49 protein-coding genes (2 of these 49 cut by a window edge) are annotated in these 57,671 nt (G+C 64.8%); 33 read left to right on the top strand and 16 right to left on the bottom strand.

Annotated features, from left to right (window positions below):
* The 3 genes in view from ACSU1G_RS28485 to ACSU1G_RS28475 are tightly spaced (at most 2 nt apart) and all read right to left on the bottom strand, a layout consistent with a single transcriptional unit that may run on beyond the window.
* Positions 1–599 carry the 5' portion of an ABC transporter ATP-binding protein gene (locus ACSU1G_RS28485; RefSeq protein WP_439283994.1) on the bottom strand. The gene continues 400 nt to the left of window position 1, outside the view, so 599 of the gene's 999 nt are visible here — the first part of the coding sequence; the start codon lies at positions 597–599; the stop codon falls past the left edge of the window.
* Positions 589–1,566, bottom strand: a complete 978-nt coding sequence (locus tag ACSU1G_RS28480) for a branched-chain amino acid ABC transporter permease (protein ID WP_439283992.1) — start codon at positions 1,564–1,566, stop codon at positions 589–591. Before ACSU1G_RS28480 ends, ACSU1G_RS28485 begins: the two co-directional genes overlap by 11 nt.
* 2 nt (positions 1,567–1,568) lie before the next feature.
* Positions 1,569–2,927, bottom strand: coding sequence for an ABC transporter permease subunit (locus tag ACSU1G_RS28475; RefSeq protein ID WP_439283990.1), 1,359 nt, complete (start codon positions 2,925–2,927; stop codon positions 1,569–1,571).
* Positions 2,928–3,132: 205 nt separating this feature from the next.
* Between ACSU1G_RS28475 and guaB the strand changes: the two genes are divergently transcribed.
* The 16 genes from guaB (at position 3,133) to ACSU1G_RS28395 (ending at position 25,463) form a co-directional block, all read left to right on the top strand.
* Positions 3,133–4,635 (top strand): IMP dehydrogenase, encoded by a 1,503-nt coding sequence (gene guaB / locus ACSU1G_RS28470; protein ID WP_439283988.1) that lies wholly within the window; start codon positions 3,133–3,135, stop codon positions 4,633–4,635.
* A 75-nt stretch (positions 4,636–4,710) separates the two neighbouring features.
* Positions 4,711–4,986: a DUF2277 domain-containing protein gene (locus ACSU1G_RS28465; protein ID WP_439283986.1), complete on the top strand. Its 276-nt coding sequence runs from the start codon at positions 4,711–4,713 to the stop codon at positions 4,984–4,986.
* Positions 4,987–5,101: 115 nt separating this feature from the next.
* The gene (locus ACSU1G_RS28460) at positions 5,102–5,653 is read left to right on the top strand and encodes an OsmC family protein (RefSeq protein ID WP_439283984.1); all 552 of its coding nucleotides are present in this window, start codon (positions 5,102–5,104) and stop codon (positions 5,651–5,653) included.
* Between the two features lie 111 nt (positions 5,654–5,764).
* Positions 5,765–6,883: a GuaB3 family IMP dehydrogenase-related protein gene (locus tag ACSU1G_RS28455; protein ID WP_439284021.1), complete on the top strand. Its 1,119-nt coding sequence runs from the start codon at positions 5,765–5,767 to the stop codon at positions 6,881–6,883.
* A 58-nt stretch (positions 6,884–6,941) separates the two neighbouring features.
* Positions 6,942–7,697, top strand: coding sequence for an SURF1 family protein (locus ACSU1G_RS28450; RefSeq protein ID WP_439284019.1), 756 nt, complete (start codon positions 6,942–6,944; stop codon positions 7,695–7,697).
* A 151-nt stretch (positions 7,698–7,848) separates the two neighbouring features.
* A complete protein-coding gene (locus ACSU1G_RS28445) occupies positions 7,849–12,498 on the top strand; it encodes an ExeM/NucH family extracellular endonuclease (RefSeq protein ID WP_439283982.1) in 4,650 nt (1,549 codons plus the stop codon).
* A gap of 248 nt (positions 12,499–12,746) precedes the next feature.
* Entirely contained in the window at positions 12,747–16,853 is a 4,107-nt protein-coding gene (locus ACSU1G_RS28440) for an ExeM/NucH family extracellular endonuclease (protein ID WP_439283980.1), read from the top strand.
* 132 nt (positions 16,854–16,985) lie between these two features.
* Complete coding sequence (locus ACSU1G_RS28435) at positions 16,986–17,108, top strand: hypothetical protein (RefSeq protein WP_439283979.1); 123 nt, start codon at positions 16,986–16,988, stop codon at positions 17,106–17,108.
* A 10-nt stretch (positions 17,109–17,118) separates the two neighbouring features.
* Positions 17,119–17,643, top strand: coding sequence for a DUF3817 domain-containing protein (locus ACSU1G_RS28430; protein ID WP_439283977.1), 525 nt, complete (start codon positions 17,119–17,121; stop codon positions 17,641–17,643).
* Complete coding sequence (guaA, locus tag ACSU1G_RS28425; RefSeq protein ID WP_439283975.1) at positions 17,640–19,217, top strand: glutamine-hydrolyzing GMP synthase; 1,578 nt, start codon at positions 17,640–17,642, stop codon at positions 19,215–19,217. Before ACSU1G_RS28430 ends, guaA begins: the two co-directional genes overlap by 4 nt.
* Positions 19,218–19,221: 4 nt before the next feature.
* Complete coding sequence (locus ACSU1G_RS28420) at positions 19,222–20,607, top strand: glycosyltransferase (RefSeq protein ID WP_439283973.1); 1,386 nt, start codon at positions 19,222–19,224, stop codon at positions 20,605–20,607.
* Between the two features lie 448 nt (positions 20,608–21,055).
* Positions 21,056–21,577, top strand: coding sequence for a GNAT family N-acetyltransferase (locus tag ACSU1G_RS28415; protein ID WP_439283971.1), 522 nt, complete (start codon positions 21,056–21,058; stop codon positions 21,575–21,577).
* Between the two features lie 157 nt (positions 21,578–21,734).
* Entirely contained in the window at positions 21,735–22,241 is a 507-nt protein-coding gene (locus ACSU1G_RS28410) for an RNA polymerase sigma factor (protein ID WP_439283969.1), read from the top strand.
* Positions 22,242–22,286: 45 nt separating this feature from the next.
* On the top strand, positions 22,287–23,612 hold the full coding sequence (locus ACSU1G_RS28405) for a hypothetical protein (protein ID WP_439283967.1): 1,326 nt from the start codon (positions 22,287–22,289) through the stop codon (positions 23,610–23,612).
* 139 nt (positions 23,613–23,751) lie between these two features.
* On the top strand, positions 23,752–24,180 hold the full coding sequence (locus ACSU1G_RS28400; RefSeq protein ID WP_439283966.1) for a YciI family protein: 429 nt from the start codon (positions 23,752–23,754) through the stop codon (positions 24,178–24,180).
* Between the two features lie 20 nt (positions 24,181–24,200).
* Entirely contained in the window at positions 24,201–25,463 is a 1,263-nt protein-coding gene (locus ACSU1G_RS28395; RefSeq protein ID WP_439284017.1) for an RNA polymerase sigma factor, read from the top strand.
* On the opposite strand, the gene ACSU1G_RS28390 is transcribed toward ACSU1G_RS28395, so the two are convergent.
* Together ACSU1G_RS28390 and ACSU1G_RS28385 are read right to left on the bottom strand one after the other, a co-directional pair.
* Entirely contained in the window at positions 25,460–25,732 is a 273-nt protein-coding gene (locus ACSU1G_RS28390; protein WP_439283965.1) for a GlsB/YeaQ/YmgE family stress response membrane protein, read from the bottom strand. The two genes, ACSU1G_RS28395 and ACSU1G_RS28390, sit on opposite strands and share 4 nt — an antisense overlap.
* 144 nt (positions 25,733–25,876) lie before the next feature.
* Positions 25,877–26,782, bottom strand: a complete 906-nt coding sequence (locus ACSU1G_RS28385) for a Bax inhibitor-1/YccA family protein (RefSeq protein WP_439283963.1) — start codon at positions 26,780–26,782, stop codon at positions 25,877–25,879.
* Positions 26,783–26,871: 89 nt separating this feature from the next.
* Here ACSU1G_RS28385 and ACSU1G_RS28380 point away from each other — a divergent pair, with 89 nt between their 5' ends.
* The 6 genes from ACSU1G_RS28380 (at position 26,872) to ACSU1G_RS28355 (ending at position 34,050) form a co-directional block, all read left to right on the top strand.
* Positions 26,872–27,858 carry a glycerophosphodiester phosphodiesterase family protein gene (locus tag ACSU1G_RS28380; RefSeq protein ID WP_439283961.1) on the top strand — a complete coding sequence of 329 codons (987 nt, stop codon included), beginning with the start codon at positions 26,872–26,874 and terminating at the stop codon, positions 27,856–27,858.
* Between the two features lie 53 nt (positions 27,859–27,911).
* Positions 27,912–28,844: an ABC transporter ATP-binding protein gene (locus ACSU1G_RS28375; protein ID WP_439283959.1), complete on the top strand. Its 933-nt coding sequence runs from the start codon at positions 27,912–27,914 to the stop codon at positions 28,842–28,844.
* Positions 28,841–29,863 (top strand): ABC transporter permease, encoded by a 1,023-nt coding sequence (locus tag ACSU1G_RS28370; RefSeq protein WP_439283957.1) that lies wholly within the window; start codon positions 28,841–28,843, stop codon positions 29,861–29,863. Before ACSU1G_RS28375 ends, ACSU1G_RS28370 begins: the two co-directional genes overlap by 4 nt.
* Before the next feature lie 127 nt (positions 29,864–29,990).
* Positions 29,991–33,233, top strand: coding sequence for a lamin tail domain-containing protein (locus ACSU1G_RS28365; RefSeq protein WP_439283955.1), 3,243 nt, complete (start codon positions 29,991–29,993; stop codon positions 33,231–33,233).
* A gap of 101 nt (positions 33,234–33,334) precedes the next feature.
* Positions 33,335–33,625, top strand: coding sequence for a ribbon-helix-helix protein, CopG family (locus ACSU1G_RS28360; RefSeq protein WP_439283953.1), 291 nt, complete (start codon positions 33,335–33,337; stop codon positions 33,623–33,625).
* Positions 33,626–33,627: 2 nt separating this feature from the next.
* Positions 33,628–34,050 carry a type II toxin-antitoxin system VapC family toxin gene (locus ACSU1G_RS28355; protein ID WP_439284016.1) on the top strand — a complete coding sequence of 141 codons (423 nt, stop codon included), beginning with the start codon at positions 33,628–33,630 and terminating at the stop codon, positions 34,048–34,050.
* Positions 34,051–34,056: 6 nt separating this feature from the next.
* On the opposite strand, the gene ACSU1G_RS28350 is transcribed toward ACSU1G_RS28355, so the two are convergent.
* The gene (locus ACSU1G_RS28350; RefSeq protein WP_439283951.1) at positions 34,057–34,452 is read right to left on the bottom strand and encodes a YccF domain-containing protein; all 396 of its coding nucleotides are present in this window, start codon (positions 34,450–34,452) and stop codon (positions 34,057–34,059) included.
* Positions 34,453–34,530: 78 nt separating this feature from the next.
* Here ACSU1G_RS28350 and ACSU1G_RS28345 point away from each other — a divergent pair, with 78 nt between their 5' ends.
* From ACSU1G_RS28345 to ligD, 3 genes are all read left to right on the top strand, one after another.
* Positions 34,531–37,005, top strand: coding sequence for an ATP-dependent helicase (locus ACSU1G_RS28345; RefSeq protein WP_439283949.1), 2,475 nt, complete (start codon positions 34,531–34,533; stop codon positions 37,003–37,005).
* A gap of 67 nt (positions 37,006–37,072) precedes the next feature.
* The gene (locus ACSU1G_RS28340; protein ID WP_439283947.1) at positions 37,073–38,182 is read left to right on the top strand and encodes an SseB family protein; all 1,110 of its coding nucleotides are present in this window, start codon (positions 37,073–37,075) and stop codon (positions 38,180–38,182) included.
* A 38-nt stretch (positions 38,183–38,220) separates the two neighbouring features.
* Positions 38,221–39,264 carry a non-homologous end-joining DNA ligase gene (gene ligD, locus ACSU1G_RS28335; protein ID WP_439283946.1) on the top strand — a complete coding sequence of 348 codons (1,044 nt, stop codon included), beginning with the start codon at positions 38,221–38,223 and terminating at the stop codon, positions 39,262–39,264.
* Between the two features lie 2 nt (positions 39,265–39,266).
* On the opposite strand, the gene ACSU1G_RS28330 is transcribed toward ligD, so the two are convergent.
* The 3 genes from ACSU1G_RS28330 to ACSU1G_RS28320 all read right to left on the bottom strand — a co-directional run bounded on the left by ACSU1G_RS28330 (position 39,267) and on the right by ACSU1G_RS28320 (position 42,706).
* Positions 39,267–39,998, bottom strand: coding sequence for a hypothetical protein (locus ACSU1G_RS28330; protein ID WP_439283944.1), 732 nt, complete (start codon positions 39,996–39,998; stop codon positions 39,267–39,269).
* Between the two features lie 90 nt (positions 39,999–40,088).
* On the bottom strand, positions 40,089–41,132 hold the full coding sequence (locus ACSU1G_RS28325) for an ATP-dependent DNA ligase (protein WP_439283942.1): 1,044 nt from the start codon (positions 41,130–41,132) through the stop codon (positions 40,089–40,091).
* A 122-nt stretch (positions 41,133–41,254) separates the two neighbouring features.
* Positions 41,255–42,706, bottom strand: coding sequence for a phytoene desaturase family protein (locus ACSU1G_RS28320; protein ID WP_439283940.1), 1,452 nt, complete (start codon positions 42,704–42,706; stop codon positions 41,255–41,257).
* Positions 42,707–42,799: 93 nt separating this feature from the next.
* On the opposite strand from ACSU1G_RS28320, the gene ACSU1G_RS28315 reads away from it, so the two are divergent.
* On the top strand, positions 42,800–43,291 hold the full coding sequence (locus ACSU1G_RS28315) for a hypothetical protein (protein WP_439283938.1): 492 nt from the start codon (positions 42,800–42,802) through the stop codon (positions 43,289–43,291).
* A gap of 4 nt (positions 43,292–43,295) precedes the next feature.
* Here the strand turns inward: ACSU1G_RS28315 and ACSU1G_RS28310 are convergent, their stop codons facing one another.
* Entirely contained in the window at positions 43,296–43,961 is a 666-nt protein-coding gene (locus tag ACSU1G_RS28310) for a TetR/AcrR family transcriptional regulator (protein ID WP_439283937.1), read from the bottom strand.
* Between the two features lie 113 nt (positions 43,962–44,074).
* Here ACSU1G_RS28310 and sucC point away from each other — a divergent pair, with 113 nt between their 5' ends.
* Positions 44,075–45,241 carry an ADP-forming succinate--CoA ligase subunit beta gene (gene sucC / locus ACSU1G_RS28305; RefSeq protein WP_439283935.1) on the top strand — a complete coding sequence of 389 codons (1,167 nt, stop codon included), beginning with the start codon at positions 44,075–44,077 and terminating at the stop codon, positions 45,239–45,241.
* A gap of 28 nt (positions 45,242–45,269) precedes the next feature.
* Positions 45,270–46,172 (top strand): succinate--CoA ligase subunit alpha, encoded by a 903-nt coding sequence (sucD, locus tag ACSU1G_RS28300; RefSeq protein ID WP_439283933.1) that lies wholly within the window; start codon positions 45,270–45,272, stop codon positions 46,170–46,172.
* A gap of 85 nt (positions 46,173–46,257) precedes the next feature.
* Here sucD and ACSU1G_RS28295 read toward each other — a convergent pair whose 3' ends face one another.
* Positions 46,258–47,244 (bottom strand): glycerophosphodiester phosphodiesterase, encoded by a 987-nt coding sequence (locus ACSU1G_RS28295; protein WP_439283931.1) that lies wholly within the window; start codon positions 47,242–47,244, stop codon positions 46,258–46,260.
* A 185-nt stretch (positions 47,245–47,429) separates the two neighbouring features.
* On the opposite strand from ACSU1G_RS28295, the gene ACSU1G_RS28290 reads away from it, so the two are divergent.
* A complete protein-coding gene (locus tag ACSU1G_RS28290; protein ID WP_439283929.1) occupies positions 47,430–47,870 on the top strand; it encodes a nitroreductase family deazaflavin-dependent oxidoreductase in 441 nt (146 codons plus the stop codon).
* 34 nt (positions 47,871–47,904) lie between these two features.
* Here the strand turns inward: ACSU1G_RS28290 and ACSU1G_RS28285 are convergent, their stop codons facing one another.
* Positions 47,905–48,489: a TetR family transcriptional regulator gene (locus tag ACSU1G_RS28285; RefSeq protein WP_439283927.1), complete on the bottom strand. Its 585-nt coding sequence runs from the start codon at positions 48,487–48,489 to the stop codon at positions 47,905–47,907.
* 71 nt (positions 48,490–48,560) lie between these two features.
* Between ACSU1G_RS28285 and ACSU1G_RS28280 the strand changes: the two genes are divergently transcribed.
* Positions 48,561–48,971, top strand: coding sequence for a VOC family protein (locus ACSU1G_RS28280; RefSeq protein ID WP_439283925.1), 411 nt, complete (start codon positions 48,561–48,563; stop codon positions 48,969–48,971).
* On the opposite strand, the gene ACSU1G_RS28275 is transcribed toward ACSU1G_RS28280, so the two are convergent.
* The 4 genes from ACSU1G_RS28275 to ACSU1G_RS28260 all read right to left on the bottom strand — a co-directional run bounded on the left by ACSU1G_RS28275 (position 48,949) and on the right by ACSU1G_RS28260 (position 54,543).
* On the bottom strand, positions 48,949–49,995 hold the full coding sequence (locus tag ACSU1G_RS28275; RefSeq protein ID WP_439283923.1) for a hypothetical protein: 1,047 nt from the start codon (positions 49,993–49,995) through the stop codon (positions 48,949–48,951). The two genes, ACSU1G_RS28280 and ACSU1G_RS28275, sit on opposite strands and share 23 nt — an antisense overlap.
* Before the next feature lie 82 nt (positions 49,996–50,077).
* Positions 50,078–52,045, bottom strand: coding sequence for a glycerophosphodiester phosphodiesterase (locus ACSU1G_RS28270; RefSeq protein WP_439283921.1), 1,968 nt, complete (start codon positions 52,043–52,045; stop codon positions 50,078–50,080).
* Between the two features lie 165 nt (positions 52,046–52,210).
* The gene (locus ACSU1G_RS28265; protein ID WP_439283919.1) at positions 52,211–52,960 is read right to left on the bottom strand and encodes a GntR family transcriptional regulator; all 750 of its coding nucleotides are present in this window, start codon (positions 52,958–52,960) and stop codon (positions 52,211–52,213) included.
* Between the two features lie 110 nt (positions 52,961–53,070).
* On the bottom strand, positions 53,071–54,543 hold the full coding sequence (locus tag ACSU1G_RS28260) for an NCS2 family permease (protein ID WP_439283917.1): 1,473 nt from the start codon (positions 54,541–54,543) through the stop codon (positions 53,071–53,073).
* A 93-nt stretch (positions 54,544–54,636) separates the two neighbouring features.
* Here ACSU1G_RS28260 and ACSU1G_RS28255 point away from each other — a divergent pair, with 93 nt between their 5' ends.
* The 3 genes from ACSU1G_RS28255 to purH all read left to right on the top strand — a co-directional run.
* Positions 54,637–56,028 carry a cell division protein PerM gene (locus ACSU1G_RS28255; RefSeq protein WP_439283915.1) on the top strand — a complete coding sequence of 464 codons (1,392 nt, stop codon included), beginning with the start codon at positions 54,637–54,639 and terminating at the stop codon, positions 56,026–56,028.
* A gap of 9 nt (positions 56,029–56,037) precedes the next feature.
* Positions 56,038–56,619: a phosphoribosylglycinamide formyltransferase gene (purN, locus tag ACSU1G_RS28250; protein ID WP_439283914.1), complete on the top strand. Its 582-nt coding sequence runs from the start codon at positions 56,038–56,040 to the stop codon at positions 56,617–56,619.
* Between the two features lie 75 nt (positions 56,620–56,694).
* Positions 56,695–57,671 carry the 5' portion of a bifunctional phosphoribosylaminoimidazolecarboxamide formyltransferase/IMP cyclohydrolase gene (gene purH / locus ACSU1G_RS28245; protein ID WP_439283912.1) on the top strand. The gene runs 631 nt beyond the window's last position, so the window shows 977 of its 1,608 coding nt (coding positions 1–977); its start codon is at positions 56,695–56,697; its stop codon lies off the right edge, out of view.

Below are 57,671 nucleotides of genomic sequence, written 5' to 3'. Positions count from 1 at the left end.
GCCATCTCCAGGAGCTTGCGCTGGCCACCGGAGAGGCTGGCCGCGTAGTCCTGCGCCTTGGCATCGAGCTTGAACCGCGCGAGAAGGTCCATCGCCTTCGCCTCGAGCTCCGTGTCCTGCTTGCGCCAGATCGCGGGGATCAAGCTGGGAAGGAATCCCTCACCCTTCTGGTTCGGCGCCCCGAGCTTCATGTTCTCGAGCACCGTCAGCAGCGAAAGCGCCTTGGTGAGCTGGAACGTGCGCACCTGCCCCATTCGCGCCACCTTGAACGACGGGATGCCCGACAGCTGGTGACCGTCGAAGCTCCACTTGCCCGAGTTCGGCTTGTCGAACCCACACAGCAGGTTGAACAGTGTCGTCTTGCCGGCACCGTTCGGCCCGATCAAGGCGGTGATCGCGTGGCGCGGAATCTCCAGGTGCTCGACATCCACGGCGGTGAGACCGCCGAAGCGACGCGTCACGTTGTCGGCGATGAGGATCGGGTCGACCTTCTCGCAACCGACCTCGATCTCACCTTTGTGAAGACCTGTTGTCTTGATGCGCCCGGTGTTCGGCGCCGTGCTTTCGGCGGACGTGTTGTCTGCAGTGTTATTTGACAAAGGTCAGCTCCCTCTTGTTTCCGAGGAGCCCTTGCGGCCGGAAGATGACCAGCAGCATGAGCGCGACTCCGACGATCACGAAGCGGAGGGTGGCCGCCTGGATTGCCGTCATGGGTAGGATTCCCTCCGCTGCCAGGCTCGGCAGTACGCCTTCCAGGAACGCCATGAGAACCCAGAAGATCACTGCGCCCAACGCCGGGCCGAACACTGTCGCCGCCCCACCAAGCAGCAGGATCGTCCACAGGAAGAACGTCAGCGACGTCGTATAACTCGCCGGCACCACAGCGGAGGGGAGCGCGAAGACCGCTCCGCCGAGCCCGCCCATGATTCCACCGATCACCAGCGCCTGCATCTTGTACGAGAAGACGTTTTTACCGAGCGAGCGCACGGCATCCTCGTCTTCACGGATGCCCTTGAGCACGCGACCCCACGGGCTGCGCATCAATGCCCACACCAGGTAGATGCAGACGGCGAGGACGAGAAGTCCGAACACGCGCACCCAGAGCTGGCTGGCGTTGTACGTCCACGGCCCAAAGCCGTAGGTGCCCTCCGGGAAGGGGTTCGCATCGCGGAATCCGGCGTGGTAACCGCCGAGCCCATCGGCCGCGTTGGTGTGCTCCTCGAACGCGGTCGAGGTGAACAGCAGACGCACGATCTCGGCTGCTGCGATGGTCGCGATCGCGAGATAATCCGCACGCAGCCGCAGTGTCGGGATGCCGAGGATGAAGGCGAACACGGTCGACATCACCATGCCGACGATGATGCCCACCCACCACGGGAGGCCGAACGAGAGGATCGAGATCGCGTAGCTGTACGCGCCGATTGCCATGAATCCGGCCATGCCGAAGTTGAGCAGTCCGGCGTAGCCGAAGTGCACGGCGAGTCCGGTGGCAGCGATCGCGTAAGCGATCGTGGTCGGGCTCAGAATCCATGTTGCCGTGTTGCTGAAAATTGCTCCCCAGTCCATCGTCAACCAATCCTCTCTTTACGACCGAGGATGCCCTGTGGTCGGAACAGCAGCACCAGAATAAGGACGGCCAGTGCCCCGACATACTTGAGGTCGGAAGGTAGCCAGAGTGTCGACACCTCAACGAGGAGGCCGACGATGATCGAGCCGATCAGTGCGCCGAAGGCCGTGCCGAGTCCGCCGAGGCAGACCGCGGCAAAGATGAGCAGCAGGATGTGCACGCCCATGTCCCAGCGCACGCCGGGGCGGAAGTACGCCCACAGAATGCCACCGAGCGCGGCGAGCGCGGATGCCAGGATCCATACGATTCGGATCACCCGGTCGACGTTGATGCCGGATGCCGCGGCGAGCGTGGGGTTGTCAGAGATCGCTCGTGTCGCCTTACCGGTGCGGGTCTTCAGCAGCCAGAACGCGACGGCGATGAGGACGACCACACTGATGCTCATCGACATCATGTCGATGACGCTGAGCCTGATCGGGCCCCAGATCGTGATCTTCGGTGCCCCTGCGTTCGGCAGCTGCACGGTGCTGCCGCCGAAGTAGAAGAGGAAGATATAGCGCAGCGCGAAGGAGAAGCCGATGCTGACGATCATGAGCGGAATGATGCCCATGCCTCGTTTTCGCAGCGGCTTCCACAATCCGACATCCATCAGGAGGCCGAATAGTCCACCACAGATCACGACGAGCGGAATGGTCAGCCACATCGGCACGGCCAAGGTGACGCCGAAGACCACGGCCATCACCGCGCCGAACGTGACCATCTCGGCGTGAGCGAAGTTCGTCAGGTTCATGGTGCCGAAGATCAGCGAGACGCCGATCGCGGCAAGTGCGAGCAGAAGCCCGAAGTTGAGGCCGTTGATGATCCGTTCGACGAGTTGGTCGATGAAACTCGTCGTCTCTCGCACACCTTCACCGAGGAAGAGGTTGATGACGACGCGGTTCGTGAGACCGAATTCCACCTCCTGCGAGGCGGAGTCACCTTCGACGATCACACCGTCGGGGAGGGTCGATTCGTCGACCGTCAGCGTGTAGGTGTCCTTCTCCGGCACGTACAGCGTCCAACGACCGCTCTCGTCGGTCGTGGTCGCTGCCTCGAAGCCGTTGCCCTCGATGGAGACAGCCACATCGGGAAGGGGGTCCGTGTTGAAGCGAATCACGCCAGCGAAGAAGTAGTCGGTCACCTCCTGCTCGTCAGCGCCCTCATCGCTGTCCGCGGTTGATGTCTCATTGGTGCCGCTGTCATCACTCTCAGCGAATGCCGCTGGTGCAGCCATGAACAGCATCGTTGCTGCCAGTAACGCGCTCATCAGCGCGATGATCCAGGGCACCGTTCGACGCTTGTGGCTAGTCGTCAGTTCCACGAAACCTCCCTTGTCGTCCCATGGGTGCCGACGCTTCGGGTCGCATCGGCGATGATGAACGACGTTATGAGCGTAATGTGTCGGCTTCGTTTCTGACCAGTGTCCGGTGTGTTGTTATCAAACGGTGGCGCGTTGATGGGGAATTTTTGGAGGCTCTGCACGCTTAGAATTGGTACACCGCTACGCGCCTGCACGAGGAGATTTCATGGAACAGCACGATCCCTTCGGTTTCGTTGGACTCACCTACGACGATGTGCTACTTCTTCCCGGCCATACCGACGTGATCCCCAGCGAGGCTGACACCTCGTCTCGGATCACCCGCCGCATCTCGGTCGCAACCCCGCTGCTTTCCAGCGCGATGGACACCGTCACCGAGAGCCGCATGGCGATCGCGATGGCGCGCGAGGGCGGCATCGGCATCCTTCATCGCAATCTTTCGATCGCCGACCAGGCCACACACGTTGACCGTGTCAAGCGCAGCGAATCCGGCATGATCACCGATCCGATCACGACGACCATCGAGGCCACGGTCGAAGAGGTCGACGAACTCTGCGCGAAGTACCGTATCTCTGGTCTGCCGGTCGTCGATCCCGATGGTCACCTCGTCGGCATCATCACGAACCGCGATATGCGCTTCGTCTCCGGGCGTGAGCGGCAGACGACGTTCGTCAAGGACGTCATGACCCGCGAGAACCTCGTCACTGCGTCGGTGGGTGTCGCCGCGGGTGACGTCATCGCGCTGTTCGCGAAGCACCGGGTCGAGAAGCTGCCGCTGATCGATGACAACGGCAAGCTCGCCGGCCTCATCACCATCAAAGACTTCGACAAGAGCGAGAAGTATCCGCTGGCCACGAAGGATGAGCAGGGTCGCCTGCGCGTCGGCGCCGCGATCGGATTCTTCGGTGACGCGTGGGAGCGTGCCGAGGCGCTGCGCGATGCCGGCGTCGACCTACTCGTCGTGGATACCGCGAACGGCCAGTCCCAGGGCGTCATCGACCTCGTTCAGCGGCTGAAGGCCGACCCGACGTTCGAGCACATCGACATCATGGGCGGCAACGTCGCAACGCGTGAGGGCGCCCAGGCGTTGATCGATGCGGGCGTGGATGCCGTGAAGGTCGGTGTTGGCCCCGGTTCCATCTGCACCACGCGCGTCGTTGCTGGTGTCGGTGTGCCGCAGGTGACTGCCGTCTACGAGGCATCCCTCGCAGCTCGTCCCGCCGGTGTGCCGGTGATCGCCGACGGCGGTCTGCAGTACTCGGGCGACATCGCCAAAGCGCTCGTCGCCGGTGCGGATGCCGTCATGCTCGGCTCGCTCCTCGCCGGAACCGACGAGTCTCCTGGCGAGATCGTCTTCCAGGCCGGCAAGCAGTTCAAGCAGTACCGCGGCATGGGCTCGCTCGGTGCGATGCAGACCCGTGGCAAGCAGACCTCGTACTCGAAGGACCGCTACTTCCAGGCAGACGTGCCGAGTGATGACAAGCTCATCCCGGAGGGCATCGAGGGTCAGGTTCCGTACCGCGGCCCGGTGTCGGCCGTCTCATACCAGCTCGTCGGAGGACTGCGGCAGTCGATGTTCTACGTCGGTGCTCGCACCATCGAGGAGCTCAAGACACGCGGCAAGTTCGTGCGCATTACCGCTGCCGGGCTCAAGGAATCGCACCCGCACGACGTGCAGATCGTCGTAGAGGCGCCCAACTACAAGAAGTAGTTCGATCTGCGAAAGGGGCGGATGCCGCAGCATCCGCCCCTTTCGCGTGTCCGAAGTGCGGCGTAGCGTGCCGGTATGTGCCGGAACATCCATACCCTTCACAATTTCGAGCCAGCCGCGACTTCAGATGAAGTGCAGGCAGCGGCGTTGCAGTACGTGCGGAAGATCGCGGGGGCGACGAAGCCATCGAAGGCGAACCAGGAAGCCTTCGATCACGCCGTCGCCGAGATCGCGCACGTGACGCAGCATCTGCTCGCCGATCTCGTCGCCACGACACCGCCCAAGAACCGCGAGGAGGAGGCGGAGAAGAAGCGCGCACGTGCGATCGCCTCAGGACGCTACGCAGCTTGACCGATGACCGATCGGCGCGACCACAATGTCGCCGTCGATGACTGTCGATGACCTCCCATGACCTCGAATGACATAGGAGGTGCGAGTGAGCGCACTCGCTCGCTACCGTCGCGTCATGACTCTTCTTCAGGACCAGATCGCATCCGTCACTGACGTCACCGCAGCCGAGCGGGCGCAGCGCCTCACCGAGGCGGGAACGACGTGGAACGAACGCATCGCTCGCGACGCCAAGAACGCCGAACTCACGTACAAGGTCGTCGGCCGTGGGATCGGCTCGGTCGCGACCGAGATTCAGGCGGGCACGCACCGTTTCCTCGTCGATGAGCCCGGTGCGCTCGCCGGAGATGATGCGGCCGCGAGCCCTGTCGAGTACGCGCTCGGCGCGCTCGTGTCCTGTCAGGTCGTGGTCTTCCGCCTCTATGCGCAGGCGCTGGGCCTGACCATCGATGAGATCGAAATCACCGCCGAGGGTGACCTGGACGTGCGCAAGCTTTTCGGGATCGACGAGTCAGGGCGGGCGGGCTTTCACGACGTGCGGGTGAAGGTCGACATCACCGGCCCTGACACCGCCGAGCAGTATGAGAATCTGCGCCAGGTCGTCGACGCGCACTGCCCCGTCCTCGACATCTTCTCCCGGCCGGTCCCTACCTCCGGTGCTCTCGCCTGATCGGATTCGCCTGGGACGAGAGACGGGTTGTTCGTGCACGATGAACGCCGGTGTGTACGCCGCGCACGCGGGAAGCACATTGCCGATGGCAGGTAGGCTGGTCTGGTGAGCATGGACATCGAAATCGGCCGAGGCAAGCGCGCACGTCGCGCGTACACGTTCGACGACATCGCGGTGGTACCGTCGCGGCGGACTCGTAACCCCGAGGATGTTTCAACTGCGTGGACGATTGACGCCTACCAGTTCGATACTCCGATCATCGGTGCACCGATGGACTCTGTGGTCAGTCCTCAGACGGCAATCGCGCTCGGCAAACTCGGCGGCATCGGCGTGCTCGACCTCGAAGGCCTGTGGACTCGCTACGAGAACCCGGAGCCGCTGCTGGCAGAGATCGCTGAGCTTCCCGACGCCAAGGCGACAGTGCGGATGCAGGAGCTGTACTCCGAGCCGATCAAACCGGAGCTCATCAAGTCGCGACTCGCGGAGATCCGGGAAGGCGGCGTCACGGTCGCAGGCTCCCTTACGCCGCAGCGCACTCAGGAGCTCTACGACACCGTGGCCGCCGCGGGCGTAGACCTGTTCGTCATTCGCGGCACAACCGTCTCGGCTGAGCATGTCTCCAGCGTCGCCGAGCCGCTGAATCTGAAGAAGTTCATCTACGACCTCGACGTTCCCGTCATCGTCGGCGGCGCTGCCACCTACACGACAGCCCTGCACCTCATGCGCACCGGCGCGGCCGGTGTGCTTGTCGGCTTCGGCGGGGGAGCAGCGTCCACCACTCGCGTGACTCTCGGCATCCACGCGCCGATGGCCACTGCTGTTTCTGACGTTGCCGCTGCGCGTCGCGACTACCTCGACGAGTCTGGCGGGCGCTACGTTCACGTCATCGCTGATGGTGGCGTCGGCACATCTGGTGACATCGTCAAGGCGCTTGCTATGGGTGCGGATGCTGTGATGCTGGGCGTCGCGCTCGCACGCGCAACGGATGCACCCGGCCGTGGCTTCCACTGGGGTCCTGAGGCGCACCACCCGCAGCTTCCTCGTGGCCGCCGCGTTGAGACTCCTGGCATCGCGACGCTCGAAGAGATCCTGTACGGGCCGGCTCCTGTCGCCGACGGCACAGCCAACCTGATCGGGGCTCTCCGCAAGTCCATGGCCACCACTGGATACTCCGATCTCAAGGAGTTCCAGCGGGTAGAGGTCGTACTCGCTCCCTACCACCTGTCCTGACGGGCGCGCACAGCACGTGACGATTCCACAGGAGTTCCCGCCGACCCTCCGCGAGGTCATGCTGCGCGGACGCTGGATTGGCGTACTCCTCGCCTGCCTCGTGGTCGCTGGCGTCTTCGCCTTCCTCGGCCAATGGCAGCTCGAACGTGCCATCAACACCGACCCCGCTCCAGTGGGGATCACGGAAGACGTGCGTCCGCTCGCCGATGTCGTATCCCCGGGCCAGTATCTCCCCGAGCCATACGTCGGCCAGCGAGTGGAGACCACCGGCACCTGGGTCGCTGACGACTTCCTGGTCGTCTCATCGCGCTTCAATGACAATGCCGAGGGTTACTGGGTGACCGGTCAGCTGCGCGTCGCCGAGCGCACCTCGATCGCCGTCGCTGTCGGATGGGCACCAGATCGTGAAACTGCGGATGCCGCGGCATCCGCTCTCGAGAAGGATGCCGCAGGGACGAAGGCGACGATCACAGGTCGCGTCATCTCTGACGAGGGCCCGTCGCTGCCGACCACGGACGATCCGCTGGCGATGACCCGGATGTCCCCGGCGATGCTGCTGAGCCAGTGGCATGACATCGAGGAACTGTCGGTGTACCGTCCGTATCTTGCTTCAGTGGATGCTTCGGAGGGGCTGGTCGACATCGTCTCGCCCGCTCCGGAAGAGCTCGCAACGGTCAACTGGCTGAACGTCTTCTACGCCATCGAATGGGCCGTCTTCGCCGGCTTCGCTTTCTACATCTGGTATCGCCTGGCGAAGGACCGCTGGGAGATCGAAGTCGAAGAGTTCGAGGAACGCGCAGCCGTCGCTTCCTGACGTCAAGGATGACGCTCGGGTTACTGATCGGCAAACACCATTGAGAGTGTCGGATCCGCTCAGTATGCTCACGAACATGTGCGTGCGCTGTGAGCGCCCACATCGGCAGTTTCACGAGAGCTGCCGTTCGTGTCGACGAGGAGAGTCACCGATGATGTCAGCCCCAGACGGCAGGAACCTCCGGGCTTCTGTTTCGCACAGTAGAGGCAGGGGCCGCATCGGCACCCTTGCTGCAACGTGCGTTGTTGCTCTCGGCGCCAGCGCCCTGATCGCAACGCCCGCCTTCGCCAATGCGTCAGGCACGGGCCTGGTCATCAACGAGGCGTACCTCTCTGGGGGGAGCACGGGTGCTGCGTTCAAGAACAAGTTCGTCGAGCTCTACAATCCGACTTCGGCTCCGATCACTCTCGACGGCCTGTCGTTGCAGTACCGCTCCGCGACGGGAACCGGCAACTTCAACGGGGTCGCGGCGCTCACCGGCGTCGTTCCGGCAGGCGGCTACTTCTTGGTGCAGGGCAACAGCAACGGTGCGAACGGCGCCGAACTGCCGAACCCGGATGCCATCACCACTCTGACTCCGAGCGGCACCAACGGTACGCTTGCGCTCGTCGAGGGCACCGCCGCCGTCAACCTCACCCCTGGGTCGGTCGCAGGCTTCGACGGCGTCGTCGACCTTCTCGGCTACGGCACCTCGAACACGTTCGAAACTGCCGCAGCGACACCGCCGGCTGGCAACACCGATGTGAAGTCACTGAATCGCACCGACGGCGTCGACACCGACGACAACCGCACAGACTTCACCCTGTCTGCCACGATCACCCCGCAAGGCTCCGGCGCCACAGATCCGGACCCGGACCCGGACCCCGATCCCGATCCGGGCACCGACCCGGTTGCGGTGTCGATCGCTGAGGTGCAGGGCACTTCCGATGTCTCGCCGCTGAACGGCCAGACCGTGATCGTCGAGGGTATTGTCGTCGGTGACTACCGCGTCGGCGGCTACAAGGGAATCTCGATCCAGACCGCGGGCAGCGGTGGAGACACGGATGCCACCCCCGGAGCATCCGATGGCGTCTTCGTGTTCCTGGACAATCTCACTCCGACACTCGCGATCGGTGACCTGGTCTCGGTCACCGGCGCCGTCAGCGAGTACTTCGGCCAAACGCAGATCTCTCCGGCATCCGTCGACGTCATCACCACTGGCTTCGGCGTTCCTACAGCCACTCCGCTGCCGGAAACCGTGGTCGGTGCCGACCGCGAGGCCTACGAGAATATGCTCGTGGCTCCCAGCGGCACTTACCGCCTGGCATCCAGCCACCAGCTTTACAACTTCGGCACGCTCTGGCTGAACCCGGGCGAGCTGAACGTCAAGAGCACCGAGACGACCCGTCCCGGCCCCGATGCTGACGCCATCGCGAGCGCGAACCGTGCGGATCGCATCCTCCTCGATGACGGCTGGAACTCGCAGGTCACAAGCGGAGCGCACACCGGCGAGCAGCCCTACTTCACCACCGACACCACGGTGCGAAACGGTGATGTCGTCGACTTCGCTGAGACCGGCTATGTGCTGCAGTACGGCTTTGACGACTGGCGCCTACAGCCAGTCATCGCGATCGACGACGCGAGCGACGCGACGTACAAGGCGACGTTCACGACCGAGAACCCGCGTACGGATGCAGCCCCAGAGGTTGGCGGCGATGCACAGATCGCAGCGTTCAACGTCTTCAACTACTTCACGACGTTGCAGAGCGAGAGCAGTAACGCGCGAGGCGCCAAGACTGCCGCGCTGTTCGAGATCCAGAAGTCGAAGATCGTCACCGCGATCAACGGTCTGGATGCCGAGATCGTGGCGCTTATGGAGATCGAAAACTCCATCCACTTCGGCAAGCCCGTCGACACGGCCGTCGCGGATCTGGTCGCAGGGCTCAACGAAGATGCCGGCTCTGACGTCTGGGCGTACGTGCCGACTCCGGCTGCGCTACTGACCACCGACACCGACGTGATCACCAATGCGATCATCTACAAGACGGATGCCGTCACCCCGGTGGGAGACAGCACCACAGTGGTCGACGAGACGGTGTGGGGAAACGCCCGCGAGCCGATCGCACAGGCCTTCGATATCGACGGAAAGACTGTTTCGGTCGTCGCCAACCACTTCAAGTCAAAATCTGGTGACGGCGCGGAGCCCGCGGATGGTCAGGGCCACTTCAACGCCGACCGCGTGAAGCAGGCGCAGTCGCTGCTGGCCTTCACCGAGACGCTGGCAGAGACCAGCGGCAGCGAGGACATCCTGTTGCTCGGCGACTTCAACGGGTACAGCATGGAAGACCCGATCGATGTGTTCGCGCAGGCCGGTTGGACCGACCTGGTGCCTGCCGCCGATGCCGGTTACACGTACACGTTCGACGGTGAGCTCGGCTCACTCGATCACGCGATCGCCTCGCCATCGCTCGCCCAATCGGTGACCGGCACCGGCGTGTGGGGCATCAACTCTGCAGAGTGGAGCGACCGCGGCTACGCGTTCGGCGCGGTCGAGGCGGGCACGCCCTTCCGATCCAGCGACCATGACCCGGTGATCGTCGGCGTCTCCAGCGAGATTCCGCCGGTGAGCATCGACATCGTCACGATCAACGACTTCCACGGAAGGATCGAGGCCGACGGTGTCGCGGCGGGTGCTGCGGTTCTCGCGGGCGCCGTGCAATCGGTGCGTGATGCGAACGCGAACACGGTGTTCGCGGCGGCCGGTGACCTCATCGGCGCATCCACCTTCACCTCGTTCATCAACGACGACAATCCGACGATCGATGCGCTCAACGCGGCAGGGCTCGATGTGAGCGCAGCTGGCAACCACGAGTTCGACCAGGGCTGGGAAGACCTGGAGGGTCGCGTGCAGGATCGTGCGGACTGGGAGTACATCTCCTCGAACGTGTTCGTCACCGAGACCGGTGAGACCGCTCTTGCTCCGGCGTGGGTGACTGAGATGGACGGCGTGAATGTCGGTTTCATCGGCGCCGTGACGGAGGAGCTTGGTTCGCTGGTTTCGCCGGAGGGTATCGCTGATCTCGAGGTGCGCAGCATCGTTGATTCGGTGAATGCCGTTGCCGACGATCTCACCGATGGGGATGCCACGAACGGTGAAGCCGACGTGCTGATTCTCCTTGTGCATGAGGGCGCGACGTCGACCGACATCGCTAGCATCACACCGGAATCTGCACTCGGCGAGATCGTCGCGGGTGTGGATGACAGTGTGAGCGCGATCGTCTCGGCGCACACGCACCTCGCGTACAACCACGTCGTCGATGGCCGTCCGGTCATTTCGGCGGGGCAGTACGGCGAGAACTTCGGGCTGATGAACCTGCAGGTCGATCCCGAGTCGAAGGAGCTCATCTCGATCACCAACGAGATCAAGCCCCTCACGAAGTCCGAGAAGGACCCGGTCACCGGTAAGGTCACCGTCACGCCGCTCTACGACGCCGACGGTGACGTGCAGAAGATCGTCGACGCGGCCAAGGCCGAGGCTGACGTGCTGGGCGCGGAGCCGGTCGGTGCGATCACCGGTGACTTCAACCGGGCGCGTCAGAGTGACGGTTCGGAGAACCGCGGTGGCGAGTCGACGATCGGAAACTTCGTCGCCGACGTGCACAAGTGGGCGACGGGTGCGGAGATCGCGATCATGAACCCGGGCGGCATCCGCGCGAACCTCGCGTACGCCTCGTCCGGAGCATCCGACGCCGACGGTAACGTGACATTCCGCGAAGCGGCGACGGTGCAGCCGTTCGCCAACACGCTCGTCACGCTTGACCTCACCGGTGCGCAGCTGAAGAGCGTGCTGGAGGAGCAGTGGCAACCGGAAGGGTCAAGTCGTCCATTCCTGAAGCTCGGAGTCTCGGAGGGCCTGCAATACACCTATGACCCGACGGCAGCGGCAGGGGAGCGGATCACCTCGATCACCCTGAACGGTGAGCCGATCGACCTCGCGGCGTCATACCTCGTCGCCGCGAACTCGTTCCTCGCAGCAGGTGGAGACAACTTCTTCACCTTCGCCGAGGGCACGAACAAGGCTGACACCGGCAAGATCGACCTCGCGTCGATGGTCGACTGGTTCGACGCCAACGGCACGGCGACGACCGATCTCGCCCAGCGCGCGGTCGGTGTGACACTGAGCGCACCGGATACCGACGGCTACAGTGCCGGCGATCAGGTCACGATCGATCTCTCCTCGCTGGCGTTCAGCGCGGGCGAGACAGTGCCGGCCGAGGTCTCGGTCTCGCTCGGCAACATCGCACTCGCCACGGGCGCGATCGATGCGGCCATCCTCGACACCACCGACGAGGTCGGACGCGCGAGCCTGACGTTCGCGGTTCCGGATGGCGTGATCGGCGAGCAGCAGCTCACCGTGACCGCCGGGCAGACGAGCGTCCAGGTGCCGTTCACTGTCACCGGTGAGAATGGCGGAGGAGAGTTCATCGGCACCATCGAGGTCGCCGCGAAGACGGTGAGCGCGGGCAAGAAGCTCACGGTGACCGGCATCGACTTCGAGCCCGGTGAGATCGTGACAATTACGCTCGAGTCGAGGAAGGGCAAGATCCTCGAGCTGGGTACCGCTTCGGTGAACGAGGACGGCACCTTCACCAGTGCGGTCACGGTCCCGAAGAGCGCGGATGCCGGAAAGCACACGGTCATCGTCGCCCAAGAGGACGGTGATCAGGCCACCGGCACCGTCACCGTCAACCGAGGCAAGGTCGGCGGCATCGTGCGTGACATCCTCGACTGGCTGTGGGACATCATCGGCGGCTGGTTCTGAGGCTGGACTGAGGCTGGGCTGAGCAGGAGGCCGTCGGGAGTGATCCCGGCGGCCTTCGTCGTGCGCACGCTCGCCACCGTGGCGGATCACGCCAATCGGAGAAGACCATTGAGGATGTCGGCGGTTAGCCATAGGCTCACAATCGGGCGCCTCTTTCACACGCTGACGTGCGACTGCGGTGTTGCCTCTTCGTGTGCCTCACGATGGCGTGCGAAGTCTTTCCTGTCGACGTCGAGGAGAACCACCGAATGATGTCCGTCCCTGTCGGTGCAGTGCAACGCATCGGATCGTCCCACCCACACCGACGAGGACGCCTTGCGGCACTCGCCGCCACCGCGACTGCAGCGCTCGCCTTCGGCGGGCTGGTGGTCGCCCCGGCCTACGGGGCCGAGCAGACCATCGCCGAAGTGCAAGGCACGGGTGCGTCGTCGCCGTTTGACGGAGAGACCGTCACCGTCGAGGGCATCGTCACCGGCGACTACCGCGTCGGCGGCTACAAAGGAATCTCCATCCAGACCGCGGGCAGCGGTGGAGACACGGATGCCACACCCGGAGCATCCGACGGCATCTTCGTATTCTTCGACCTGCTGGCCCCCACGCTGGAGATCGGCGATCTCGTCTCGGTTACCGGCATCGTCACCGAGAACTTCGGACAGACCCAGATCTCGCCCTCGACGGAGCAAGAAGTCACCGTCCTCACTGCGGGAGTCGGCGTTCCTGCTGTCACCCCGCTTCCCGATACCGTCATCGGCGCAGACCGCGAGGCCTACGAGAACATGCTGGTGGCGCCCACCGGCACCTACCGGCTGGCATCCAGTCATCAGCTTTACAACTTCGGCACGCTCTGGCTGAACCCGGGCGAACTGAACGTCAAGAGCACCGAGACCACTCGTCCCGGCACCGATGCCGACGCGATCGCCGATGAGAACCGTGCCGAGCGCATGCTGCTCGACGATGGCTGGAACTCGCAGGTCGTCAGCAACGCGCACCCGGGCGAGCAACCGTACTTCACAACCGGCACGACCGTGCGCAACGGCGACCTCGTCACGTTCGCAGAGACCGGTTATGTGCTGCAGTACGGCTTCGACGACTGGCGGCTGCAGCCAGTGATGGCAATCGACGACTCCAGCGACGCGATATACAAGGCGACGTTCACAGCCGAGAATCCGCGCAGCGATGCGGCCCCCGAAGTCGGCGGCGATGCGCAGATCGCAGCATTCAACGTCTTCAACTACTTCACGACCCTGGGCAGCGAGAATTCGGAAGCCCGTGGTGCGGCGAACTCCGAGAAGTTCGCGATCCAGAAATCCAAGATCGTCACCGCAATCAACGGGCTGGGGGCAGACGTCGTCGCGCTGATGGAGATCGAGAACTCGATTCACTTCGGCAAGCCGGTGGACACCGCCGTCGCTGACCTGGTCGCGGGACTCAACTCCGCGGCAGGTGCGGACGTCTGGGCGTACGTGTCGACTCCGGCCGCGCTCGTCGACACCGCCACGACGGATGTCATCACCAACGCGATCATCTACAAGACGGATGCCGTCACCCCGGTCGGCGACAGTGCCACCGTCGTCGATGAGACCGTGTGGGGTAACGCGCGCGAGCCCATCGCGCAGACCTTCGACATCGACGGCAAGCTCGTCTCGGTCGTCGCCAACCACTTCAAGTCGAAGTCACCGCCGGAAGACGGTGGAGATGAGCCCGCCGACGGCCAGGGGTTCTTCAACTCCGACCGCGTCGCGCAGGCGAACTCGCTGCTCGGCTTCACGCAGACGTTGGCAGAGACCAGCGGCAGCGATGACATCCTGCTGCTCGGCGACTTCAATGCGTACGCGCAGGAAGACCCGATCAACGTCTTCGCCCAGGCGGGTTGGACCGACCTCGTGCCGGCGCACGCCGCAGGCCAGTACACGTACACGTACGAGTGCGAGCTCGGCTCGCTCGACCACGCGATCGCCTCGCCATCGCTCGCTGCGTCGGTCACCGGCACCGGCGTCTGGACGATCAACTCTCCGGAGTGGAGCGACCGCGGATATGCCTTCGGTGCTGCCGAGTCCGGCACGCCGTTCCGATCCAGCGACCACGATCCGGTGATCGTCGGCGTCTCCAGTGAGATTCCGCCGGTGAGCATCGACATCGTCACGATCAACGACTTCCACGGTCGCATCGAGGCCGATCGTGCATCTGCCGGTGCCGCTGTTCTCGCCGGAGCGGTGCAGACCGTGCGCGACGCAAACCCGAACACGGTGTTCGCGGCGGCCGGTGACCTCATCGGAGCATCCACCTTCACCTCGTTCATTGCCGATGACAACCCGACGATCGATGCGCTCAATGCCGCAGGGCTCGATGTGAGCGCAGCCGGCAATCACGAGTTTGACCAGGGCTGGGAAGACCTGCGCGACCGCGTGCAGGACCGTGCGGACTGGGAGTACATCTCCTCGAACGTGTTCGTCACCGAGACCGGTGAGACCGCTCTTTCTCCGGCATGGGTGACTGAGATGGACGGCGTGAATGTCGGCTTCATCGGCGCCGTGACGGAGGAGCTCGGCTCGTTGGTCTCGCCGGAGGGTATCGCCGATCTCGAGGTGCGCAGCATCGTCGACTCGGTGAATGCCGTCGCCGACGATCTCACCGATGGGGATGCCACGAACGGCGAAGCCGACGTGCTGATTCTCCTTGTGCATGAGGGTGCGACCTCGACCGACATCGCCAGCATCACACCGGAATCTGCACTCGGCGAGATCGTCGCCGGTGTCGATGACAGTGTGAGCGCGATCGTCTCCGCGCACACGCACCTCGCGTACAACCACGTCATCGACGGCCGCCCGGTCGTTTCGGCGGGTCAGTACGGTGAGAACTTCGGGCTGATGAACCTGCAGGTCGACGCAAAGTCGAAGGAACTGATCTCGATCACCAACGAGATCAAGCCACTCACCGAAGACGACGTCGCGCTGTACCCCGCGGTTCAGAGTGTGCAAGACATCGTTGATGCGGCAACCGCCGAGGCGGACGTGCTGGGAGCTGAGCCGGTGGGTGAGATCACCGCCGACTTCAACCGGGCACGTCAGAGCGACGGTTCAGAGAACCGCGGTGGCGAATCTACAGTCGGCAACTTCGTCGCCGATGTGCACAAGTGGTCGACCGGGGCAGACATCGCGTTGATGAACCCCGGTGGTATCCGTGCAGACCTGACCTTCGCCTCGTCTGGAGGAAACGACGCCGACGGCAACGTGACGTTCCGCGAAGCGGCGACGGTGCAACCATTCGCCAACACGCTCGTCACGCTCGACCTCACCGGTGCGCAGCTGAAGAGCGTGCTGGAGGAGCAGTGGCAGCCGGCGGATTCGAGTCGTCCGTTCCTGAAACTGGGGCTGTCGGAAGGTCTGCAGTACACCTATGACCCGACGGCAGCGGCAGGGGAGCGGATCACCTCGATCACGTTGAACGGCGAGGCGATCGACCTCGCGGCGTCATACCTCGTGGCGGCGAACTCGTTCCTCGCGACGGGTGGAGATAACTTCTTCACACTGGCTGAAGGCACGAACAGGGCGGATACCGGCAAGATCGACCTCTCCTCGATGGTGGAGTGGTTCGACGCCAACGGCACCGCGACGCCTGACCTCGCACAGCGCGCGGTTGGTGTGACGGTGAGCGCAGCGGACGCCGACGGATTCAGCGCCGGTGAAGAGGTCACAATCGACCTCTCATCGCTGGCGTTCAGCGGCGGAGAAGCAGAACCGGGCGACGCCACCGTCTCGCTGGGGGACGCCGTGCTCGCCACTGGCGCCGTCGATTCCACGATCGTCGACACCACCGACGAAGCGGGTCGTGCCAGCCTGACATTCACCGTTCCGGAGGACGTGTTCGGCGCCCAGATGCTCACCGTCGCGACTGCGGCGTCGGGTACAAGCGTGCAGGTGCCGATCGTGTTCGCTGACGCGCCTGCGGCTCCGGGCAACATCACTCTCGGGGCGACCTCGGTTGCAGCCGGTGGCACGGTTGACGTCAGCGGCGAAGGCTTTGACGCCGGCCTCGAGCTGGTGCTGGAGCTGCGATCCACGCCGGTGCAGGTCGGTACCGTGACCGTCGCAGATGACGGCACGTTCCGCACCACCATTACCGTGCCGAAGAACACCGCGGCCGGCGAACACACTCTCGCCGCGATTCAGCCGAACGGCGCGGAAGCCACTGCGACGCTGACCGTCACTGCGGCGCCCGGTGGCAGCGGTCAGCTGCCGACGACCGGTGCGGATTCCACCCCGTACATCGTCATGGCAGTAGTCCTGCTGCTGCTCGGTGTCGGGTTCCTGGTGTTCCGTCGCCGTCGCCGCGTGGACGAGAACGCCGACGAGTAAACGCAGCGCAGCTCGCGCGAGTATGAAGGCCGTCGGGAGTGATCCCGACGGCCTTCGTGGCGTGGCGACCACCTGCGCCACCTCGACAGGTTCACCAGGATCGGGCAGCCCGCTCCCAGAGGAAGGCACCGGGTGCGGCTGACCGCCCAGCTCGGCCTGCAGCTGAGCGCGAGCGGCATCCGCGTAATCTGGCCTGGTCAGCGCGACCAGGCCATCGCCCTACGCGTGACCGAGACTGCTGCAGACCCCGGGTAGAATGGACTTCATGCGTGAACCGAAAGCTGCCTCCTTCCCGAAGATCCGCGGGGCGCTGAAGTTCTACCAGGTTGCGTCGATCATCACCGGCGTCATGCTGCTTCTGCTGCTGACCGAGATGATCCTGAAGTACAGCCCCATCCACGTCGAGCTCTTCGCCGGCGGATCGGGTGGTCTGCTCTGGTTCGCCGACGTGATCGTGGGGGACGGATGCCAGTGGTATTCGCTCTTCGTCCCGGGGGGCATGGGCTGCGAGCTCATCTCGGTGGGCGATGGCACGAACCTCTCACTGCTGATCCTCGTCGCGCACGGCTGGTTCTACGTTCTCTACTTGTTCGCCATCTTCCGACTGTGGAGCCTGATGCGCTGGTCGTTCATCCGCTTCATCACGCTCGCGCTCGGTGGCGTCATCCCGGCCCTCTCCTTCGTCATGGAGATCAAGGTCTCGCGCGAGGTCAACGCCTACCTCGTATCCCGCGAAGCAGCAATCGCTGCAGAAGCCGCATCTGCACAATCCCAGGAGGCAGCGCGATGAGCGCCGACACCGCCCAGCGTCCCGTCCTTGTCGTCGACTTCGGCGCCCAGTACGCACAACTCATCGCGCGCCGCGTGCGCGAAGCCGGCGTCTACAGCGAGGTCGTGCCGCACACGGTCAGCGCCGCAGAGATCAGCGAGAAGAACCCGGTCGCACTGATCCTCTCCGGTGGGCCGTCATCGGTCTACGAAGAGGGCGCACCCGCGCTTGATAACGCGATCTTCGATCTCGGCATCCCCACTCTCGGCATCTGCTACGGCTTCCAGGTCATGGCGCGCGCACTCGGTGGCGAGGTCGCGAACACCGGCCTTCGCGAGTACGGCGCGACGGATGCTGCGCTCACCGGCGACGGTGGCGTGCTGCTCGGCGGACTGCCGAACACCCAAAACGTATGGATGAGTCACGGCGATCAGGTCGCCAAGGCGCCCGAGGGCTTCGAGGTGCTCGCATCCACGGCGGACACTCCGGTCGCCGCGTTCGGCAGTGCCGAGAAGTGCTTCTACGGTGTGCAGTGGCACCCCGAGGTCAAGCACTCCGACCACGGCCAGGCCGTCATCGAGAACTTCCTGCACAAGGCTGCGGGCCTCTCCGCAGACTGGAACAGCGGCAACGTCATCGAAGAGCAGATCGCCCGCATCCGCGAGCAGGTCGGCTCGGCTCGCGTGATCTCGGCGCTGTCCGGCGGCGTTGACTCGGCTGTTTCGACGGCGCTTGTACACAAGGCGATTGGTGACCAGCTCACCGCCGTCTTCGTCGACCACGGTCTCCTGCGCAAGGGCGAGCGCGAGCAGGTTGAGAACGACTACGTCGCATCCACGGGTGTGCGCCTGATCACGGTGGATGCCGCAGACACGTTCCTCGGTCATCTCGCTGGCGTCAGCGATCCAGAGCAGAAGCGCAAGATCATCGGCCGCGAGTTCATCCGTGCGTTCGAGAAGGTGCAGCTGGATCTCGTCGCTGAAGCGAAGGCTTCCGGCGAGCCGGTGAAGTTCCTCGTGCAGGGCACTTTGTACCCTGACGTCGTCGAGTCCGGTGGGGGCACCGGAACAGCGAACATCAAGTCGCACCACAACGTCGGCGGTCTTCCTGAGGATCTCGACTTCGAGCTCATCGAGCCGCTGCGCACCCTCTTCAAGGACGAGGTGCGCCAGATCGGCCGTGACCTGGGCCTTCCCGAAGCGATCGTCGGGCGGCAGCCCTTTCCGGGGCCAGGCCTCGGCATCCGCATCGTGGGTGAGGTCACCGCTGACCGTCTCGAGATTCTGCGCGAGGCCGACGCCATCGCCCGCGAGGAGCTGACCAAGGCTGGTCTCGACAGCGAGATCTGGCAGTGCCCCGTTGTGCTGCTCGCCGACGTTCGCTCAGTGGGTGTGCAGGGCGATGGTCGCACTTACGGTCACCCGATCGTGTTGCGCCCGGTCTCCAGCGAAGACGCGATGACGGCCGACTGGACCCGCCTGCCGTACGACGTGCTGGCGAGGATCTCCAATCGCATCACGAACTCGGTGCGCGACGTGAACCGTGTGGTGCTGGATGTCACGTCCAAGCCGCCGGGGACCATCGAGTGGGAGTAGGACTATGAGCGGAGCCAGCGACGGTTCCGTGCTGCCGGATGCTGAGTACCTCGTACTCGCCAGCCGGCTCATCCCCGATCTGGACGGCGGTTTCACAATCGCCGTGCTCCGTCGTGCGCGGGATATGGCTGCGGCCGGTGCACGCGTCCGCGTTCTCACCGTAGATCCTGGAACCGCTGAGGATCACGACGCGCACCGTGCCGAGTGGCGCCGCCGCGGCCTGCTGCCGGATGGCGTCGAGCTGCGCAATCTCTTCGACGATGCCAGAGCAGATTCCGGGTGGCTGCGTGCCGCGGCTGTTCTGCTCGGCGCGGACGGCATCGGCGACGTTGGTGAGCGACGCGTCATTTTGGATGCTGCCGGGCACACGGTGCTGGAGCTTCCTGTCATCGCCGGCGACCCGAACTGGCATCTGAGTGAAGCGCCGGTCATCGTCTGGGACGCGGACGGACCCATCGGTTCGTTGGCTGGTTTCGGGGCGCTCTACCGGGCTTGGGTGAACGCCGTCAGCTCGGTTTCAGATGGTGCCCCGGTTGTGATCTGCGAAGCGCGTCAGGTCGGCGAGCTGCTCGTCGCCAATGCGGCGCCGTTGCTGCATCCTGCCGTGCGTGTGTTGCACGCCACGCATGCCTGCCATGTGCAGGCGCCGTATCACTGGGATTCGCCGATGGATGCCGCCTGGACGCGGTGGCTCGCTATCGCCGAACGCTTCGACGGCGTGCTCTGGCTCACTCCCTCTCAGCAGGCGGATGTGGAACGGCGCATCGGGTCGAGCATCCGGTCTGCGGTCGTGCCGCACCCGGTACCGGTCACCGGTTCGAACGATCCTGTGCCGGGTCGCTTGGCGATGATGTGCTCGCTCATTCCTCGCAAGCGCGTCGACCATGCGATCCGCGCGATGGAGCGTGTTCGTCAGGTCGTGCCGTCGGCGCGGCTGCATGTGTATGGCGGGGGAGGTTTGCGCGACGCGCTGGAAAAGCTGAGCGTTGAGCATGGCGTCTCCAAGGATGTTGTCCTCCACGGGCACATGGCTGATCTTGAGGATGCGTGGAGCGAAGCGGATGCCTTCGTGCTGACGAGCGCGAACGAGGGCCAGGGGCTGGTTGTGCTCGAAGCGCTCGGACACGGGGTTCCCGTCGTGTCCTATGACATGCCATATGGGCCGGGGGACACCCTTGCCCATGGTGGTGGCATCCTGGTGCCTGACGGCAACATTGATGCTCTCGCATCCGCACTGATCGAAGTGATCGGCGCCCGTGATCGCCGGACCGTCCTCGCCACTGAAGCGCGCTCAGCTGCCGCGACGATGGATCCGGCAGCATCCATGGCGGCGCTCGGCGCTGCGGTATGGGATGCCCTCAGTGCCCCTGTGTCGCGCCCTGGGCGCTGAGCTCTCTTCTTTCGCGTGCACGGATCTCGCAGAACAACACGAATCTCGCAGATTTTTCGGCGATTTCTGCGTAATTAGTGCTGTTCTGCGAGCAGCCGGGAGGCTTCATGTGCTTCTTCTCGGGCAGCGGATGTGTTCAAGCGCGACGTAGTGTTCTGGACATGGACAGTAACGAGGACACGGAGCAAGATCGGCAGCCGAAGGGAAGCCGGGTCGGGTACGGCCTCGTGCTCGGTCTCTTCATCGGCGCTGCGCTGGGGCTTATGGTAGACAACCTCGCGTTTGGGGCAGGTATTGGACTCCTCGTCGGGATCGTGGTCGGAAGTCTCCTCGATGCCCACGAAAACAGCAGCGAGGAGCAACTCATCGAAGCCCTCAGAATGAGGTTGCGGGCGCGGGCCCAGACTGGGATGATGCTTGCCTGCGAGAGGGCACGGGAGGTCGAGAGATGCGAGATGGTGCGGCCGGTTCGATCTGGTTCCGCGCACTGTCGAGCGGGGATGCCGCCCTGGTGCACGACTTGCATGGGGATCCGATGACGAATGCGCACAATCCACTGGGCGCCTCACCGGACCTCCTTGCGAGCGAGAGGATGCTCGAGAACTGGTTGCAACACCGGATGGATCACGGTTTCGGCTACGAACTGGCCTTCGAGGGCAACCGACTTGCCGGGATCTGCGGCGCTCGACGTGATCTCTGGCTCAATATGCCGGTCATCAATCTCTACTGGCGTCTCCTCCCCGACTTCTGGGGAAAGGGACTCGCGGCCGATCTTGGTCGGCACGCTCTGGACATTGCGCGCTCAGCGACGCCCCTGGTCGATGAGCTGACCGTGGCGAGGATGCTGCCTGGAAACGCGGTTTCTGTGCGCGTGGCCGAGAAACTCGGCCTCACCCGCCGCAGCGACCTGGACGGCGAGGCTCACGGCGCGCACTGGATCCTGTATGCGGACAGCGGCCTGGTCCCGTAGCTCGGTTGGCGGCGACGGACTGCACGCAGGGAAGCTTCGCGCAGGAAGCGTCGCGTTGGTCTGCGGATCCCCGCACTCACGGCCCTTCTGCAAGAATCGGCTCATACCCGACATATCCCTTGTGAGCGGAGCCGTCGGCCCCGTCGTGAGGAGTGTCATGGGCCATCGACCTGACGACGCTGAGGCGTGGTTTACCTCCGAGGTCGCGGCGCATCTTGATTCGCTCTATCGCTATTTTCTGCGGCGTGCAGTCAAGCAGGATGCCGACGATCTGACTGCCGAGGTGTTCGAGATCGCGTGGCGTCGACGTGACGATATTCCCGCAGAGTGGATCTTGCCTTGGCTGTATCGTACGGCGGCTTATGTGCTCGCTAACCATCGGCGCCGGGCACACGTTGTCCCGCTGCATCTCACGGATACGCCCATCGATGGTGACCATGCGCAGCGGATCGCCGACCGCGATGAGCTCGTGCGGGCTCTCGCCGGGTTGTCGGAGCGTGATCGTGACATCTTGCTTCTGCACGCGTGGGAGGGGCTGACCGGCACCGAGCTCGCCGAGGCACTCGGGATATCTCGATCCGGCGCGCAGGCTGCTCTTTCGCGTGCTCGGGGTCGGTTGCGAGAGCTGTGGACGCCGTTGATGCAAGATCGCGGCTCGCTCTGACATTGACCAAGTGAGACGGATGCTGTGAGGAGACGAGGGCACACCATGCACGAACCATTCGCTGACGATGACATTCGCGCGGTACAGGCCGCGGATCCGGCCGAGGGTGCCGTAGCCTCGGCTGCGCTGCGTGCTCGGGTCGCCGGCATACCCGCTGTCGCCCGCACAGTGCCGGTCCGGCGCGGACGCCGATGGCTCGTTCCTATCGCTGCTGCGGGGATGGTCCTCGCTGCGATCGGTGGCGGCTACATCTGGGGCACAGGCGGGATCCACTTCGGCCCGGCGCCGGTACTGCTTGCGGTGGAGACCGGGGCGCCGAATGACCCGGCAGCGCCCATCGAACTCGGTGACGCAGGCAACGGGTCTGGGGTTGGCGGTGCCGAACTCCAGGTCGGGGCTCAAGCCAACGCGATGCCCGGGTTCGGCTGGTGGGGCTATCCCAACCGTCATCGCTTCATCGTGCCTGCCTTCGACCCGTCTCCGTCGCAGGCGAAGGTGTTTGCCGTCGATGCGGGCGTGCAATATTCGGCGGAGGACGCTGCACGCATGGCGAGTGTGCTCGGCGTCACGGGGGAAGTGCGCGCGAACGAGTTCGGTGGTGGATGGGTCCTCGGCGATTATTCGGGTGCCTACTTCGATCTGTCGGTGTGGGGGACTGCGAGCTTCAACGGTGGCATCCTCGATCCCGTGGTGGTCTGCGAAGACGCCGCCACCGCGTTGCATGGCCGCGAAAAGCTCAATGATGACGGCACATGGGCCTTCGGCCAGGAGATGATCCGGTGCATGGCTGACACGCCTTTGCCTTCTGATGAGCTGGTGCACGAATCCGTCACCCTTTTCCTCGCCGCGATCGGCCTCGATGAGGATGCCGTTGAGATCACCGCGGTGCCGGATGATGCGGGACGAAACGTCACGGTGACGGCGGCCAGGATCGTGGAGAACAACGTGACCGAGATCGCGGCTCACGTCACAGTCTCGGCGCAAGGGATCATGAATGCATCCGGTCCGATTGGGGAGGTGGTCTCGCTCGGCGAGTACCCGATCGTGAGCCACGCAGAGGCGGCGGCGCGCCTCAACGATCCCGCATTTTCACCGCGACTCGTATCGGCGCCAGACCAGATCGCAGACCCCGGTGAATACATACCGCCCACGGCTCCGGCCAAGGTTCCCGACGCCGGATCCGCAGTGCCATGGAGGATCGATGAACACGAGATCGTGTCGGCACGACTGGGACTTGCACTGCTCAACGGCGAGAACGGTGAGCAATATCTAGCTCCCACGTACGAGTTCACCGCAGCCGACGACACCGTATGGAGCGTCGTCGCGCTCGCAGAAGATGAACTCGACACGACAACGACCGCGCGGGGTTAGAACGACAAGAGTCCTCGACGCAACGCAGCACGATTCCGCAGATCGAAAAACTTTGCGGAGGTTGTCGATCTGAACTCTTCCCGTTCGACGTCTTCAGTGAGAGGGTCGAAAACGACCCCGCGATTGAAGGAGAAAAATCATGAAGTTCATGCTGATCATGCGAGCGACCGACGCAGCGGTTGAGGCGTACAAGGACGTCCCGTTCGAGCAGGTCATCGAGGCGATGGGCAAGTACAACGAGTCGATGACAAAGGCGGGTGTTCTGCTCGCAGGCGAGGGCCTGACCGACGCAGCCGAAGGCTTCGTCGTCGACTTCTCGGCCGAGACGCCGTTGGTCACGGACGGCCCGTACGGCGAGACGAAGGAGCTGTTCAACGGCTTCTGGATCATTGAGGTCTCCACCCGTGAAGAGGCCGCGGAGTGGGCGGGTCGTGCCCCGCTCGGCCCCGGCTCTTTCCTCGAGGTACGTCGAGTGACCGATGCGTCGGACTTCCCGGCCGACAACGAGTGGATCCAGAAGGAAGAGATCACGCGCGGCGAACAGGCGAAGCGCGCGCAGGCGTCGTGAGCGATCCGACACGCGATGCGATGGCGCACTCCACCGAGCAAGTGGAGCGCGCCATCGCCGCGGTCTGGCGCATCGAATCGGCCAAGATCGTCGCGACGCTCACTCGCCTGGTCAGAGACTTCAGCCTCGCCGAAGACCTCGCCCAGGAATCGCTCATCGATGCACTGAAACAGTGGCCCGTCGAGGGTGTGCCCCGCAACCCGGCGGCATGGCTGACCGCCGTAGCCAAGCGCAAAGCGATCGACGGATGGCGCCGCCAAGAACGCTACGACGACCGCATCGCCGGGATCGCTCATGACCTCGAACGGGAGCAGGCGGATGCCGCGGATGCCGACCCCTGGGACCCCGACGTCATCGACGACGACGTGCTGCGGCTCGTCTTCGTTTCGTGCCATCCGGTGCTCGCTCGCGAAGCCCGCGTGGCTCTGACGCTCCGTGTCGTCGCTGGCCTCAGCAGCGAGCAGATCGCCCGCGCATTCCTGGTGCCGGTCGCGACGGTGCAGCAGCGCATCGTCCGGGCGAAGAAGACGCTGACCGCGGCGAATGTGCCCTTCGAGGTGCCGCCTCGCGAGGAGTATGCCGAACGACTGAGCGCGATCTTCGGCGTGCTGTACCTGATCTTCAACGAGGGGCACGCGGCGAGCAGCGGCTCGGACTGGATGCGCCCCGAACTCAGCGCCGAGGCTATCCGTCTGGCCCGCGTACTCACTTCGCTTGTGCCGAAAGAGCGCGATGCTCACAGCCTGCTGGCGCTGATGGAACTCACCGCCGCGCGTTTTCCTGCCAGGGTGGATGCGAAGGGCGAGCCGGTGCTCCTGGCCGATCAGGACAGATCGCGCTGGGACCGTAGTCGCATCACCCGCGGCCGGGCGGCGCTGGCCAAAGCCGACGCAATCGGTGGCGGACGCACGGCCTATGCGCTGCAGGCCGCAATTGCCGAGTGCCATGCGGTCGCGGCCTCCATCGATGACACCGACTGGGAACAGATCGTTGTGCTCTATGAGGCACTCGGACGCATCGCGCCCTCGCCAGTCGTCGAACTCAACAGGGCAGTCGCTGTCGCAATGGCCACTGGTCCGGCATCTGCCCTCCGCATCATCGACCAACTCGCGGCATCCGACGCTCTCAAGGGCTACCACCTGCTGCCCGCAACCCGCGGGGAAATGCTGCTGCGTCTTGGGCGCAGAGAAGAGGCGCGCTCTGAGTTCGCCACCGCCGCGAGACTCGCGGGGAACGACAGGGAGCGCGCCCTTCTGGAGGCAAAAGCCTCCGGGTCGGTCTAGTCGCTGACCTTTTTACCGCGGCCGACGATCAGACCGTAGATCAGCAGCACGATGATCGCGCCACCGATTGCGAGAGCCCAGGAGGACAGGCTCCAGAACTCGTTGATGTCGACGTTGAAGAGCAATCCGCCGAGCCAGCCGCCGAGAATTGCTCCGACGACGCCGAGGAGCAATGTGACGAACCAGCCGCCGCCCTGCTTCCCAGGCAGGATCAGTTTGGCGATCGCGCCGGCGATCAATCCGAGGAGAAGAAATGCGAGGAAACTCATGATGTAAATCCCCTTTCGTTGTGCGGTGACGTAACTATGCTCCTTTGCACAAGGGAATACCAGACCCTTGTGCGCGTGTCGCGGATATGGCAAAGGACCCCGCCTCCGAAGAGACGAGGTCCTTTGTAGATCAGCGCGACGCGGTCAGTTGCTGCCGCGCACGATCGCGATCATACGCAGGATCTCGACGTACAGCCAGACGACGGTGACCATGATGCCGAAGCCGCCGAGCCAGCCGTACTTGCGAGGAGCGCCGTTGCGCACACCCTGCTGGATCTGGTCGAAGTCCATCACCAGCGAGTACGCGGCCATGAAGACGACCAGCACGCCGAGGATGAGCCCGAGCGGGATGCCCATGATCTCCATGCTGCGCAGGCCGAATGCCTGGCCGGCCGGGAGAACATTGGTCCACATGAGCACGAGGTTCAGGACGGAGAAGACGAGGTAGCCGACCATCGCGATCATGAAGATCTTCGTCATCTTCTTGGAGGCACGGATCTTGCCGCTGGCGAAGAGCGCGAGCGTTACGCCGACGACGGAGACCGTCGCGAGAGTCGCCTGCATGACGATGCCGGGGTAGATGGTCTCGAAGAACGCCGAGATTCCACCGACGAACAGACCCTCAAGTGCTGCGTAGGCGAAGATCAGTGCAGGACGGATCTTCTTGCGCGAGGTAAAGGTGATGACCATCGCGAGGACGAATCCGCCGAGCGCGCCGACGATCATGGGCAGCATGTTCGCTTGGCCGGTGGCCGGAAGCGTGCTGAGCGTCCAGACCCAGCCAACGACGGCCGTGACGAGGAGGATGGCGAAGAGCCCGGCCGTCTTCCAGACGGTGTCCTCGACGGTCATCCGGTCGGTCTCGATGGCGCCGGCCGGGGGAGCGGCATACATGCCCTCGAGCTGCGCGTTTGCTGCGGCATCCATGCCCGCGTGCGCTACAGACGCGGCCTGTGCCCCCTGCGCGGCCTGCGGGCCACCCGGGTAGGTCGCGACATTGCGCGGATCCTGCTGCTTGAACGCCGGATTGTTGAATGCGAAATTACTCATTGGTGGGCCTCACTCCGAGGGGGTATATAGGTCGCTTTCCTCCACGATACCGGGCGATCTCTCGGCATGGCGTGTTCTACGCTGAGAGCATGCCCAGGAAGTTTCCCCTCGTGATCGGTCATCGGGGCGCCCCTGGTTACCGTCCGGAGCACAGTCGGTCGTCGTATGAGCTCGCGCTGGCCATGGGCGTGGACGCTGTGGAGCCCGATATCGTCGCGACCAAGGACGGCGTACTCGTCGTTCGACATGAAAATGAGATCTCCGCTACCACGGATGTCGCGAATCACTCTGAGTTCGCCGATCGCAAGACGACCAAGCGGATCGATGGGCAGCCGCTGACCGGCTGGTTCACCGAGGACTTCACCTGGGACGAGCTCGCGACGCTGCGCGTTCGCGAACGGGTCCCCGCGCTGCGGACGTCGAGTGCCTCGTTCGACGGAGCGCAGGGCGTCCTTCGGCTCACCGACGTGCTCGATCTCGTGCGCGCAGGTTCTGCTGAGCACGGGCGTGAGATCGGCGTCGTGCTCGAGATCAAGCACGCCACGTACTTCGAGAGCATCGGACTCGATCTGGTGCCGCTGATCGTGCGAGATCTGAAGAAGGCAGGATGGGCCGAAGGGGAGTTGCCCCTCGTCATCGAGGCGTTTGAGTCCACGGTGCTCGCGCAACTGCGGGCACACGGCATCGCCGCGTCGTACATCTACCTGATCGAGGCATCCGGCCGCCCCTACGACCAGCTGGTCGCCCACGGTCGCCAGGCGGCCACCTACAAGGCGACGGTCACACCGCACGGCTTGGATGGTCTGGTCGGCAAGGTCGACGGCATCAGCGTCAACAAGCGGATGCTGTTGGCAAAGGGAAATACGATCGTCGACGATGCGCACGCCAGAGGACTCAAGGTCTTCACATGGACTGCGCGTCCGGAGAACGCCTTCCTCTCGGCGGAGTTCCGCGGCGACGGCGGTAAACCGGCGTTCGGGGACTACGAGTCGGAGTGGGCGGTGATCGCCCGCACCGGCGTGGATGGGGTCTTCGTCGATCACCCCGATCTTGGAGTGGCGTTCTTCCGCGGCTGAGCGTCTGCCGCGAGTCCTGAGACGCGGCATCGCCGAGATGCCAGACTGACGGCATGAGTGGAATCGTCGCTGATGGTGTCAGCAGATCCTTCGGCACGGTGCAGGCTGTCCGAGACGCGAGTTTCCAGGCGGCGCCGGGACGGGTGACGGGCCTGATCGGTCCGAACGGTGCAGGAAAGACCACGCTGCTGCTGATGCTGGCATCCCTGCTCGCGCCTGATACCGGAACGATCCGCATCGGGGACATCGACCCGCTCGCCGATCCGCTGGGTGCGCGTCGCCAGCTCGGCTGGATGCCGGACGCCCTCGGCGCCTGGCCCTCCCTCACTGCACGGGAGACGATCGTCATGACCGCACGGCTCTATGACATCGACAGGCCGGTGGCGCAGGCGCGTGCCGCTGAACTTCTGACGCTGGTTGGTCTCGCCGAGCTTGCGGATGCGCCGGCGAAGGTGCTCTCGCGCGGACAGAAGCAGAAACTCGGCCTGGCCCGCGCGCTCGTGCACGCCCCTCAGGTGCTGCTGCTGGATGAGCCGGCATCCGGTCTCGATCCGGAAGCACGCGTGCAGCTGCGTGTGTTGCTGCGCAGACTCGCAGGCGAAGGGCGCACGGTTCTGATCTCGAGTCACATCCTCTCCGAGTTGGAGGAGGTGATCGACGACGCGGTGTTCCTCGTTGCCGGATCAGTTGTCGATGCCGCACCGTCGCAGACCGCGGTCCGCGCCTGGCGTATTCGTCTCGCCGGCTCGGTGGAGTCGCAGTTGCGTGTTGACGCTGGGCGGGTGGCCGCAGCGCTGAGCATGGCACCGGAGTCGCTTGGCGTAGACCGAACCGCTCTGCTCGTCGGATTCGATACTGAGCTGGCTGCGGCCGATGGCCTGCGCAGGATGGTCGAAGCCGGTCTTGCGGTGAGCGAGTTCGCGCCCGCGCAGAGCGCGCTGGAGCATACGTTCCTCAATCTGCCACGGACGGGGGCCGGATCATGACCATCGCGCATATCGGAACTGTCGCCCGTCTGGAACTCATGCAACGCCTTCGCAGCGTCGGCTGGTACGTGCTGCTCGGGATCTTCGCCGTGATTCTGCTCGCCGTCACCGGTCTTGCTTTCGCGGTGTATTCGTATAACGGAGCGACCGGCGCGGGGGTCTACTCGATCGTCGTCAACGTCGTGCTGCTGCTCGTCGTGCTCGTTTCTCCGACACTCAGTGGGAATGCGATCAATGGTGATCGTGAGGCCGCAACGCTGGCCGCTGTGCAGGTGACGGCCGTATCCACGGGCGACATCATGATCGGCAAGCTTCTCGCGGCGGTCGCTACCGGCGGGGTCTTCCTGCTGGTCGCGCTGCCGTTCCTGGCCGTCTCGCTGTTCGGAGGCGGGGTACGCCCGGCGACTTTTGCGGTGTCGCTGCTCGTGCTTGCCGCCGAGATCATCATCGTCGCAGCCGTCGGTGTGGGGCTGAGCGGGCTCATCGCCCGCCCGCTCTTTTCCGTGGCCGCGACCTATCTCGTCGTGGCTGCGCTGACGATCGGTACGCTCATCGCATTCGGCCTGGGCGGAACGGCGCTGCGCAGCGAGGCCACCAGCTACCACCGACCCTACGACAACGCCGGAAACGTGGACTGCGAACGGTGGGAGACCAGTACCTACGAGACTCCCCGATTCGATCGAGTCTGGTGGGCGCTCGCAGCCAACCCCTTCGTGGTTCTGGCGGATGCCACCCCGACGGTGTTCGATTCGAACGGATGGCCCGTCGACCTGTTCGGCCAGATCAAGTACGGTCTGCGCAGCGCACAGCAGTCGCCCACGGAATATCGCTGGGATGAGTGCGCGCCGATGGGGCCCGACGCCACACCCACGGCGGAGGAAGTCATCAACAACAGCGTGCCGAGCTGGTTTGTCGGTCTCGGCATCCAGATCGTGATCGCCGGCGGACTGTTCGCCGGTGCATGGGCGCGCACGCGCACACCGGCACGGATGCTTCCGCCGGGCACACGCATCGCCTGAGCCGTCGGCGCAGCCCGGCGCTGCCGGACAGCGGCTATTCACCTCGCGTACACCGTGCCGACGTGGAGATTTAAGCGCGACTCGATGGTCTGGACGTATCCCGTCCGCCTCTTGACCATGGAGTCATATGTCCCGCCTGCAACGCGGACTCGCGACGACAGCGGTGTGCGCACTCAGCGCTGCTCTGCTGCTCGCTGTTCCCACCTCTGCCCTCGGCGCTGAGCCTGAGACACCCGCCTCGGGTGTCGTCCTCAACGAGATCATCTACGACGAGATCTCCGGCTACACCGACCGCGTCGAGATCTACAACGCCAGCACCGAGACCGTTGCGATCGGGGGATGGACGATCTCTGACGACAAACGTGATCGATTCAGCATGCCCTTCGCTGACGGCACGACGCTCGCGCCCGGCGGGTTCGCGATGCTCGTCACCGATGTCGATTTCGACTTCGGTCTGGGCAAGGGTGATGAAGTTGTTCTGTACGACGCCGACAGTGCTGAGATCGACTCCTACCTTTACGAGAACACTTCACCGATCGCGACCTTCGCACGCTGCCCCGACGGTACGGGCGAGTGGGCGCACGCGACCACGGCGACGCCTGGCACCGCCAACGACTGCACGGTGCCGACGGTCCCCGGATCAATCGTGCTCAATGAGGTTGACTCTGGGCCTGCCGACTGGGTGGAGCTGTACAACCCGGGAACCGAATCTTTCGACATCTCGGGCTACGAGATCCGCGACAACTCCGACGATCACCGCTGGGCGTTCCAGGCCGACACATCGATTGCGGGCGGCGAGTTCCTCGTGGTCGAGGCTTCCTCGCTCGGCATGGTCGACGGACAACTCACGCGATTCGACGCCCCGATCGGCATCGGCAGCACCGACGAGATCCGCCTCTTCGATTCGGCCGGCACACTGACCGATCGGACCGGCGCATGGGAAGGCCACGCCAACATCGACGGTGACGAGATCGCGGCCACACTCGCGCGCTGCCTCGATGGCGTCGGCACCTTCGTTCTCGCGTATGCGACACCCGGTGCGGCTAACAACTGCGTCCCGCCGACGATTGCCATCAACGAGATCGACTCGAACGGTGCACCAGACTGGGCCGAGATCGTCAACACCGGCACCACGCCGATCGACATCTCCGGCTGGACCCTGATGGATAACGACGCGGCCGGTCACGCCGCGGATGTGCACCCTTTGGCCGAGGGCACCATCATCGAGCCCGGTGCGTACTTCGTCTTCAACGGCACCGATCACTTCACGTTCGGTCTCGGCAACGGTGACACGGTCACCATCCGCAACGCGGATGGCCTTACCGTCGCTGAGCACGCCTACGCCAGCCACGCAGAGGGATTCTGGGCGCGCTGCGAGGATGGCACGGGTGACTTCGTCGACGTCGCCGTGGGTACACCCGGCATCCGGAACGCCTGCGGCAACCCGGTTCGCATCAACGAGGTCGAATCCGACGGTGAGCCCGACTGGGTGGAACTCGTCAACCCGACCGACGCTGCACTCGACGTCTCCGGCATCGTCGTGAAGGATGACGACGACTCGCACGAGTACGTGATCTCTGAAGGCACCAGCATCCCGGCGAGCGGTTACCTCGTGCTCGACGCGCTCGGGTTCGGAATCGGCAAGGACGACACGGTCCGCGTCTTCGATGGCGACCAGCTGGTCGATTCGACCTCGTGGGGCGAGGGCCATGCGGCCACGACCTGGGGCCGATGCCCCGACTCCAACGGTCCCTTTGCCGTGACTGCGGAGTCCACTCCTGGCGCGGCCAACGTGTGCGTGGGAGAGGTTGCGGTCTCGCCGTGGCCCGGTTCCGCAGACGTGCGGGTGCTTGACACCGTGCCGACCTTCCTGGAGGACAGCTCCGGACTCGACATCCAGGAGACTGCCGACGGTGCATTCCTTTGGGCCGTCGACAACGGCGAAGGACGCATCTGGAAGCTTGAGGCCTCGGCCGATGGCTCGGTCACGCTCGTCGAAGGCTGGGCAGACGGCAAGCGCGTGCGCTTCCAGAAGGATGCGGATGCGCCCGACGCAGCCGGTCCTGACACCGAAGGCATCACCGTCGACGGTGATGGCCTCGTCTATGTGGCATCCGAGCGCGACAACAGCGTGAAGGGCGTCAACCAGAACAAGGTGCTGCAGGTCGACCCTGACTCGTCAGAGGGCGATCTCATCGCGCTGAACGAGTGGGACCTCACCGAGCTGCTTCCTGCAGTCGGCGCGAACCTCGGCATCGAGGCGGTCGAATGGGTGTCCGATGAGGTGCTCACCGGCAAGCTTTTCGACGACAACGCGCAGGCGGCCTACGATCCGGCGGCGTACTCGGGAGACGGCCTGTTCTTCGTTGCGGTTGAGGACGGCGGCGGGGTGTTTGCCTTCGCGCTCGCCGCGGATGGCTCGGCGCAGCTCGTCTCGACGATCGATCCCGGGCTCGCCGGAGTCATGGGCCTGGATTACGACTCGGTTCTTGGCGTGCTGTGGGCCGTGTGTGACGACGGATGCCACGGGCGTTCAGCCCAGATCACGCTGAACGGAACGGCTAATCCTGGCATCGCACACTTCGCTCCGCCGGCGGGTCTGCCCGACATCAACAACGAGGGCTTCGCCACGGCGCCGGCCTCGCTCGCAGTGGACGGTGACCGCCCGGTGTGGTGGTTCGCCGATGGCTACGCCTCTGAGGCGCTGCGCACCGGCACGCTGCCTGGTGTCGAGCCCACTGAACCGACCGAGCCGATTGAACCGACGGAACCGACGGAGCCGACCGAGCCGGCCGAGCCGGCCGAGCCGACGGAACCGACGGAGCCGACCGAACCGACCGAGCCTGGTCAGCCTGGTCAGCCGACGGAGCCTGGTCAGCCTGGTCAGCCGACGGAGCCTGGTCAGCCGACGGAGCCGACTGAGCCGACTGAGCCTGGCATCCCGGGAACTCAGACCCCGCCGCTGCCCGGTGCCGATCTCGTCGACGGAAATCGGGGTGGTGTGACAGTGAACCCCGCTGTCGCAGCGCCCGGCGACCGCGTGACGATCACGGTTGCCGCGCAGCACGCCGGCGTGGACGTCGCTGTCTGGATGTACTCCGACCCGGTATTGCTCGCCAACGGAACCTTGAGCGCATCGGCCTCGATCAGCGTCAGCATCCCGAAGGATGCTTCCGTCGGGGCGCACCGGATCGCGGTCTACTCGGTGGCAGGTGACCTGCTCGGCTGGGTGGACATCCAGGTTGATCCAGACGGCGCGCTGGCGGCCACAGGCTCCGAGCTACCGGTCGGCAGCGCCGTACTGGCGCTCGGGCTGCTGCTCGCGGGCGCGCTCGCAGTGACCCTGCGGCGCCGCACACACCGGGCCTGACAACAACGGTAGAGGCGCGAGGAATCGATCGTTCCTCGCGCCTCTGTCGTCGCATCCGAATTGAAAGGCATATATATGCTTAGGGTGATATGCTCAGGCATATGCGTACCACAGTCATTCTTCCCGACGAGCTCTATCGTCAAGTGAAGGAGCGTGCCCGCCGCGACAACCGCACCATGACGTCTTTCCTTGAAGAGGCGTTGCGGCGGGCGCTCGCAGAGAACGGTGAAGCCAGGCCCGACTTCCGGCTTCAGGCTTTCCGTCCGGCGGTCGGAGCTCGCGGGGTGCAGCCTGGTGTCGACCTCAACAGCAACGCCGCGCTCGAAGACCTGATGGACGCGGACGACTTCACTGTCAAGAGCATTCGTGCTCAGCGGGCGGCTCGTGCATGAAGATGCCCGATGTGAACGTTCTTGTCCACGCCCACCGGCACGACTCGGTCGAGCACGAGTGGTTGGCACCCTGGTTGCAGGAACACGTGAATGCGGATGAGCAGCTCGGTCTTGCGGATTCCGTCATCTCTGGATTCGTTCGAGTTACGACCCACCCGCGGATCTTCTCGGAGCCCACGCCGCTCGTCGCTGCCCTCGAGCAGATCGAGGCGCTCCTCCAGCATCCAGGGGTCACACGAATCAGCGCGGGGACGCGGCACTGGGAGATCTTCTCCGGACTATGCAGGGGTGCCGATGCGCGCGGAAACCTGATCAGCGATGCCGCTCATGCGGCGGTCGCGATCGAGCACAGCGCCACGTTCGTCACCCTCGACCGAGACTTCGCGCGATTCCCCGGCCTGCGCTGGGAAGTTCCGGCGGCCTGACTGCGATCACTTCGTGTCGAACGGTCCCCGACGCGTGGAAACGATGTCCTTGCCGAGCGGCATGAGCGAGATCGGTACCATCTTGAAGTCGGCGATGCCCATCGGGATGCCGATGATCGTCACGCACAGCGCGATGCCTGAGACGATGTGCGCGATGGCAAGCCACCAGCCGGCGAGGATCACCCAGACCACGTTGCCGAGGAACGCACCCACGCCGCTCTTCGGCTTGTCAACGATCTGGCGTCCGAACGGCCAGAGCGCGTAACCGGCGACGCGGAAAGAAGCGATCCCCCAGGGGATCGTGACGATCAGCACGCACAGGATGATGCCGGCGAACATGTATCCCAGAAACAGCCAGAAACCGGACAGGACCAGCCAGATGATGTTGAGGATCGTGCGCATGTGAATGATTGTGGCACCCGCGGATGGGAACGCGCCAGGGACAGTAACGTCGGTGCCGCCGCTTAGACTCGAATAGCCATGACCGACGCCCCTCTCATTGTCCCCGGAACCGCTGGCCCTCACTCTTCGGAGCAGGGAAACCAGGACGACCTCCTTGCAGGTCTGAACCCTCAGCAGCTCGATGCGGTGACCCATCGCGGACCCGCGCTGCTCATCGTCGCTGGCGCCGGCTCCGGCAAGACCAGCGTGCTCACTCGCCGCATCGCCTCGCTCCTGCGAAGCCGTGAGGCGTGGCCGAGCCAGATTCTTGCGATCACCTTCACGAACAAGGCAGCGGGTGAGATGCGAGAGCGCGTCTCAGCGATCGTTGGCGAAGCCGCCCGCGGCATGTGGATCTCGACCTTCCACTCCGCCTGCGTGCGCATCCTCCGTCGCGAAGCAGAGCAGTTCGGTTTCACCAAGGCGTTCACGATCTACGACTCCGGCGACTCGCGCGCGCTGATCAAACGTTTGGTCAAGGAACATCAGGCCGATGCGTACGGGCTGACCCCGGCATCCGTGATGTCACGTATCTCGAAGTTGAAGAACGAGCTGGCGGACGCCGAGTCCTACGCGCGCGATGCGAATATGAGCGACCCGGCCGAACGGATGTTCGTTGAGATCTTCGCCGATTATCAGCGCAACCTGCGCAAGGCCAACGCCTTCGACTTCGACGACCTGATCGGGCAGACGGTCTACCTGTTCCGCGCGTTCCCGAAGGTCGCTGACACCTATCGCCGGCGCTTCCGGCACATCCTGGTCGACGAGTATCAGGACACAAACCACGCTCAGTACTCGCTCATCCACGAGCTGACGCGCCCGGTATCTGCCTCGGCGCCAGACCCGTATGCCTCTGACGGCATGATGATCTTCGAACCTGAAACAGCGCCCGAATTGGAAGGCGCATCGCTCACCGTCGTCGGCGACTCCGACCAGTCGATCTACGCGTTCCGCGGTGCGGATATCCGCAACATCAGCGAGTTCGAGCGCGATTTCCCCGGGGCGAAGGTGGTGCTGCTCGAGCAGAACTACCGCTCGACGCAGAACATCCTCTCGGCTGCGAACGCCGTGATCGGCAACAACTTCGACCGCAAGGACAAGAAGCTCTGGAGCGACAAGGGTGCAGGCGACAAGATCGTCGGGTTCACCGGGTACTCGCAGCACGATGAGGCTCAGTTCGTCGCCGACGAGGTCGATGCGATGCATCGAGCCGGCATGCCGTACTCCGAGATGGCCGTGTTCTATCGCACCAACTCGCAGTCACGTGCGCTGGAGGAGATCTTCATCCGCTCGGCCGTGCCGTACAAGATCATGGGCGGCACGAAGTTCTACGAGCGCGCCGAGATCAAAGACGCGCTCGCTTACCTCGTCTCGGTCGCAAACCCGGCAGACGAGATGGCGGTGCGGCGCATTCTGAACAGACCCCGCCGCGGCATCGGCGACGTCACAGAGACAGCGATCGCGCGCTTCGCTGAAGATAACGCGATCAGCTTCCGCGAAGTGCTGTCGGTGCCGGGCCAGCTCGGTTTCGGTCCGAAGATACAGGCGGCAATCGGTCAGTTGGATGCAGTGCTGAAGGAAGCGACGGAACTCATGCTGCCCGCCTCCGGCGAGGTGCCAGCACCCACGGTGGTCGCTGACGGTCTCAACCTGCTGCTTGCCAAGAGCGGCTATCTCGATTCGCTGCGGGCCAGTCGCGATCCACAAGACGAGGCACGCGTCGAGAACCTGGATGAGTTCGTCGCCGTCGCTCGCGACTTCGCACGCAATAACCCCGATGGCACGCTCATCGACTTTCTCACTGAGGTGACGCTGGTCTCCGCCGCGGATGATCTGGACGACGAGTCCGGGTCGGTGTCGATGATGACGATGCACACGGCAAAGGGCCTCGAGTACGATGCCGTCTTCGTCACGGGTGTTGAAGAAGACCTCATCCCGCACCGCATCTCGGCGGGGGAACCTGGCGGACCACAGGAAGAGCGGCGGCTGTTCTACGTCGGCATCACCCGTGCACGCAAGCGTCTGCACCTGTCTCTCGCGATGACACGTGCACAGTTTGGTGAGGTGACCGTCGCCATGCCGAGCCGGTTCCTGCAAGAGATTCCGGCCGATCTCGTCGACTGGCGCCAGTCGCCCGGAGACGTGAACTCTCGCGGCGGCTCGCAGTCGCGCACACTGAACGCGCGGCGTGGCGGTGGCTACGGGGGCGGCGGTTTCGGCAGCGGGGGCTCAAGCAATAACGACCGATTCGCCGTCAAGCCGCTGGGCTCGCGTGACGGGCTCAAGCCTCTGTCGACATCGATGGACAAGTTCCCCAACACAGTCACCAGCAAGGTACGCGACAACGGTGATCTCGAACTCACAGTGGGCGAACGCATCCGGCACGCTGACTTCGGTGAGGGACGAGTGGATGCCGTGACCGGCGAGGGGGCGAAGCGCATAGCCCACGTACGCTTCGACTCCGCCGGGTTGAAGAAGCTCCTCATCAAGATCGCCCCGATCGAGAAGCTGTAGCTCGCACGCCTCGCGCTACCCGAGTGCTCGCGCGCGCTGCAGGAGCGCTCAGGTTAGGCTGACAGATATGGCTTTGTTCTCCCGCCGCAAGAAAATCGACGACGCTGTACCCGAATCGCAGACGCCTATCGAAGCCGATGGCTCCGACGTGGAAGAAGCCTCGGTGGAAGCGCCCAGCGAACCGGTACCGCAGATCGGCATCTCTGTGCAGGCGTTCCGTGGCGTCGGCGCTGACGCCGGACCCGAGGTGACGCTTCCAGACCCGGATGCTCCCGCACCCGCCCGCAAGGTCGCTGCACCGAGGCCGCAGGCATCCACTCCGCCAGCGCCGGAGAAGCGCACTCTGCCACTCGCATCGGCGCTGCCGCCAGAGCAGACCGAATCAGTTCCCGGTATGAAGGACAACGTGCTGCTACGCACGGCCCTTGCCGAGCTCAAAGAGGGACCGAGCAACGAGCAACTGATCGGCGTGCTGCGTCAGATGTTGCAGGGGCACCTCTTCCTGCGCGTGCACGGCGACGCCCGCACGCAGATCGCCGAGGGCAAGCCGCTCTCGGTCGCGGTTGTTCGTGACGGCGAGCGTGCCTTCATGCTCGCCTTCAGCTCCGCAGTTGCGGTACGCGATTCTGTGCAGCGCGAGACAGACCCGACGGCAACATCCGCTGTGGCTCAGCCTGTGACGGCGGTGCTCGAGCAGGTGGTCTCCGGCAAGTTCAGCGGCCTCATCATCGACAACGCCTCTGGTGTGCACCGCGCGGTGTACCCGACTGAGGTGCTGGCGAAGGCGCTCGAGCAGGGCGATACGGGCATGACGATCAAGACTCTGCTGGCTGCGCCCCGCGAGCAGGACACCACGCACAAGGTCGGCTCTGCGCTCGCCAAGACCAAGGTCTGGGTCGCTGTCAACGACGGCACTACCGGTGGGCCGGTCGGAATTGCCGAAGCACACACTGCGGATGGCAGGCGTTTCTTGCAGGTGTTCTCGCACCCGCTCGAGGTGGTGGCTCTCGGCCGTGCAGAGAAGCCGCTGCCGTTCACTCCAGAACAGCTCTCGAAGGTGCTTTCCACGCACAGTGAGCTCGCTGGTGTGCTCGTAGACCCCGCCGGCCCCTCGATCATGGTGGAACGCGACGCGCTGGCCGAGGTGCTCGTGCTCGCTATCGACCTCGGCGACTGACCCTTCCGCGCGCGACGGCGCGGCTCTAGGGTCAGAGCATGGCCTCTGAACGCGTGACGTTGACGGTCTCCGATCCCGAAGGGGACCGCGAGGTGGAGCTGTCCAGCCCGAATCGTGTGGTGTGGCCGGACGCTTCGACCGGCTCAGAGACCGACGGTGGCATCACCAAGGCTGAGCTTGCGGAGTATTTCCAGGTCGTCGCGGCACCGTTTCTGAACGCCAACGGCGACCGCCCGGTGTCATTGGAGCGTTTTCGCGCCGGTATCGGCAGTGACGGGTTCTTTTCCAAGAATCCGCCCAAGGGCACGCCTGATTACGTGGATGCCGTGACTGTGACCTACAACAGTGGGCGTCAGCATCCGCAGATCGTCCTGAACCGACCGAGTGCGATCGTCTGGGCCGTGCAGATGAACACGATCGTGTTCCATCCGTGGGCTTCGCTCGCATCCGATACCGACAAACCGATCGAGTTGCGCATTGACCTGGATCCGCAGCCGGGAACAGATTTCGCGGATGCGGTGGCCGCCGCACATGGCTTGCGCGAGGTGCTGCGCGAGGCCGAACTCGAGCCGTTCATCAAGACCAGCGGCAACCGCGGACTGCATGTGTTCTGCCCGATCGAGCCGACGCACGAGTTTCTCGATGTGAGGCATGCGGTGATCGCGGCAGGGCGCGAGCTCGAGCGCCGGATGCCGCAGCAGGTCACCATGAACTGGTGGAAGGAAGAGCGCGGCGAGCGCATCTTCATCGACTTCAACCAGGCAAACCGCGACCGTACGATGGCGGGCGCTTACAGTCCTCGCGCACTGCCGGTGGCGACGGTGTCGACGCCGGTCGAATGGGACGAGCTCGACGGGCTCGACCCCCAGCGCTTCACTGTGCGCAGCATCCCGAAGCGCCTCGCCGATGTGGGCGACCCGTGGGCGCGCATGCAGGAGAACCCGGGGCGTATCGACACGCTGCTGAGCTGGTGGGAACGCGACGTGGGGGATGGCCTCGGCGAGCTGCCTTTCCCGCCGGAGTTCCCGAAGATGCCGGGGGAGCCGCCGCGCGTGCAGCCCAGCCGGGCGAAGAAGGACTGAGCTCAGGCGTCTTCGGTTGGGGCTGGCGCCGTCAGGAACTCCGATGGTTCCGGATGGCGGATGCTGCCGGGGTCAGTCTCCATGAGCACATCCGTGGGGTTCGATCCGTCGGCGGTGACCCAGAGCAGCACTGTGCCGCCGACCGTTGGAGCGTCGTTGATCGTCGTGAACACTCGCTCCTGCACCCGGTGCAACCCTGACCGCGTCTCGTACTCCGCAGTGACCTCGAAGAGCAGCATCCCACCGACCCACACCTCGGTGGATGCGGCCTCGACCACTTCGGCGCGCACGCGTCGACCATGATCGCGCAGACGGGCAATGCGGACGCGTTCGATCCTCGTACCGCGAATCTCCGCCCGGAGACGGCTCAGATACACGATCGTGAGGACCACCGCGGCGGCGGCGACTACACCCGAGACAACCTGCATCGGCAGGTGATCGAGCAGGAGCATCGCGGCGAGCGCGCCCATTGCTGTGCCCGCGAGCATGGCAGTCGCGGCCAGATAGGACTTCACCGGAAGGTCATCGACCCACTCGTTCGCATGTGCGAGTGCGCGGCTTCCCCATGCCATCGCGATGAGGCCGAGGACACCCGGAATCGCATACGGCACGATCGCGCCGGAATCGTTGGTGGTGATGATCGCCGCGATAACACTCAACGCAGCCCACGACGCGGTCACTGCGCCGAGCGCGGCCACCGACGTCGTTGCAACGAGTTTGATCGAGCCGTTCATGTTCTCATTCTTGTGCACTCATGCCGCCCGGATGGCATCACGTATTCGCGCCGTAGGAGTGGAGGCGCACTCCCGCTCACGGGTCAGAAATCACTCGAGCACATCGGCGAGGTCGTAGCCCGCGACGGTATCGAGCTGATCGTAGGTGCAGGAAAGAGCGTCGCGGTCAGGGCGCCACCGCTCGAACTGCACGGTGTGCCGGAAGCGTGCGCCCTCCAGTTGGTCGTATCGCACCTCCAGCACACGCTCGGGGCGGAGTCTGACGAAGGAGACATCTTTGGAGCCGGTGAAGCGGGAGCGCTCGCCCTCGGCGGTGACGGCGGCACCGTCATCGTCGCGCTCCACGAATGGCGCGAGTTCCCCGATGAGTTCCTGCCTGCGCACGTCGCTCCACGCGGCGACGCCGCCGACCTGGCGCAGGACGCCGTCGCCGTCGTACAGCCCGACCAGCAGCGAACCGACGCCCGAGCCGGACTTGTGGATGCGATAGCCGAGTGCAACGACGTCGGCGGTGCGGGCATGCTTCACCTTGATGAGGGTGCGCTTCCCCGGGGCATACGGTTGGTCGAGCGGCTTCGCGACGATGCCGTCGAGGCCCGCGCCTTCGAACTCAGCGAGCCACCGGACGGCGGTGGCATGGTCCTCGGAGGTGCGGGTGAGCTGGAGCGGATGCCTGGTTCCTGCGAGCAGCGCTTCGAGGCGAGTTCGGCGCACGCGGAACGGTTCGGGCTGCAGATCCTCGTCGCCCTCGGCGAGCAGGTCGAACGCGATGAACATCGCTGGCGTCTCGGCGGCGAGGCGTGCGACACGGGATGCCGCGGGGTGGATGCGCTGGCTGAGCGCCTCCCAATCGAGTCGTTGTGTTCCCGGCTCGCCGGTGGCGACGACGATCTCTCCGTCGAGTAGGCACGGGCCCGGGAGGATCTGCGCCAGAGCCTCAACGAGCTCGGGGAAGTAGCGGGTCAGCGGCTTCGCCCCGCGCGATCCGATCTCGAGTGTCTCGCCATCCCAGGCGATGAGTCCACGGAATCCGTCCCACTTCGGCTCGAACAGCAGACCGCCGGGCGTCTTCGCCGGATCGGGCACGGCCACGGCGGCCTTCGCGAGCATCGGTATCGGGATCTCGTAGCGCATACCGCCATCCTCGTCGCGCCTGCCCTGTGGCGGAAGGCCCCGATTGTGTTTCGCCACCGGGGAGGGGTCGCAGATGGTCGCTAATAGGTGGGCGGTCCGAACAGCGCTCAGCCGAACAGTGCTCAGCCGAACAGATCGCCGAGTGAGACCCTTGTCCCGGCATCGCGCAGCGCAGTGCGCGCGGCATGCCATCCGGCCATGCCGTTGACTCCAGGACCTGGTGGAGTCGAAGCCGAAGCGAGGTATACACCGGGCATCGGCGTGCGCCACGGCGCGATCCCGAGCGTCGGCCGTCGCAGCGCCTGTGGGATCGTGAACGTGCCGCCGAGGATGTCGCCGCCGATCGCGGCGGGGTTGATGGCCTCGCGGGAGGAAGCGGGAACAGACGTGTGCGCGAGAATCCGGTCGCGGAATCCGGGGGCGAATCGCTCCACCTGACGGGTGATGAGCTCGGTGGCATCCAGATCGGAGTTCTGAGGAACGTGGATGTATGCCCACAGCACGGCCTTGCCGGCCGGGGCTCTGGTGTTGTCGAAAACGGATGGCTGCACGGCCAGCACGTAAGGGCGATCGTTGACGCGGCCCTGTGCGACAGCGTTCTCGCTCTCCCAGACCTCGGCCTGAGTTCCACCGACGTGCACGGTCGGTGACTGGGCGACGTCGGCGTTCATCCACGGCACCGGGCCGTCGAGAGCGAAGTCCACCTTCGCGGCGGCCGGGCCGTAGCGGTAAGAGGAGATCGCGCGGGCGTAGCGTGCGGGGATATCGGGATGGGTGAGCGCGAGCCTCGGCGAGGAGTTCAGCATCAGCAGGTCGCCTCGTGCAGGGTCGCCCCAATCGAGGGAGCCGAGGTCAGTCACCTGCGCGCCGGTTTCGACCGAGCCGCCGTGGGCTTCGAGGTCGGCGACCATGGCATCGGCGATCCGCTGCGCCCCGCCGCGAGGGTACATCCATCCGCCGGCGTGCGCCTGCGCAGCCAGCAGCAGTCCCGCCGCTGCGCCGGCGAGCGAGGGGAGCGGGGTGTTGGCGTGTGCGAGAACGCCAGACACGAGAGCCGCCGCCTCGTCAGTGCGGAAGGTTCGGCGTGCGAGCGGCGTGCCCTGATCCAGCATTCGCAGCGCGAACCGCATCGCAGTGAGCGGATCGCGCGGGATGCGCAGCATCTGGTTGCCGGTGAAATCGACGACGCCGTCGATGTGTCGGCTGAGTGGACGCAGGAGAGAGAGCCACGCGCGACCGTCTGCGCCGAGCCCTGCCGCGGTGCGATCGATGTCTCGCCAGGCGATGCCGGCACGACCAGCATCGAGGGGATGCGCGTAGGAGATCTCCGGGTGAATCCAGTCGATGCGCTCGGCGAGACCGAACGCCTGGAAGAACGGCGACGCGAGGGCCGCCGGATGCACCGAGGAGCCGACGTCGTAGCGGAAACCGGAGAGAGTCGACTCGATGGTCCGGACGCCGCCGCCGATCGCGTCTGCCGCTTCGAGAATTCGTACCGCGTACCCGGCGCGGGCCAGGGTCACGGCCGCCGAGAGCCCGTTCGGACCGCTGCCGATGATCGTCGCACGCACCATATGGTCAGTCTCGCACGTTCAGATGGCGTCGGAAGTGAGCCGAAACAGCAAGTGGGTACTGGGCGCATGGTCAAGCGTGCGATCCTGGTAGTGATGAGCGAAATACAGGGGCCGACCCCCGCAGGCACCTCCCGTCCATACCGAAACCTCTCGGAGGCGCTGCGCGCGCACCGAATCGAAGCTGAGAACCACGAGTTCATTACCGCGCTCGTGGATGCTGTCGGCATCTCGTCGTTGATCGATCGCGGTCGCTACATCGAGGCGATCCGTCGTGATGAGGGCACTTCCCTGCACATTGGAAAGACCTACACCAACGGCTTCGCTGAAGACGAGCAGGTCGTCGTCGGCTCTGCCGCGCTGCGTCTGCGGCCGAGCGAAGGGCGCGCTCCGTACTTCTACGTCACGCACCCGAGCGAGTTCCGTCCCATCGTCCCGGCCGCATCATCGTCGCGTGCACCGCGCAAGGCTGCGGCGACTGCAGAGCCACGTGTACAGCGCGTTGCGAAGCCGATCGAGCGCGACTACGGCTCCTGCGACGTCTGCTTCATGGTGCGCAATGCCGCCGGTGGCTGCAGCTGCGACTGACGCGTTACTGCTCGAGCTGCGACTGCAGGCGCCGCGAGACCTCGGCGATCGGCATTGCGCGCGGGAACACCGCGACCACCATGTCGTCGGGGGCTGCGGCCGCGGCATCCGGCAGTACGCCATAGCGGCGGCGCGCATCGTCGAGCGCGTTCTGCAGCACTGACGGCGCAACCTTTTTCGTGCCACGCAGCAGCTGGCGCAGAACATGGTTGTGCACTGCGGTGACGATGGCGGCGAAGCCGACGGCATCCAGAGGGTCGATTCCTGGAAGTGCACGACGCAGATAATCGTCGAACAGTCGCTCGTAACGGAACACCGTCACGATCTCGCGCTCACGCAGTGCGGGAACCTGACGAACGATCTGGTAGCGCAGACGAGCGATCTCCGGATCATGCGAGAAGTGCGAGAACACGTGTTGGGATGCACGGCAGACGGCTTCCCACGGGTCAGTGTGGCCCTCCGCGAGGAAGGCGCGAAGCTCATCCAGCAGAATCTCATGATCGGCGAAGACGACGTCTTCTTTGCCGCCGAATTGGCGGAAGAACGTCGAACGGGACACTCCCGCGGCCTTCGCGATCTGCTCGACCGAGGTCTGATCGAAACCCTGGGCCTGGAACAGCGCGAGCGCGGCGGCCACAACGCCGGTGCGTGGTTCTGCGGACTCATGCATAGCGAGAAGCCTAGACCGACGGGGCCGTTCATTCAGAGGTAGTAAGATTTGGTCTTGGTCGATATCTCGACATCGAGAGACTTTCCGGACCGCAGACCAGCGAAGGAAGCACAGTGGATCTGTACGAGTACCAGGCACGTGACCTATTCGAGAAGTATGGGGTGCCGGTTCTCGCCGGCATCGTTGCTGACACCCCCGAGGAGGTGAAAGCAGCTGCAGAGAAGATCGGTGGCGTCGTCGTCGTCAAGGCACAGGTCAAGGCCGGTGGACGTGGCAAGGCTGGTGGCGTTAAGGTCGCCAAGACTCCCGACGAGGCATATGAGGCAGCGAAGACGATCTTCGGTCTCGATATCAAGGGCCACATCGTCAAGCGCGTCATGGTCGCTCAGGGCGCAGCGATCGCCGAGGAGTTCTACTTCTCCGTGCTGCTGGACCGCGCAAACCGCTCCTACCTGTCGCTCTGCAGCGTCGAGGGTGGCATGGAGATTGAGGTTCTCGCCGTCGAGAAGCCCGAGGCTCTCGCTCGCATCGAGGTCAACCCGCTGACCGGCATCGACAAGGTGAAGGCCCTCGAGATCGCCCGTGAGGCGAAGTTCCCTGAGGAGCTCGTCGAGAAGGTCGCCGACGTCTTCGTCAAGCTGTATGACGTCTACAAGGGTGAGGATGCCACACTCGTCGAGGTGAACCCCCTGGTTCTCACCGAGGACGGCTCCATCATCGCGCTTGACGGCAAGGTCTCGCTCGACGAGAACGCGTCAGAGATCCGTCACCCCGAGCACGAGGCGCTCGAGGACAAGGACGCTGCGGACCCGCTCGAGGCCAAGGCCAAAAAGAGCGGCCTGAACTACGTCAAGCTCGACGGCGAGGTCGGAATCATCGGCAACGGCGCAGGCCTTGTCATGTCGACGCTCGACGTCGTCGCTTACGCCGGCGAGAACCACAACGGCGTCAAGCCCGCGAACTTCCTCGACATCGGCGGCGGAGCATCCGCAGCGGTCATGGCCGCAGGCCTCGACGTCATCCTCGGTGACCCGCAGGTCAAGTCCGTCTTCGTCAACGTCTTCGGTGGCATCACCGCCTGTGACGCTGTCGCCAACGGCATCAAGGGTGCGCTCGAGACGCTCGGTGCTACAGCATCTAAGCCGCTCGTGGTGCGCCTCGATGGCAACCGCGTCGATGAGGGTCGCGCGATCCTCGCCGAGTACGCCCACCCGCTCGTGACCCTCGCCGCCACCATGGACGAGGGCGCCGACAAGGCCGCCGCGCTGGCGAACGCCTAATCCGACGCTGAGAGACAAGGACTAAGAAATGTCGATTTACCTCAACAAGGATTCCAAGGTCATCGTCCAGGGCATCACCGGCGGTGAGGGCACCAAGCACACCGCCCTCATGCTGAAGGCTGGTACCCAGGTCGTCGGTGGCGTGAACGCGCGCAAGGCCGGCACCACGGTTTCGCACACGGATGCCGCAGGTAACCCGGTCGAGCTGCCCGTCTACGCCTCCGTTGCAGAGGCCATGAAGGAGACCGGCGCTGACGTGTCGATCGCCTTCGTCCCCGGCGCCTTCACCAAGGACGCCATGATCGAAGCCATCGATGCCGAGATCCCGCTGCTCGTCGTCATCACCGAGGGCGTGCCCGTCGGTGACAGCGCCGAGGCCTGGGCCTACACGAAGAGCAAGGGCAACAAGACCCGCATCATCGGACCGAACTGCCCCGGCATCATCACCCCCGGTGAGGCGCTCGTCGGCATCACCCCGGCGAACATCACCGGCAAGGGCCCGATCGGTCTCGTCTCAAAGTCAGGAACCCTGACCTACCAGATGATGTTCGAACTGCGCGACCTGGGCTTCTCGACCGCCATCGGCATCGGCGGAGACCCGGTCATCGGCACCACGCACATCGACGCGCTTGCAGCGTTCGAGGCTGACCCCGAGACCAAGGCGATCGTCATGATCGGTGAGATCGGTGGCGACGCAGAAGAGCGTGCCGCTGACTACATCAAGGCGCACGTCACCAAGCCGGTCGTCGGCTACGTTGCAGGCTTCACGGCTCCTGAGGGCAAGACAATGGGCCACGCCGGCGCCATCGTCTCCGGCTCCGCAGGCACCGCGCAGGCGAAGAAGGAGGCCCTCGAGGCCGCCGGCGTCAAGGTCGGCAAGACGCCGTCCGAGGCTGCTGACCTTATGCGCGCCATCATCGAAGCGCTCTGATCTGATCTGAGATCGTAGAAGGCCCCGAGCGTCACGCTCGGGGCCTTCTTTGCGTCTGGTATTTCGCCGTGACGTGCGGATGCCTTTACCGAATGGCGACTGAGGATGCGGAAGCGGTCACCGTGCCCGGCGCTGGGGCTCGACCCCGGTCATGCATCCACTTCTGGAGAGCATCCGGGCGGTTGGTGATGATCCCGTCCACGCCCATGGCGGTCAGCGCTTCCCAGTCCGCATCCTCGTCGTGGGTCCAGACGAAGACGCCGAGTCCGGCGCGGTGCGCCTGCGCGACGCTTCGGGCGGTCGCTCTGCTCGGGTTGACGGCATCCGCACCGATCTGCTGTGCGGTGGTGATGATCGACGCGTTGATCGTGTCGGTGAGCCAGCCCACCGGGAGGGTGGGTGCGACCTTTGAGATATTCGCCACTGTCTTCTGGCTGAAACTTTGGGTGAGGACCTTGTTCTCGAGGTCAGCCGCGTCGATCATGTCGATGGTCGTGCGGATGCCCGCCGCGCTCCAGGTGCCCTTGTACTCGATGACGACGTCGGCGCCGCTGTCCGCGACGTAGTCGAGCACCTCGTCGAGCGTCGGGATCCTCGTGTCAGCGAATGTGTCGTCGAACCAGGACCCGGCATCCAGAGCGCGTAGTTGCTCGATGGTCATGTCCGCCACGGCGCCCGTCCCATCAGTCGTCCGATCCACCGTGCTGTCATGAATGACGACGGGGACGCCATCCTTCGACAAGCGGATGTCGATCTCGAAGTACTCTGCCCCGACGGCCGTCGTGGACGAAAGTGCGGGCATCGTGTTCTCCGGTGCGGCCGACGAGTACCCGCGGTGTGCGACGATGGCGCCTGCCTGTCCAGGAAGTCGCAGGACCGCCAGTGGGCGCCGCAGGACTCTGTCGAGCGACAGGAGTGACCGCTCGCCATCGGACTGGGAGATGACTGTGCCCGCATCGAGCGGGGAGTGCGTGATCGCCTCAGCTGCTGGAGATGCGAACCCGGTGAACACCGCCCAGACAGCGGCACAGACGGCTCCTGTGCCCGACAGGCGTCGTCTGCGTACGCTCATGATCTGCATCCTGCCAGAGGCGCGAGGCTGCGTCGAGACCTTTTCGTTACTTTTGATGAAACGTTCGAGAAAGGGCCAGCCGACAGTCGTCTATATGGCGCTAACGTGCACTCTGCCGCTACGGAACCGCAGGTTCGTGCCATATGGCGCGGTAGCGTGCTGCACCTGTGTCGTACGCTGAGGGCATGCCATTGACCGGAGAATACAAGCCGTCCTCATCCGAATGGGCCCGTACGCAGGCCGAGAAGTTTGAGGCGTCGAACGGGGAAGAGGCGAACACTCTGCAGGGCGTGCCGATCATCGTCCTGACCACGGTCGGGGCGAAGTCGGGTGCACTGCGCAAGACCGCGCTGATGCGCGTCGAACACGAGGGTCTCTACGCCGTCGTCGCGTCGAAGGGCGGGGCGCCAGACGAGCCTCGCTGGGGTGAGAACATGCGCCGACACCCGCACGTCGAGCTGCAGGATGGCGCCGACAAGCGTGACTACAACGCGCGCGAGCTGTCCGGCGATGAGCGTGAGGAGTGGTGGCGTCGTGCGGCCGCCGTATGGCCTGCGTACGACACGTATCAGACGAAAACCGATCGGAAGATCGCGATCTTCGTTCTCGAACCCTTCCAGGACTGAGTCACGGGTCGGGTGGCGGGATCCGGACGTGCGATCAGCGGCGCCCGGATGCCAGCACAGCAGACAGCAGTAGATCAAGCGTCTCGTGCGCGTTGATGCGCGCCGCAGCATTGGCAGGGTGCTCAGAGAGCCAGAGTGCCAGCTCATTCATTGAACCGGACAGTGCGGCGGTCAGTGTGTCGAGCAGTGCGGGCGCGACTTCTGCCTCCGCCAGTCCTTCGCGCAGCTGCGTTGCTGGACCCTCGGCATCCATCCGGCGCCATTCGTCCCAGCTGAGCACGGCCGGTCCGTCGATGAGTAGCACGCGCGCTGCGGCGCCCTGCGTGATCGCGTCGAGGAAGGCATGACTCCCGAGGCGGAGAGCGGCCATGGCATCCGCCCCCTCCGTCGAGGTGGCAATCGCGTCCGCGATCAGCTGCTGCTGCCCGGAGACCACCGCGGTGAAGAGCCCGGGCTTCGAGGAGTAGTGGTGGTAGACCGCTCCGCGCGTGACGCCGGCTGTACGTGCGATGTCGTCCACGGATGCCGCGGAGTAGCCGTGCTCTGCGAACTGCGCGGTGGCGACCGCAAGGATTCTTCGAGAGGTCTCAGCGGCTTCCGCCGCAGTTGTTCGAGGCATACGGTTCCCTTACATGCGATGTGTATGTATCTTAGTTGGTACCGATACAAACACTAAGTATGTAAAGAGGGATGATGAACTTCTCCAGTTTTTACCCGGTCCTCATGGTCGACGACGTCGATACTGCTGCCAGGTTCTACCGCGACGTGCTCGGGTTCGAGACGACGTTCGAGGCCGACTGGTATGTGAGCCTGCGCTTCGACGGTGGCGAAATCGCGATCCTCGACCGCACACACGAAACCATCCCTGAGGGGTTCCGCGACCCCGTGCGTGGCCTGCTACTCAATGTGGAGGTGCCAGATGCCGCGGCCGAGCATGTCCGCATGGTCGGGACGCTCGGGCTGCCGGAGCGGCTCTCCCTGCGCGACGAGGACTTCGGGCAACGGCATTTCATCATCGAAGCACCGGGTGGAGTGCTCATCGACGTGATCGAGCCGATCGAGCCGTCAGCGGAGTTCATCACGGCGTACGCGGGGGAGTGACGCGCCTGCGCACGGCGAATCGTACGGCGACAACGAGCACCAGCGCGGCGCCGGCGAGGAGCACCCACCATCCGGGTGCGATGGCGACAGCCGAGAGGCTGAGCTGCTGCTGGGCGATCGTGGGCATCTCATCCGAAGCCGACGCGATGACTGTCGGCGAGACGGCCACCTGTATTGCGGTGAAGGGCAGCCAAGCAGAGAGCCCCTCGACTGTCGCGTGAACATCGACACGGGCCGCGGGAAGGAGCTCAGCGAGGGTGAGCAGTCCCGTCGAAGCATCCGGTGATGAGTACAGCTCGACGCCAGGGGCCGTGACTAACTGTATGGCGGTGAGGCGGGTGTTACCCGTGTTCCCTACGACATAGGAGACGTCGGCAGAAGCCGCCTCCCATGGCCAGAATCCGGTCGCCACGTCGAGCTGTGCCTGATCCAGCGACAGGCCGGCGGTGAGATCGCCGGCGACGGTCACGGTGACACGCGTCGCGTACCTCATGTCGACAGAGACCGTCTCTCCAGCGCTCTGCAGCACCGTGAGGAGGGCTCCGGCGTGCTCACCCGGCTGCGCGTCCGCGGGGACTGAGACGGAGAAGGGGATGCGGGCGACCTCGCCTGGCTCGATGTGCACGCTCGCGACGCTCGGAGCGATCCATGTGCCGATGGCTGCGGAGCCTGTCTCGGCTGTCGCGATGTCCAAGGCTCCGGATCCGTCGGTGAACGCGTCGGATCCGTACACGGCGAGGTCGAGCACTGCTGCGCCGGAGTTGCGAACCAGAACAGCGTCTTCGACGACGGCACCCGGCTCGAGGGCGTATGCGAAGTTGCTGCGCTCCTCTCCGATGTTGGTGATGACCGGCATCATGCTCCATGCGACCTGGCCTGCGGCGGATGCTGGCACAAACGATGTGGGAGCCTCGACCGCGGAAGCCTTCAGTGCCGAGGTCGCGGTCGAGCACAGCACGACCAGCAGTGTGGCGGCGACGGCGCCGAGGAGGAAGCGCGGGAGGCGAGGAAGGGGACGAGGCATCGGAGCGGCCTTTCAGTGGAAACAGAGAGAAAGAGCGGATGCGGGGCGCAGCCGCATCGTGCCGGCTGCGCCCCGCATTCTGTTACTGGATGACGGTGACAGTCAGTGTCGACGCATAGTCGCCGGCGACCTGTCCCAGCGGCAGGCGCAGGTCGAGGTCGGCCGCGACGATCGCAGTGTCGACGCCCTTGTACTCATCGCTGGGCGCCGCGACAAGCACGGCGTTCTGCGAAAGTCCGCCTCCAGCGCCAGCGACAACCGGTTCACCGGCGACCGCTCCGGCGCCTTCGGCCGTGAGCCGTGGCGTCCAGCCGAGTGCGCTCGACTCGAAGGAACCAGCGGCTGATGCGAACGCAGATGCCTGACCAGACAACGTCCAGCTCGAGGACGGATTCACCCGGGTGTCGGTGATCTCGATGTCGTTCAGGACACCGGTCGCGACGTAGCTGTCGCCCAGAGGAGCTGCCTCACCAAGCGAGACGACGTCCTGCGAGCTGAAGCGCCAGGTGAACTCGCCTGCCGGCTGCGTCGAGTCAGGGATGCTCACAGCGATGGCCTGCTCGTTCGGGGTGGGCTCGGCCGGGGTCTCAGGCTCTTCGATGGTGGGAGGCGCCTGGTTGTAGCGCTGCATCCAGCCACGGAGTGCGTCGGGACGATCGGTGATGATGCCGTCGACGCCCATCGCCGTCAGGGACTCCCAGTCGGCCGCGTTGTTCTTCGTCCAGACAAACACACCCAGACCTGCATCATGGGCCATCGCTACGCTCTCTGCGGTCGCGCTGCTCGGGTTGATGGCATCCGCACCCATCTGCTCGGCCCTGTCGATGATCGACGCGTCGATCCCGCCGGTGAGCCAGCCCACAGGAAGATCTGGTGCCACCGTCGCGAAGTTTGTGACGGTCGTGGCGCTGAAGCTCTGTGCGAGGACCTTGCTCTCGACGCCGGCAGCCTCGATCATGTCGACCGTGAGCTGCGTGTCTTCGACGTTCCAATCACCCTTGTACTCGATGACGACATCCGCGCCGCCGTTTGCGACATAGGTGAGAACCTCGTCGAACGTGGGGATCTTCGTTCCCGCGAACGCACTGGAGAACCAGGAACCGGCATCCAGCGCATGGAGCTCCTCGAGCGTCATGTTCGTCACCGAGCCGGTGCCATCAGTGGTGCGATCCACCGTGCCATCGTGGATGACCACAGGCACGCGGTCCTTGGAGAGGTACATGTCGATCTCGAAGTATTCGGCACCGGCGCGAGTCGTCGAAACGAACGCCGGCATCGTGTTCTCCGGGGTCACGGTCGAGTTTCCACGGTGTCCGACGATGACGCCGGTTTCGCCGGGCTGACGGATCGTGATCGGAGGGAGCGGGTCGATCTCGGTGAGCACGACGTTGTCGTAGCGCACGATCGAGTCGTTCGCGATGAGCCCCTGCACGCCGTCCGCGGTTCGCACCAGCTGACGCGTGGTCATGATCTTCTTGCCGTCGATGTACCACGTGCCGACGTTGTCGTTAACCTCGACGCGAAGGTGCGCCTGGGTGCCGATGCCGATGTCGCTTGCCGTTGACCCCGTGTCGGTGACTCTCCAACTGTCGGCTGCGGTGCGCTGGGTGAACTCGACGCCGTTTCCTGCGGCAGAACCGTTGCGCAGAGCAGCTTGCTGCCAAGGGATGGAGCCGTCAGCGGGGGCATCGAGCAGCAGCGCCAGCCAACGCCCGCTGTTCGCGGCCGATTCGAATGTGATGTCGACGTCAAGCGCGAAGTTCTCACGGTTTTCGCCGAAGGTGATCTTGGCGTCGCCAGGACCGCTGGCACCGACGAGCTCCCCGTCCTTCACACTCCAGGTGCCCGCGACGGCATTCCAGTCCTCCGGGATCGTGCCCGAGTCGAACGACTCGGAGAGGAAGACCCGATCATCCACGGGCATATCCGTGGCTGTCGGTGCCGATGTGGCTGCGTGCGCGATGCCTGGAGCGAGAACGCCCGCAAATACGGCGGTCGTGGCAACGCAGACGGCTCCGATACGCGATAAACGCGAACGGCGAATGGTCATGGTACGTCCTTCCGGGGGAGGGTGCCTCGGGGTGGGTCCCGGGGCACCTCCCACTCAAGAAGGCGCGCGCATCGGCGCCCTGCACAGCACAAGACCGGCAGGGCCCATCTGGGCGAAGAGCTGGTGACGCGCAGTGACGGTCGAGCCGAACCGTCACTGATCGACTCAGAGACCCAGTGCAGAGCGAGCCGAGTTCACGATGCTCAGCGAGGTCGATGTCGCGAGGTAACGATCGTCGCTGTACTCGAAGGGGCGTCCGTCGAAGGTGCGGGCGGAGCGCTGGACGCGCAGCAGAGGCGTGGTGCGAGACACCCCGAGCAGTCGCGCATCCTCTGGGTCCGCGAGCACAGCGGAGATCAGATGCTCGCCGTAGGCGAGCTGAGGACCGTGCACGCGTTCGACTACCTCCATGATCGAACGTGCGTCCCGCGGGAGCTGCGCGATCGTCGGGATGAGCCATTCCGGAAAGGTCGTGCGCTTGACCATGACGGGCACATCGTCGATGGATTGCAATCGGGTGATGCGCAAGACGGGGCGTTGAGCGCTGATTCCCAGCGCGTGCGCCTCCTCGGTGGTCGCACGTCCTTCGCTGCTGAGTAGCGTCTTTCCGCCCGGCTGATGGCCGATCGCCTTCGCCCATTGGCCGAAGGATCGTAGCTCGGTGACGTCTTGCGCGAGCGTTGCAGCATGCACGACCCACCGCGTTCCACGGCGTGAAAGCTGGCGGTTGGTGTGTTCTACGTGCTCAAGTGCGCGGCGTATGGTTCCGCGAGCCACGCCGAAGCGAGCAGCGAGTGACGATTCGCTGGGGAGCGCGTCGCCGATGCTCACACGTCCGGTCTCGATGTCTGCGGTGATCTTCGCCGCGATCGAGAGATGCTTTCGATTGGTCTGTGGTGTGGTGCGTTGGGGCACATCTTGAGCGTGCCCGGTCAGGGTTAACGGCTGATGCCAGAGCGGATGCCGGGCTGAAAACGACGAGGGGCGGATGCCGTAGCATCCGCCCCCACGTCATGGAACTGGTGTCAGGAGACGCCGAAGAGCGCCTCGATCGGTCCGCGCGCGAAGAACAGCACGAACCCGAAGCCGACGATCCACAGCAGCGGGCTGACGGACTTCGCCTTGCCGGAGAAGGCCTGCACGAGCACCCAGCTGACGAAGCCTGCGCCGATGCCGTTGGCGATCGAGTAGGTCAGCGGCATCACCGAAACGGTGAGGAATACCGGCAGCAGCACGCTGAAGTCGGTCAGATCGATGTACTTGATCTGTGCCATCATCATCGCGCCGACGATGATCAGCGCGGCAGCCGCGATCTCGGTCGGAACGATCGAAGTCAGCGGCGTCAGGAACATTGCGAGAAGGAACATCACGCCGGTCACGACGTTGGCGAAGCCGGTGCGTGCACCCTCGCCGATACCGGCGCCGGACTCGATGAACACGGTGTTTGACGAAGACGAGGTGCCACCGCCGGCAATCGCGCCGATACCCTCGACGATCAGCGCCGACTTGATGCGGGGGAAGTCGCCCTTCGCGTCGGCGAGGTTCGCCTCCTTGGCAAGACCGGTCATCGTGCCCATCGCGTCGAAGAAGTTCGAGAACACCAGGGTGAAGACGATCATCACGATCGCGACCAGGCTGACCTTGCCGAAATCGAACCCGAAGTCGACAGCACCGATCAAGCTCAAATCGGGCAGGCTGACCGGGGATCCGGAGAGTGTCGGGACGGTCAGGCTCCATCCGGCCGGGTTGAATTCGCCATCCGAGCCGAACTGCGGACCCAGGTGCCAGATGGCCTCGACGATCACGGCGAGCACCGTGCCGGAGACGAGACCGATCAGCAGGCCGCCCTTGACCTTGCGGGCGACGAGCACTCCGGTGATGATCAGGGTGACGATGAACAGGACGGTCGGAACCGTGGCGACGGAGCCGCCGATGCCGAGGCCGACCGGGGGAGAAGAGCTGCCGGTCGCGGTCACGAAGCCGGAGTTCACGAATCCGATGAAAGCGATGAACAGACCGATACCGACGGTGATCGCGATCTTGAGCTGGAATGGCACGGCGTCGAAGATCATCTTGCGCAGGCCAGTTGCCGCCAGCAGCACGATGACGATTCCGTTGATCATGACCAATGCCATCGCCTCGGCCCAGGTGACCTGGCCGACAACGGAGAAAGCAAGGAACGCGTTGATGCCGAGTCCGGCGGCGAAACCGAACGGCAGGCGGGTGATCAAGCCGAACAGGATCGTCATCACGCCGGCGGTCAGCGCCGTCGAGGCGCCGACTGCGCTGAAGCTCAGCACAGTGCCGTCGACGTCGGCGGCGCCGGCGAGGATGATCGGGTTGAGGATCACGATGTAGGCCATCGTGACGAACGTCACCAGGCCGCCGCGGACCTCCGTGCCGATCGTGGAACCGCGTTTGGTGATCTCGAAGAAGCGATCAAACGCGTTCTTCGGCTCAGCAGTGCGCTCAGTTGTGGTCGAGGGGGCAGTTGTCATCGGGTTAAACCTCCTTGGAGACGATATCGTGTCCGACGCCTCGCGCGCGTCCCCCGCGAGGCAGTCAGGTTCTCGTCGTAGTCTCTTGGAGTCATGCAACGCCTCCTCGTCGCGATTCTCGCCGCCGTCGACGCTGCCATCGCGGCGGCCGTCGGCCTCGTCGTGCTGCTCGCTCCGCTGACCATGCTCTGGACGCTCGCGTTCGGCGTCACCGCTGAATGGGGAGCCCTGTGGCCGGTGACGGGCACGCTGTGGCAATTCGGTCATGGTGTTCCGATCGATATCGCAATCCCGGATGCTGTGGTCGCGGCCGTCGGCATCGCACCGGAGGCCGCGAACTTCACGCTTTCGCTGACGCCGCTCGCCTTCTTCATCTTCACCCTGCTGTTCGCGGCGCGCTCCGGCACCAGGGCTGCCCGTTCAGGGGCCTGGATGCTCGGGGTCATCTCCGGCGCCGTGGCCTTCACCCTGGTCGCGGTCGCCGTCGCGTACACCGCGCAGGCAGACATCGCGCAGGTCCCGTTCGGCCTTGCGATTCTGCTGCCATCCTCCGTGTACCTTGTCGGTGCCCTCTGCGGGGCCATTCGCTACGCCTGGCGCGAGGGCGATAACGGACTTATCGACCGCGTGCACGACGTCGTCGACAGCTGGGGAGACTGGGGCGTGGTGCCCGCCGAAATCGTGCGCGGCGCCACTGTGGTCGTCGTGGGACTCACCGGCGTTGCGGGCCTTGTCGTTGCGCTCACGGTCGCGCTGCGTGGAGGAGAAGTCGTCGCCCTCTTCGAAGCGGCGCGCGTTGATGCCACCGGTGTCACCGTCCTCACGCTCGGACACCTCGCGTACCTGCCCACGCTGCTCGTCTGGGCACTGGCCTGGATCGCCGGCCCCGGATTCTCGGTGGGCGCAGGCACCGCAGTCTCACCCGCCGGCACGCAGCTCGGTGTCGTTCCCGGCATCCCCATTTTCGGCCTGCTGCCGGAAAACAGCTCCATCTGGATGCTGATCGTTGTGCTGTTGCCCGTCGCAGCGGGTGCCTTCGCCGGTTGGATGGTTCGATCCAAGCTCGTCTGGGAAGACGTCGCGCGCGGCCTCGCACCGCGCGTCGCAATCGCCGCGGGAATCGCCCTGCTCACTGCCGGAGTCATCGCGCTCGCAGCGGTGCTCGCATCCGGGTCGATCGGTCCGGGGCGGCTTGCCGACACCGGCCCGCATGTCGGGTGGATGACGCTCGCGATCGGACTCGAGGTTCTGATCGGCGCCGGCATCATGCTGCTCGCGCCCAGACACCGTGATGAGCTCGCCGAAGAGCGCACAGATCGCTGGGCCACTGAGATGGGTACGTCTGTGGCAACGGATGCCGACACCGCTGCTGACGCTTCTTCCGCGTGGCCAGCGCAGGCGACAGAGCCCACTGATGAGACCGAGACGCAGCCACTGAGCGAGCATGGCTTCTTCGGGGGCGGCAGCACTCCCACGCCCCGGTAGACTAACCGGGTGCTCACGGTCGCCGTTCTCATCTCAGGCACCGGCTCGAACCTCCGCGCCCTGCTCGAAGCCGCACGCCACCCCGATTTTCCTGCGCGGATCGTTGTCGTCGGTGCCGATCGCGATGCTGAAGGTCTCGCTCACGCCGAAGAATTCAGCATCCCGAGCTTCACAGTGCCGTTCCGCTCTTTCGAGAGCCGCGAGGCATGGGGCGAAGAGCTCGGCAGCCAGCTGGACGTCTGGAACCCCGACCTCGTCGTACTCAGCGGTCTGATGCGGCTGCTGCCCGCACCGCTCGTCGCCCGCTACGCGCCGCGGATCATCAACACGCATCCGGCGTACCTGCCCGAGTTCCCCGGTGCGCACGGTGTGCGTGACGCGCTCGCCGCCGGCGCCGAGCAGACCGGCGCCAGCGTCATCGTCGTAGACGACGGCGTCGACACCGGCCCGATCCTCGCCCAGGAGCGTGTGCCCGTGCGTCCGGATGACACCGAGCACAGCCTGCACGAGCGCATCAAACCCGTCGAGCGACACCTGCTGATCGATGTGGTGCGCCGCATCGCCACCGGCGAGCTCTCGCTGACGCCCTGACCTCTACCCGCACAAGTTCTGCACAATCACCGCACGCATATTCACCGCACACACACCGCACGAAGGAGACCTCCCATGGCCGGCCCGAGCCACGACTCTTCCCTGTACCGCGATCGCGACACTGTGCCGATCAAGCGCGCGCTCGTCTCGGTGAGCGACAAGACCGATCTGCTCGTGCTCGCCGCGGCGCTTGCCGATGCTGGCGTCGAAATCGTCTCGACCGGATCGACCGCTGCGACCATCCGCGAAGCGGGCTTCGATGTCACTGACGTCGCCGCAGTCACCGGCGTCGCCGAGATGCTCGACGGTCGCGTGAAGACTCTGCATCCGAGCATCCATGGTGGGCTTCTGGCCGACCTGCGCCTCGAGGGCCACGCCCGCGAACTCGCCGAGCTGGAGATTGCCCCGTTCGAGCTCGTCGTCGTGAACCTCTACCCGTTCGTAGAGACGGTCGCATCCGGTGCGACCGGCGATGACGTCGTCGAACAGATCGATATCGGCGGCCCGGCTATGGTGCGCGCGTCGGCGAAGAACCACGCGAATGTCGCGATCGTTGTCTCTCCCGAGTCCTACCAGGCGATCATCGAGTCGATCTCGGCCGGCGGAACCACGCTCACGCAGCGCCGGGAGCTTGCTGCCCGTGCGTTTGCGCACACCTCCGCATACGACACTGCCGTTGCCGCCTGGTTCGCTGAGGAGACCCTCAACGAGCCCGGAGACCTGCCAGAGCACTTGACGATCAAGGCCGAGCGACTGTCGACGCTGCGCTACGGCGAGAACGCACACCAGCGCGGCGCGATCTACTCTCGCGTTGGCGGCCACGGCATTGCCCAGGCTGTGCAGCTGCAGGGCAAGGAGATGTCCTACAACAACTACGTCGACGCGGATGCCGCGCTGCGCGCCGCATTCGACATGGTGCTGCCCGCCGTCGCTATCGTGAAGCACGCGAACCCCTGCGGAATTGCGACCACCGCGCCGAACGCCCTCGACCCGATCGCCAGCGCGCACCTGCGTGCCCACGAGTGCGACCCGGTATCGGCCTATGGGGGCGT

It is taken from the genome of Microbacterium sp. A93, assembly GCF_051842835.1.
The sequence above is the reverse complement of the archived record's forward strand: the minus strand, read 5'-3'. Positions and strand labels throughout refer to the sequence as shown.

What these genes read in the sequence shown, in the direction of transcription:
- ACSU1G_RS28480 (WP_439283992.1), bottom strand. Translation starts at nt 1,566, where the DNA reads ATGGACTGGGGAGCAATTTTCAGCAACACGGCAACATGGATTCTGAGC.
- guaB (WP_439283988.1), top strand. Translation starts at nt 3,133, where the DNA reads ATGGAACAGCACGATCCCTTCGGTTTCGTTGGACTCACCTACGACGAT.
- ACSU1G_RS28465 (WP_439283986.1), top strand. Translation starts at nt 4,711, where the DNA reads ATGTGCCGGAACATCCATACCCTTCACAATTTCGAGCCAGCCGCGACT.
- ACSU1G_RS28460 (WP_439283984.1), top strand. Translation starts at nt 5,102, where the DNA reads ATGACTCTTCTTCAGGACCAGATCGCATCCGTCACTGACGTCACCGCA.
- ACSU1G_RS28455 (WP_439284021.1), top strand. Translation starts at nt 5,765, where the DNA reads ATGGACATCGAAATCGGCCGAGGCAAGCGCGCACGTCGCGCGTACACG.
- ACSU1G_RS28450 (WP_439284019.1), top strand. Translation starts at nt 6,942, where the DNA reads ATGCTGCGCGGACGCTGGATTGGCGTACTCCTCGCCTGCCTCGTGGTC.
- ACSU1G_RS28445 (WP_439283982.1), top strand. Translation starts at nt 7,849, where the DNA reads ATGATGTCAGCCCCAGACGGCAGGAACCTCCGGGCTTCTGTTTCGCAC.
- ACSU1G_RS28440 (WP_439283980.1), top strand. Translation starts at nt 12,747, where the DNA reads ATGATGTCCGTCCCTGTCGGTGCAGTGCAACGCATCGGATCGTCCCAC.
- ACSU1G_RS28430 (WP_439283977.1), top strand. Translation starts at nt 17,119, where the DNA reads ATGCGTGAACCGAAAGCTGCCTCCTTCCCGAAGATCCGCGGGGCGCTG.
- guaA (WP_439283975.1), top strand. Translation starts at nt 17,640, where the DNA reads ATGAGCGCCGACACCGCCCAGCGTCCCGTCCTTGTCGTCGACTTCGGC.
- ACSU1G_RS28420 (WP_439283973.1), top strand. Translation starts at nt 19,222, where the DNA reads ATGAGCGGAGCCAGCGACGGTTCCGTGCTGCCGGATGCTGAGTACCTC.
- ACSU1G_RS28415 (WP_439283971.1), top strand. Translation starts at nt 21,056, where the DNA reads ATGCGAGATGGTGCGGCCGGTTCGATCTGGTTCCGCGCACTGTCGAGC.
- ACSU1G_RS28410 (WP_439283969.1), top strand. Translation starts at nt 21,735, where the DNA reads ATGGGCCATCGACCTGACGACGCTGAGGCGTGGTTTACCTCCGAGGTC.
- ACSU1G_RS28405 (WP_439283967.1), top strand. Translation starts at nt 22,287, where the DNA reads ATGCACGAACCATTCGCTGACGATGACATTCGCGCGGTACAGGCCGCG.
- ACSU1G_RS28400 (WP_439283966.1), top strand. Translation starts at nt 23,752, where the DNA reads ATGAAGTTCATGCTGATCATGCGAGCGACCGACGCAGCGGTTGAGGCG.
- ACSU1G_RS28395 (WP_439284017.1), top strand. Translation starts at nt 24,201, where the DNA reads ATGGCGCACTCCACCGAGCAAGTGGAGCGCGCCATCGCCGCGGTCTGG.
- ACSU1G_RS28390 (WP_439283965.1), bottom strand. Translation starts at nt 25,732, where the DNA reads ATGAGTTTCCTCGCATTTCTTCTCCTCGGATTGATCGCCGGCGCGATC.
- ACSU1G_RS28385 (WP_439283963.1), bottom strand. Translation starts at nt 26,782, where the DNA reads ATGAGTAATTTCGCATTCAACAATCCGGCGTTCAAGCAGCAGGATCCG.
- ACSU1G_RS28380 (WP_439283961.1), top strand. Translation starts at nt 26,872, where the DNA reads ATGCCCAGGAAGTTTCCCCTCGTGATCGGTCATCGGGGCGCCCCTGGT.
- ACSU1G_RS28375 (WP_439283959.1), top strand. Translation starts at nt 27,912, where the DNA reads ATGAGTGGAATCGTCGCTGATGGTGTCAGCAGATCCTTCGGCACGGTG.
- ACSU1G_RS28370 (WP_439283957.1), top strand. Translation starts at nt 28,841, where the DNA reads ATGACCATCGCGCATATCGGAACTGTCGCCCGTCTGGAACTCATGCAA.
- ACSU1G_RS28365 (WP_439283955.1), top strand. Translation starts at nt 29,991, where the DNA reads ATGTCCCGCCTGCAACGCGGACTCGCGACGACAGCGGTGTGCGCACTC.
- ACSU1G_RS28360 (WP_439283953.1), top strand. Translation starts at nt 33,335, where the DNA reads ATGCGTACCACAGTCATTCTTCCCGACGAGCTCTATCGTCAAGTGAAG.
- ACSU1G_RS28355 (WP_439284016.1), top strand. Translation starts at nt 33,628, where the DNA reads ATGCCCGATGTGAACGTTCTTGTCCACGCCCACCGGCACGACTCGGTC.
- ACSU1G_RS28350 (WP_439283951.1), bottom strand. Translation starts at nt 34,452, where the DNA reads ATGCGCACGATCCTCAACATCATCTGGCTGGTCCTGTCCGGTTTCTGG.
- ACSU1G_RS28345 (WP_439283949.1), top strand. Translation starts at nt 34,531, where the DNA reads ATGACCGACGCCCCTCTCATTGTCCCCGGAACCGCTGGCCCTCACTCT.
- ACSU1G_RS28340 (WP_439283947.1), top strand. Translation starts at nt 37,073, where the DNA reads ATGGCTTTGTTCTCCCGCCGCAAGAAAATCGACGACGCTGTACCCGAA.
- ligD (WP_439283946.1), top strand. Translation starts at nt 38,221, where the DNA reads ATGGCCTCTGAACGCGTGACGTTGACGGTCTCCGATCCCGAAGGGGAC.
- ACSU1G_RS28330 (WP_439283944.1), bottom strand. Translation starts at nt 39,998, where the DNA reads ATGAACGGCTCGATCAAACTCGTTGCAACGACGTCGGTGGCCGCGCTC.
- ACSU1G_RS28325 (WP_439283942.1), bottom strand. Translation starts at nt 41,132, where the DNA reads ATGCGCTACGAGATCCCGATACCGATGCTCGCGAAGGCCGCCGTGGCC.
- ACSU1G_RS28320 (WP_439283940.1), bottom strand. Translation starts at nt 42,706, where the DNA reads ATGGTGCGTGCGACGATCATCGGCAGCGGTCCGAACGGGCTCTCGGCG.
- ACSU1G_RS28315 (WP_439283938.1), top strand. Translation starts at nt 42,800, where the DNA reads ATGAGCGAAATACAGGGGCCGACCCCCGCAGGCACCTCCCGTCCATAC.
- ACSU1G_RS28310 (WP_439283937.1), bottom strand. Translation starts at nt 43,961, where the DNA reads ATGCATGAGTCCGCAGAACCACGCACCGGCGTTGTGGCCGCCGCGCTC.
- sucD (WP_439283933.1), top strand. Translation starts at nt 45,270, where the DNA reads ATGTCGATTTACCTCAACAAGGATTCCAAGGTCATCGTCCAGGGCATC.
- ACSU1G_RS28295 (WP_439283931.1), bottom strand. Translation starts at nt 47,244, where the DNA reads ATGAGCGTACGCAGACGACGCCTGTCGGGCACAGGAGCCGTCTGTGCC.
- ACSU1G_RS28290 (WP_439283929.1), top strand. Translation starts at nt 47,430, where the DNA reads ATGCCATTGACCGGAGAATACAAGCCGTCCTCATCCGAATGGGCCCGT.
- ACSU1G_RS28285 (WP_439283927.1), bottom strand. Translation starts at nt 48,489, where the DNA reads ATGCCTCGAACAACTGCGGCGGAAGCCGCTGAGACCTCTCGAAGAATC.
- ACSU1G_RS28280 (WP_439283925.1), top strand. Translation starts at nt 48,561, where the DNA reads ATGATGAACTTCTCCAGTTTTTACCCGGTCCTCATGGTCGACGACGTC.
- ACSU1G_RS28275 (WP_439283923.1), bottom strand. Translation starts at nt 49,995, where the DNA reads ATGCCTCGTCCCCTTCCTCGCCTCCCGCGCTTCCTCCTCGGCGCCGTC.
- ACSU1G_RS28270 (WP_439283921.1), bottom strand. Translation starts at nt 52,045, where the DNA reads ATGACCATTCGCCGTTCGCGTTTATCGCGTATCGGAGCCGTCTGCGTT.
- ACSU1G_RS28260 (WP_439283917.1), bottom strand. Translation starts at nt 54,543, where the DNA reads ATGACAACTGCCCCCTCGACCACAACTGAGCGCACTGCTGAGCCGAAG.
- ACSU1G_RS28255 (WP_439283915.1), top strand. Translation starts at nt 54,637, where the DNA reads ATGCAACGCCTCCTCGTCGCGATTCTCGCCGCCGTCGACGCTGCCATC.